Source organism: Pseudoalteromonas sp. ASV78, assembly GCF_047806705.1.
Taxonomy (GTDB): Bacteria; Pseudomonadota; Gammaproteobacteria; order Enterobacterales; family Alteromonadaceae; genus Pseudoalteromonas; species Pseudoalteromonas prydzensis_A.
This window is the reverse complement of sequence record NZ_JBLOPA010000001.1, coordinates 922741-979758: the sequence shown is the minus strand read 5'-3', so window position 1 is coordinate 979758 and position 57018 is coordinate 922741. Positions and strand designations below refer to the sequence as shown.

At 39.4% G+C, this 57018-nt stretch carries 63 protein-coding genes (2 of these 63 cut by a window edge); 41 read left to right on the top strand and 22 right to left on the bottom strand.

The features are described from left to right. Positions 1 to 344: the end of a prolyl oligopeptidase family serine peptidase gene (locus ACMVDV_RS04485; RefSeq protein ID WP_416157337.1), read on the top strand. Its footprint begins 2161 nt before the window's first position; 344 of the gene's 2505 nt are visible here — the last part of the coding sequence; the start codon falls outside the window, past its left edge; it ends in the stop codon at positions 342 to 344. A gap of 23 nt (positions 345 to 367) precedes the next feature. Here ACMVDV_RS04485 and rrtA read toward each other — a convergent pair whose 3' ends face one another. After that, positions 368 to 955: a rhombosortase gene (gene rrtA, locus ACMVDV_RS04480; protein WP_416159050.1), complete on the bottom strand. Its 588-nt coding sequence runs from the start codon at positions 953 to 955 to the stop codon at positions 368 to 370. An 89-nt stretch (positions 956 to 1044) separates the two neighbouring features. Between rrtA and ggt the strand changes: the two genes are divergently transcribed. The 3 genes from ggt to ACMVDV_RS04465 all read left to right on the top strand — a co-directional run bounded on the left by ggt (position 1045) and on the right by ACMVDV_RS04465 (position 5508). Then, entirely contained in the window at positions 1045 to 2835 is a 1791-nt protein-coding gene (gene ggt, locus ACMVDV_RS04475) for a gamma-glutamyltransferase (RefSeq protein ID WP_416157336.1), read from the top strand. Between the two features lie 160 nt (positions 2836 to 2995). After that, positions 2996 to 4690, top strand: a complete 1695-nt coding sequence (locus ACMVDV_RS04470) for an NAD-dependent malic enzyme (RefSeq protein WP_416157335.1) — start codon at positions 2996 to 2998, stop codon at positions 4688 to 4690. A 110-nt stretch (positions 4691 to 4800) separates the two neighbouring features. Beyond that, positions 4801 to 5508 carry an SIMPL domain-containing protein gene (locus ACMVDV_RS04465; RefSeq protein WP_304179780.1) on the top strand — a complete coding sequence of 236 codons (708 nt, stop codon included), beginning with the start codon at positions 4801 to 4803 and terminating at the stop codon, positions 5506 to 5508. Between the two features lie 16 nt (positions 5509 to 5524). Here the strand turns inward: ACMVDV_RS04465 and ACMVDV_RS04460 are convergent, their stop codons facing one another. Continuing rightward, positions 5525 to 6880, bottom strand: coding sequence for a DUF2254 domain-containing protein (locus ACMVDV_RS04460; protein WP_416157334.1), 1356 nt, complete (start codon positions 6878 to 6880; stop codon positions 5525 to 5527). A 114-nt stretch (positions 6881 to 6994) separates the two neighbouring features. On the opposite strand from ACMVDV_RS04460, the gene ACMVDV_RS04455 reads away from it, so the two are divergent. From ACMVDV_RS04455 to ACMVDV_RS04435, 5 genes are all read left to right on the top strand, one after another. Further along, positions 6995 to 7369: an MAPEG family protein gene (locus ACMVDV_RS04455; protein ID WP_304179777.1), complete on the top strand. Its 375-nt coding sequence runs from the start codon at positions 6995 to 6997 to the stop codon at positions 7367 to 7369. A 1-nt stretch (position 7370) separates the two neighbouring features. Then, positions 7371 to 8261, top strand: coding sequence for a substrate-binding periplasmic protein (locus ACMVDV_RS04450; RefSeq protein ID WP_416157333.1), 891 nt, complete (start codon positions 7371 to 7373; stop codon positions 8259 to 8261). A 6-nt stretch (positions 8262 to 8267) separates the two neighbouring features. Then, positions 8268 to 8906 carry a sulfotransferase gene (locus ACMVDV_RS04445; protein ID WP_416157332.1) on the top strand — a complete coding sequence of 213 codons (639 nt, stop codon included), beginning with the start codon at positions 8268 to 8270 and terminating at the stop codon, positions 8904 to 8906. A gap of 108 nt (positions 8907 to 9014) precedes the next feature. After that, positions 9015 to 9587 carry a tRNA-(ms[2]io[6]A)-hydroxylase gene (locus ACMVDV_RS04440; RefSeq protein WP_416157331.1) on the top strand — a complete coding sequence of 191 codons (573 nt, stop codon included), beginning with the start codon at positions 9015 to 9017 and terminating at the stop codon, positions 9585 to 9587. 208 nt (positions 9588 to 9795) lie between these two features. Further along, on the top strand, positions 9796 to 10167 hold the full coding sequence (locus tag ACMVDV_RS04435; RefSeq protein WP_416157330.1) for a hypothetical protein: 372 nt from the start codon (positions 9796 to 9798) through the stop codon (positions 10165 to 10167). A gap of 87 nt (positions 10168 to 10254) precedes the next feature. Here ACMVDV_RS04435 and ACMVDV_RS04430 read toward each other — a convergent pair whose 3' ends face one another. Together ACMVDV_RS04430 and ACMVDV_RS04425 are read right to left on the bottom strand one after the other, a co-directional pair. After that, positions 10255 to 10449 carry a hypothetical protein gene (locus ACMVDV_RS04430; RefSeq protein ID WP_416157329.1) on the bottom strand — a complete coding sequence of 65 codons (195 nt, stop codon included), beginning with the start codon at positions 10447 to 10449 and terminating at the stop codon, positions 10255 to 10257. A 121-nt stretch (positions 10450 to 10570) separates the two neighbouring features. After that, positions 10571 to 11395: a hypothetical protein gene (locus tag ACMVDV_RS04425; RefSeq protein ID WP_416157328.1), complete on the bottom strand. Its 825-nt coding sequence runs from the start codon at positions 11393 to 11395 to the stop codon at positions 10571 to 10573. A 132-nt stretch (positions 11396 to 11527) separates the two neighbouring features. On the opposite strand from ACMVDV_RS04425, the gene ACMVDV_RS04420 reads away from it, so the two are divergent. Continuing rightward, a complete protein-coding gene (locus ACMVDV_RS04420) occupies positions 11528 to 11836 on the top strand; it encodes a hypothetical protein (RefSeq protein WP_416157327.1) in 309 nt (102 codons plus the stop codon). 35 nt (positions 11837 to 11871) lie between these two features. Here ACMVDV_RS04420 and ACMVDV_RS04415 read toward each other — a convergent pair whose 3' ends face one another. Together ACMVDV_RS04415 and ACMVDV_RS04410 are read right to left on the bottom strand one after the other, a co-directional pair. Beyond that, positions 11872 to 11997, bottom strand: a complete 126-nt coding sequence (locus tag ACMVDV_RS04415) for a hypothetical protein (RefSeq protein WP_416157326.1) — start codon at positions 11995 to 11997, stop codon at positions 11872 to 11874. 808 nt (positions 11998 to 12805) lie between these two features. Continuing rightward, the gene (locus tag ACMVDV_RS04410; protein WP_416157325.1) at positions 12806 to 13162 is read right to left on the bottom strand and encodes a DUF3693 domain-containing protein; all 357 of its coding nucleotides are present in this window, start codon (positions 13160 to 13162) and stop codon (positions 12806 to 12808) included. A gap of 587 nt (positions 13163 to 13749) precedes the next feature. Between ACMVDV_RS04410 and ACMVDV_RS04405 the strand changes: the two genes are divergently transcribed. From ACMVDV_RS04405 to ACMVDV_RS04340, 14 genes are all read left to right on the top strand, one after another. Beyond that, positions 13750 to 15741, top strand: coding sequence for a replication endonuclease (locus ACMVDV_RS04405; protein ID WP_416157324.1), 1992 nt, complete (start codon positions 13750 to 13752; stop codon positions 15739 to 15741). Between the two features lie 39 nt (positions 15742 to 15780). After that, positions 15781 to 16104, top strand: coding sequence for a hypothetical protein (locus ACMVDV_RS04400; protein ID WP_416157323.1), 324 nt, complete (start codon positions 15781 to 15783; stop codon positions 16102 to 16104). Between the two features lie 250 nt (positions 16105 to 16354). Further along, positions 16355 to 16489 (top strand): membrane protein, encoded by a 135-nt coding sequence (locus ACMVDV_RS04395; protein ID WP_008467240.1) that lies wholly within the window; start codon positions 16355 to 16357, stop codon positions 16487 to 16489. Between the two features lie 112 nt (positions 16490 to 16601). Further along, positions 16602 to 18167: a hypothetical protein gene (locus ACMVDV_RS04390; RefSeq protein ID WP_416157322.1), complete on the top strand. Its 1566-nt coding sequence runs from the start codon at positions 16602 to 16604 to the stop codon at positions 18165 to 18167. Between the two features lies 1 nt (position 18168). Next, positions 18169 to 18483 (top strand): hypothetical protein, encoded by a 315-nt coding sequence (locus ACMVDV_RS04385; protein ID WP_416157321.1) that lies wholly within the window; start codon positions 18169 to 18171, stop codon positions 18481 to 18483. 3 nt (positions 18484 to 18486) lie between these two features. Further along, positions 18487 to 19692, top strand: a complete 1206-nt coding sequence (locus ACMVDV_RS04380; protein WP_416157320.1) for a zonular occludens toxin domain-containing protein — start codon at positions 18487 to 18489, stop codon at positions 19690 to 19692. A gap of 80 nt (positions 19693 to 19772) precedes the next feature. Then, complete coding sequence (locus ACMVDV_RS04375; RefSeq protein WP_339691066.1) at positions 19773 to 19958, top strand: hypothetical protein; 186 nt, start codon at positions 19773 to 19775, stop codon at positions 19956 to 19958. Between the two features lie 192 nt (positions 19959 to 20150). Beyond that, entirely contained in the window at positions 20151 to 20567 is a 417-nt protein-coding gene (locus ACMVDV_RS04370; protein WP_416157319.1) for a hypothetical protein, read from the top strand. Position 20568: 1 nt separating this feature from the next. Then, complete coding sequence (locus ACMVDV_RS04365) at positions 20569 to 20934, top strand: hypothetical protein (RefSeq protein WP_416157318.1); 366 nt, start codon at positions 20569 to 20571, stop codon at positions 20932 to 20934. A 286-nt stretch (positions 20935 to 21220) separates the two neighbouring features. Further along, positions 21221 to 21601 carry a response regulator gene (locus ACMVDV_RS04360; RefSeq protein WP_304179765.1) on the top strand — a complete coding sequence of 127 codons (381 nt, stop codon included), beginning with the start codon at positions 21221 to 21223 and terminating at the stop codon, positions 21599 to 21601. A 24-nt stretch (positions 21602 to 21625) separates the two neighbouring features. Further along, positions 21626 to 22531 carry an AAA family ATPase gene (locus ACMVDV_RS04355; protein WP_304179764.1) on the top strand — a complete coding sequence of 302 codons (906 nt, stop codon included), beginning with the start codon at positions 21626 to 21628 and terminating at the stop codon, positions 22529 to 22531. After that, positions 22531 to 23520: a DUF58 domain-containing protein gene (locus ACMVDV_RS04350; RefSeq protein ID WP_416157317.1), complete on the top strand. Its 990-nt coding sequence runs from the start codon at positions 22531 to 22533 to the stop codon at positions 23518 to 23520. The genes ACMVDV_RS04355 and ACMVDV_RS04350 overlap by 1 nt, the downstream gene beginning before the upstream one ends. 1 nt (position 23521) lies before the next feature. Beyond that, on the top strand, positions 23522 to 25516 hold the full coding sequence (locus ACMVDV_RS04345) for a transglutaminase TgpA family protein (RefSeq protein ID WP_416157316.1): 1995 nt from the start codon (positions 23522 to 23524) through the stop codon (positions 25514 to 25516). Beyond that, positions 25513 to 26835 (top strand): Na+/H+ antiporter family protein, encoded by a 1323-nt coding sequence (locus tag ACMVDV_RS04340; RefSeq protein ID WP_416157315.1) that lies wholly within the window; start codon positions 25513 to 25515, stop codon positions 26833 to 26835. Before ACMVDV_RS04345 ends, ACMVDV_RS04340 begins: the two co-directional genes overlap by 4 nt. Before the next feature lie 162 nt (positions 26836 to 26997). Here ACMVDV_RS04340 and ACMVDV_RS04335 read toward each other — a convergent pair whose 3' ends face one another. Genes ACMVDV_RS04335 through ACMVDV_RS04325 form a run of 3 tightly spaced genes read right to left on the bottom strand, consistent with a single transcriptional unit; the run spans position 26998 to position 29100 of the window. Continuing rightward, positions 26998 to 27429, bottom strand: coding sequence for an acyl-CoA thioesterase (locus ACMVDV_RS04335; RefSeq protein WP_064666260.1), 432 nt, complete (start codon positions 27427 to 27429; stop codon positions 26998 to 27000). A gap of 5 nt (positions 27430 to 27434) precedes the next feature. After that, positions 27435 to 28250, bottom strand: coding sequence for a M23 family metallopeptidase (locus ACMVDV_RS04330; protein ID WP_416157314.1), 816 nt, complete (start codon positions 28248 to 28250; stop codon positions 27435 to 27437). Next, positions 28243 to 29100: a 6-carboxytetrahydropterin synthase gene (locus tag ACMVDV_RS04325; RefSeq protein WP_304179752.1), complete on the bottom strand. Its 858-nt coding sequence runs from the start codon at positions 29098 to 29100 to the stop codon at positions 28243 to 28245. The genes ACMVDV_RS04330 and ACMVDV_RS04325 overlap by 8 nt, the downstream gene beginning before the upstream one ends. Before the next feature lie 204 nt (positions 29101 to 29304). On the opposite strand from ACMVDV_RS04325, the gene fabA reads away from it, so the two are divergent. Then, complete coding sequence (fabA, locus tag ACMVDV_RS04320) at positions 29305 to 29820, top strand: bifunctional 3-hydroxydecanoyl-ACP dehydratase/trans-2-decenoyl-ACP isomerase (protein ID WP_283710693.1); 516 nt, start codon at positions 29305 to 29307, stop codon at positions 29818 to 29820. A gap of 73 nt (positions 29821 to 29893) precedes the next feature. Here fabA and rmf read toward each other — a convergent pair whose 3' ends face one another. Then, positions 29894 to 30064: a ribosome modulation factor gene (gene rmf / locus ACMVDV_RS04315; RefSeq protein WP_016707188.1), complete on the bottom strand. Its 171-nt coding sequence runs from the start codon at positions 30062 to 30064 to the stop codon at positions 29894 to 29896. 467 nt (positions 30065 to 30531) lie between these two features. Between rmf and ACMVDV_RS04310 the strand changes: the two genes are divergently transcribed. Together ACMVDV_RS04310 and ACMVDV_RS04305 are read left to right on the top strand one after the other, a co-directional pair. Further along, positions 30532 to 31167 (top strand): TetR/AcrR family transcriptional regulator, encoded by a 636-nt coding sequence (locus tag ACMVDV_RS04310; RefSeq protein ID WP_416157313.1) that lies wholly within the window; start codon positions 30532 to 30534, stop codon positions 31165 to 31167. A 57-nt stretch (positions 31168 to 31224) separates the two neighbouring features. Next, positions 31225 to 32217: an MDR family oxidoreductase gene (locus ACMVDV_RS04305; RefSeq protein ID WP_416157312.1), complete on the top strand. Its 993-nt coding sequence runs from the start codon at positions 31225 to 31227 to the stop codon at positions 32215 to 32217. 119 nt (positions 32218 to 32336) lie between these two features. On the opposite strand, the gene ACMVDV_RS04300 is transcribed toward ACMVDV_RS04305, so the two are convergent. Continuing rightward, positions 32337 to 32903, bottom strand: coding sequence for a hypothetical protein (locus tag ACMVDV_RS04300; RefSeq protein ID WP_416157311.1), 567 nt, complete (start codon positions 32901 to 32903; stop codon positions 32337 to 32339). 449 nt (positions 32904 to 33352) lie between these two features. Between ACMVDV_RS04300 and ACMVDV_RS04295 the strand changes: the two genes are divergently transcribed. Beyond that, on the top strand, positions 33353 to 33769 hold the full coding sequence (locus tag ACMVDV_RS04295; protein ID WP_064666266.1) for a VF530 family DNA-binding protein: 417 nt from the start codon (positions 33353 to 33355) through the stop codon (positions 33767 to 33769). A gap of 202 nt (positions 33770 to 33971) precedes the next feature. After that, positions 33972 to 34145, top strand: coding sequence for a hypothetical protein (locus ACMVDV_RS04290; RefSeq protein ID WP_416157310.1), 174 nt, complete (start codon positions 33972 to 33974; stop codon positions 34143 to 34145). A 138-nt stretch (positions 34146 to 34283) separates the two neighbouring features. Here the strand turns inward: ACMVDV_RS04290 and ACMVDV_RS04285 are convergent, their stop codons facing one another. After that, entirely contained in the window at positions 34284 to 35093 is an 810-nt protein-coding gene (locus ACMVDV_RS04285; RefSeq protein ID WP_416157309.1) for a sulfite exporter TauE/SafE family protein, read from the bottom strand. A gap of 598 nt (positions 35094 to 35691) precedes the next feature. On the opposite strand from ACMVDV_RS04285, the gene ACMVDV_RS04280 reads away from it, so the two are divergent. Next, positions 35692 to 36666 (top strand): DUF1852 domain-containing protein, encoded by a 975-nt coding sequence (locus ACMVDV_RS04280; protein WP_304178353.1) that lies wholly within the window; start codon positions 35692 to 35694, stop codon positions 36664 to 36666. Positions 36667 to 36719: 53 nt separating this feature from the next. Further along, a complete protein-coding gene (locus ACMVDV_RS04275; RefSeq protein WP_416157308.1) occupies positions 36720 to 37766 on the top strand; it encodes a methionine synthase in 1047 nt (348 codons plus the stop codon). Positions 37767 to 37846: 80 nt separating this feature from the next. On the opposite strand, the gene ACMVDV_RS04270 is transcribed toward ACMVDV_RS04275, so the two are convergent. From ACMVDV_RS04270 to ACMVDV_RS04245, 6 genes are all read right to left on the bottom strand, one after another. Then, positions 37847 to 38266, bottom strand: a complete 420-nt coding sequence (locus tag ACMVDV_RS04270) for a hypothetical protein (protein WP_416157307.1) — start codon at positions 38264 to 38266, stop codon at positions 37847 to 37849. Between the two features lie 82 nt (positions 38267 to 38348). Next, positions 38349 to 39188, bottom strand: a complete 840-nt coding sequence (locus ACMVDV_RS04265; protein WP_416157306.1) for a DUF2071 domain-containing protein — start codon at positions 39186 to 39188, stop codon at positions 38349 to 38351. Positions 39189 to 39272: 84 nt separating this feature from the next. Beyond that, positions 39273 to 39704, bottom strand: coding sequence for a DUF3859 domain-containing protein (locus ACMVDV_RS04260; protein ID WP_304178363.1), 432 nt, complete (start codon positions 39702 to 39704; stop codon positions 39273 to 39275). 30 nt (positions 39705 to 39734) lie between these two features. Continuing rightward, positions 39735 to 41558: a protein kinase domain-containing protein gene (locus tag ACMVDV_RS04255; protein ID WP_416157305.1), complete on the bottom strand. Its 1824-nt coding sequence runs from the start codon at positions 41556 to 41558 to the stop codon at positions 39735 to 39737. A gap of 310 nt (positions 41559 to 41868) precedes the next feature. Then, positions 41869 to 42795 (bottom strand): electron transfer flavoprotein subunit alpha/FixB family protein, encoded by a 927-nt coding sequence (locus tag ACMVDV_RS04250; RefSeq protein WP_304178365.1) that lies wholly within the window; start codon positions 42793 to 42795, stop codon positions 41869 to 41871. Further along, entirely contained in the window at positions 42796 to 43545 is a 750-nt protein-coding gene (locus ACMVDV_RS04245; protein ID WP_416157304.1) for an electron transfer flavoprotein subunit beta/FixA family protein, read from the bottom strand. It abuts the gene before it with no gap. A 196-nt stretch (positions 43546 to 43741) separates the two neighbouring features. Between ACMVDV_RS04245 and ACMVDV_RS04240 the strand changes: the two genes are divergently transcribed. From ACMVDV_RS04240 to ACMVDV_RS04215, 6 genes are all read left to right on the top strand, one after another. Then, positions 43742 to 45388 (top strand): 4Fe-4S dicluster domain-containing protein, encoded by a 1647-nt coding sequence (locus ACMVDV_RS04240; protein ID WP_416157303.1) that lies wholly within the window; start codon positions 43742 to 43744, stop codon positions 45386 to 45388. A 109-nt stretch (positions 45389 to 45497) separates the two neighbouring features. Beyond that, positions 45498 to 45968, top strand: a complete 471-nt coding sequence (locus ACMVDV_RS04235; protein ID WP_416157302.1) for an acyl-CoA thioesterase — start codon at positions 45498 to 45500, stop codon at positions 45966 to 45968. A gap of 231 nt (positions 45969 to 46199) precedes the next feature. Next, positions 46200 to 46772, top strand: a complete 573-nt coding sequence (locus ACMVDV_RS04230; protein WP_416157301.1) for an outer membrane beta-barrel protein — start codon at positions 46200 to 46202, stop codon at positions 46770 to 46772. A 110-nt stretch (positions 46773 to 46882) separates the two neighbouring features. Then, the gene (tsaA, locus tag ACMVDV_RS04225) at positions 46883 to 47587 is read left to right on the top strand and encodes a tRNA (N6-threonylcarbamoyladenosine(37)-N6)-methyltransferase TrmO (protein WP_304178373.1); all 705 of its coding nucleotides are present in this window, start codon (positions 46883 to 46885) and stop codon (positions 47585 to 47587) included. 91 nt (positions 47588 to 47678) lie between these two features. Further along, positions 47679 to 49403 carry a proline--tRNA ligase gene (locus ACMVDV_RS04220; protein WP_416157300.1) on the top strand — a complete coding sequence of 575 codons (1725 nt, stop codon included), beginning with the start codon at positions 47679 to 47681 and terminating at the stop codon, positions 49401 to 49403. A gap of 136 nt (positions 49404 to 49539) precedes the next feature. Next, positions 49540 to 50373, top strand: a complete 834-nt coding sequence (locus tag ACMVDV_RS04215) for a UDP-2,3-diacylglucosamine diphosphatase (protein ID WP_416157299.1) — start codon at positions 49540 to 49542, stop codon at positions 50371 to 50373. A gap of 163 nt (positions 50374 to 50536) precedes the next feature. Here ACMVDV_RS04215 and ACMVDV_RS04210 read toward each other — a convergent pair whose 3' ends face one another. The 4 genes from ACMVDV_RS04210 to ACMVDV_RS04195 form a co-directional block, all read right to left on the bottom strand. Next, positions 50537 to 50839 (bottom strand): hypothetical protein, encoded by a 303-nt coding sequence (locus ACMVDV_RS04210; protein ID WP_416157298.1) that lies wholly within the window; start codon positions 50837 to 50839, stop codon positions 50537 to 50539. After that, positions 50836 to 51225, bottom strand: a complete 390-nt coding sequence (locus ACMVDV_RS04205; RefSeq protein ID WP_416157297.1) for a type II toxin-antitoxin system YafO family toxin — start codon at positions 51223 to 51225, stop codon at positions 50836 to 50838. The genes ACMVDV_RS04210 and ACMVDV_RS04205 overlap by 4 nt, the downstream gene beginning before the upstream one ends. Before the next feature lie 12 nt (positions 51226 to 51237). Continuing rightward, positions 51238 to 51381, bottom strand: coding sequence for a hypothetical protein (locus ACMVDV_RS04200; protein WP_416157296.1), 144 nt, complete (start codon positions 51379 to 51381; stop codon positions 51238 to 51240). Between the two features lie 235 nt (positions 51382 to 51616). After that, the gene (locus tag ACMVDV_RS04195) at positions 51617 to 52624 is read right to left on the bottom strand and encodes a rhodanese-related sulfurtransferase (RefSeq protein ID WP_416157295.1); all 1008 of its coding nucleotides are present in this window, start codon (positions 52622 to 52624) and stop codon (positions 51617 to 51619) included. Between the two features lie 200 nt (positions 52625 to 52824). Between ACMVDV_RS04195 and ACMVDV_RS04190 the strand changes: the two genes are divergently transcribed. From ACMVDV_RS04190 to ACMVDV_RS04175, 4 genes are all read left to right on the top strand, one after another. Then, a complete protein-coding gene (locus ACMVDV_RS04190) occupies positions 52825 to 54153 on the top strand; it encodes a DEAD/DEAH box helicase (RefSeq protein ID WP_416159049.1) in 1329 nt (442 codons plus the stop codon). Between the two features lie 2 nt (positions 54154 to 54155). Then, a complete protein-coding gene (locus tag ACMVDV_RS04185; RefSeq protein WP_416157294.1) occupies positions 54156 to 54986 on the top strand; it encodes a S1 RNA-binding domain-containing protein in 831 nt (276 codons plus the stop codon). 556 nt (positions 54987 to 55542) lie between these two features. Beyond that, the gene (locus ACMVDV_RS04180) at positions 55543 to 56136 is read left to right on the top strand and encodes an ArsR family transcriptional regulator (RefSeq protein ID WP_416157293.1); all 594 of its coding nucleotides are present in this window, start codon (positions 55543 to 55545) and stop codon (positions 56134 to 56136) included. Between the two features lie 276 nt (positions 56137 to 56412). Then, positions 56413 to 57018 carry the 5' portion of a toll/interleukin-1 receptor domain-containing protein gene (locus ACMVDV_RS04175; RefSeq protein WP_416157292.1) on the top strand. 345 nt of this gene lie beyond the right edge of the window, so the window shows 606 of its 951 coding nt (coding positions 1–606); it begins with the start codon at positions 56413 to 56415; the stop codon falls past the right edge of the window.

The following is a 57018-nucleotide window of genomic DNA, read 5'->3' as shown; positions in this document are numbered from 1 at the left end:
AAGCGGGTGCAGCGCTGCGTCCTGTGACAGATTGGGCACATTACAATGGACCATACACATCAAACATTTTAAACCACCCAGATGTTGATCCTATTGCGTATGAAAAAAGCTCGCCAATTTATTATGCTGAAGGGCTTAAAAATCGTTTATTGATCAACGCCCCGATGGTTGATAATAATGTGTTTTTCCAAGACTCAGTACGCTTAGTACAACGTTTAATTGAGCTTGAAAAAGAAAACTTTGAAACGGCTATCTTCCCTGTAGAACCACATGGTTTTGTTCAGCCTTCAAGCTGGTTAGATGAATACCGTCGTATTTATAAGTTATTTAAAGAAACTTTGTAAACCTTTAAATAAAAACGCCAAGCTTAAGCTTGGCGTTTTTTTAGGTAAGTAATAAAAAGTGGTAAGGCGAGTACAATGCCACCGATAGCGCCAAGCAAATGTGCATCAATCGCCACCCGTGAGGCGATTAACTTACCAACTTCTGCGCTTGGGCCATGTAATTGTTCATAGCCAATTTTCAGCCAAATACCGATAAACAGTAATACTCCGGTTTTCATACCCGCTTCAATATCCTTGATTGCTCCCCAAACAATAACACCATGTAATAAAGCACTTAGGCCTGTGTATATTTTTATGTCTGGGCAAAAGTAGTAAATACCGATACCACACCACGCAGCCAAGAATAGTGTGTGTAACGCATATTGAGTCGGTTTTGTATGCTCAGCATGGAGTGCCCATATTAGTATGATACCGGCACAATTTAACGCTAAATGGGGCCAGTTAGCATGTACATATTGGCTGGTGAGCAAACGCCACACTTGGCCTTGCTCAATTAATTGGCGATTAAACTCTAAAACATCGTTTAAGTTTAATGCTGCCAATAGGGCACTTAATGCCATTAAGCACAGCGGAGGTAAAATATAACGCGGTTGCAGTGGTAAATTGACCATTTTATTCTTATTTTTCATAGTAAAATTTTGCATATTGTGCCCGTTTAACTTTAAGATGCCAAATATCTCAATGCAAATCAGGCTTTTTTATGTATTTACCTTTTCAGCGCAGTGTTGCCTTTAGTTTAACGCTGCTTGCTTTACCCGTTTTAGCTAGCCAAACCCCAAGAGAAGTTCGCGAACCAGAAGCTGCAACCGGTCATCAATATAAGCAACAAGTAACTGGTAAACAGTTTATGATTGCTGCGGCAAATCCTTATGCAGCACAAGCAGGGCAAACAATCCTCGCGCAAGGTGGCAGCGCTGTTGATGCCGCAATCGCAACGCAACTAGTACTGACTTTAGTAGAGCCACAATCGTCGGGTATTGGTGGCGGCACATTTATGCTGTATTACAACAAACAACATAATAAACTGACCAGTTTTGATGGCCGTGAAACTGCGCCAAGTCATGCTGATGAAACATTATTCTTAGATGAAAATGGTAACGCTGCGCCGTGGATAGAGGCGGTTGTTGGTGGTCGCTCTGTTGGCGTACCAGGTATATTACATGCTTTCGCGACTGCACATAAACAGTATGGCAAACTTGCTTGGGCCGAATTATTTAAACCCGCGATAGCACTTGCTGAGCAAGGATTTGAAGTTTCACCGCGGTTACATGCTTTATTAGCCAAGCAAATAAACCCTGGTGTGACTAAATTACCAGTGATCCGTGATTATTTCTTCCCAGACGGTAAACCTCTTGCCGTAGGTACAATCAAGAAGAATCAACCACTTGCTGATTTATATAAACGAATAGCCGATGTTGGCATTGATGCTTTTTATAAAGGCGAAAACGCCCAACAAATGGTCAGTGCTGTTAAAAATTCAGTGGTTGCGCCAGGTACATTAGCTTTGACTGATTTAGCAAACTATCAAAGTAAACAGCGCGATGCTGTTTGCACCCCTTATCATGCATACAAAGTATGCTCTATGGCACCGCCAAGCAGTGGTGGTGTGGCTGTATTGCAAATATTAGCCTTATTAGAAGATAAAAATATGGCGCAATTTCAACCAAATTCAGCGCAGGCTTTGCATTACTTTAGCCAAGCTTCACGCCTAGCCTTTGCTGATCGTAATGTGTATATGGGCGATCCTGATTTTGCTGATATTCCAACAACCGAGTTACTTGATAAACGCTATGTAGCGCAACGTGCAAAACTTATCAGCGAACGCGATCAAAAAGCCGAAGCTGGCCAACCTCGGCCATTACTTAGCTACGCGCAAGATGATGCCTATGAATTACCCTCTACCACTCATGTATCGATAGTTGATAGAGAAGGTAATGCCGTATCAATGACCAGCTCAATAGAAATGGCCTTTGGTTCAACCGTGATGGTAAACGGTTACATATTGAATAACCAATTAACCGATTTTGCATTATCACCACGCAAAAATGGCAAATTATTAGCGAACCGTGTTGAAGCTGGCAAACGGCCACGCAGTTCGATGTCACCGGTGATGGTGTTTAATAATGATGGCAGCTTACGATTAGTGGTCGGATCACCCGGTGGTAGCCGTATCATCAATTATGTAGCGCAAGTAGTGATCGGTGTATTGGATTGGCAATTAACCGCTCAGCAAGCAATCGATTTACCCAGAATAACCAATCGCAATAGCTACACTAGCCTTGAAAAAGGCACCGCGATAGAAGCCATTACTGCTGATCTTAAAAAGCGCGGCCACACAGTGAAAGTGGTTGATTTAAATTCAGGCTTACATGCCGTTGAGGTAACTAACAGTACCTTAGTTGGCGCCGCTGATCCACGCCGTGAAGGGATTGCTTTAAGTGAGCAGAATATTGTGCTTAAAGAGCATGAAATGCCTGCTAATAAGCCTTAATAGACGTCGTTATTTGATGTACAATTACTTTTTTAGGTGTGTTAAGCACACACCTAGTATTTTCTTTTAATGGTCTGACAAGGTTGAATGTCATTGCTTTTTTATACTCAACAGCAATAATGGCAGATCACAACTTAAAGACTTCGTTAAGCTTGGACTTATGACTACAAATACTGACCCAAATTATCTTTATATTCATCACTCAGGCCCAGGTCTGATCGAAACGCCACTCTTAAACAAAGGCAGTGCATTTACTCAAAAAGAGCGTGAAAGTTTTAACCTAGCGGGATTACTGCCTCCTCGCTATGAAACGATTGAAGAGCAAGTTGAACGTTGTTACCAACAATATTCAAGTTTTCAAGACAACTTAAACAAGCACATTTACCTACGTGCTATTCAAGATAATAACGAGACACTTTACTACCGTTTAGTCCGCGATCATCTTGAAGAAATGCTGCCAATTATTTACACCCCAACGGTGGGTGATGCCTGTGAAAAATTCTCTGACATTTATCGCAGTGCGCGTGGTTTATTCATCTCATACGAAGATCGCTATCAAATTGACGACATTCTACGTAATGCCACCAAAGGCAAAGTAAAAGTGATCGTTGTTACCGATGGTGAGCGTATTCTTGGTCTTGGCGATCAAGGTATTGGCGGTATGGGTATTCCAATTGGTAAATTATCACTGTACACCGCGTGTGGTGGTATTAGTCCTGCGTATACGCTGCCAGTTATGTTAGATGTTGGTACTAATAACGAAAAGTTATTGAACGATCCTATGTACATGGGCGCGCGCCATAAACGTATTGCCCAAGATGAATACGATGAATTTTTAGACTTATTCATTAAAGCCGTTAAGCGTCGCTGGCCTAATGTACTCCTGCAGTTCGAAGACTTTGCGCAACCTAACGCAATGCCTTTATTAAAACGCTATCGTGATGAAATTTGTAGCTTTAACGATGACATTCAAGGCACAGCCGCAGTGACTGTTGGTTCATTACTTGCTGCATGTCGCGTTAAAAACGCACAGTTATCGGAGCAAAAAGTTGTTTTTGTTGGTGCGGGTTCAGCAGGCTGTGGTATCGCAGAGCAAATAATTACACAAATGGTGTCAGAAGGTATTTCTGATGAACAGGCTCGTAGCCAAGTGTTTATGGTTGACCGTTTTGGTTTGTTAACCCTAGGCATGGAAGGATTACGCGACTTTCAACAAGCACTTGCCCAACCAACTGATAAATTAGTTGATTGGAAATACAGCGGTGAATATGCCTCATTGCTTGATGTAATGCACTGTGCCGCACCTGATATTTTAATTGGTGTATCTGGGCAACCAGGGTTATTCACTGAGCAAGTTATTCGTGCCATGCACGCAGGTTGTGCGCAACCGGTAATTTTCCCGTTAAGTAATCCATCTAAGCAAGTAGAAGCATTGCCAGAAGATGTGATCAACTGGACTGAGGGTAACGCAATTGTTGCAACTGGTAGCCCATTTGCACCGGTTATATACAACGGCGAAACGTTTGTTATTCCGCAGTGTAATAATAGCTATATTTTCCCGGGTATTGGTTTAGGTGTGATTGCCGCTAAAGCAACGCGTATTACCGATGCGATGTTGATGGTGTCTAGCGAAATTTTAGCCGAGTCATCGCCGCGTGCTAACACAGGTAAAGGCAGCTTATTACCCGCACTGACTGAAATTGAAACATTGAGTAAGCGCATTGCTTTTGGTGTTGCTAAAAAAGCCATCGAAGAGGGCGTAGCACTTGAGATCAGTGATGATATGCTCTGGGCTGCTATCGATAAAAATTACTGGTTACCAAAATACCGTAATTACAAGCGTTGTAGCATCTAATCAATCGCTCATCTAACAATACAGGCTTCGGCCTGTTTTTTTTTGCTTGTTCATTTTAAATTAACCGCGTACGGTATCTAATAGTGATACTAAAACTATTAAGGATATTTATGCGTTATTTACCATTGTTAGCCGCGGCACTTAGTTTCAACGTTTTTGCAGCCAGTACACCCGATGCGCCGCACATCTATATTCAAGGCCAAGCACAAATTACCACAGTTGCTGATAATGTTAAGCTTAGTGTTGGTATTGTTGAGGTTGATAAAGATCTCATGGCAGCGAAGCAAAAAGCTGATACCACCATGGCAAAAGCAATTAAACTTGCAAAACAAGCCGGTGTATTAGACAAGGACATTAACGCGGGGCAGATCAGCATTCACCGAGAAAACCAATACAACCGTGAAACCAATAAACAAGAATTTGTCGGTTTTAGAGTATCACGCAGTTTATCTTTGACTTTAAAACAAATTGACAAATACCCACAGCTATTACAAAACCTCGTAAGCGGCGGTATTAACGAAATTAATCAGACTGAATTTGTATCTAGCCGATACCAAGAGTTACAGCAACAAGCACAAAAAATGGCGATTAAAGACGCCAAAAGTGCAGCCGAAGAGTTTGCTACTGATTACGATGTAAAAATTAAAGGCCTATACAGTGCGTCAATGAGTCCAATGGATACCAATGCACAGCCGTATATGCGCGTAAAAATGGCCAGCATGGCAGACACTGAATCGGGCAGCTTTGTGCCAGATGCCTACCATGCCGGTGAATTAGTGATCACAGCATCAAGCTATGCTATTTACTTGATTAAATAACCAACCAAAGTTCAGGTTAACTAATTTGCTGGTGCTCAAAGCGCACCAGCAATTTATCCCCTTGCTCAGGACTAATTCTTGCGATTGCGGTAAGCATATTACTCACTTCTTTACGGTCATATTGATTACTAATATGTTCGTTAATATCATCGACAATTGCCGTTAAGTAATTAAATAGACTCTGCGTAGCGGTGTCATTTGTATGGGCAACAAACAGTATATTTTTAAACGCCTCTAAGACATTGGTCATTACATAGCCATCAGTTTTTGCGTAATTACGAATAGGGGTAAAATTATCGTGCAGCAGTTCGTCAAACGAGATTTCGTGTAAATACAATAGCGGTGAACCATCACTGTGTTTAAATGAGTAATTAATGTCATTTATTTTTAATCGCTCAATCAATAAAATACTCAGCATATCAATCGCTTTAACGGCAGTGCCGGGATCGTTTATGCCAGGGCTCATCGCCTTGACAGCAATTTCAGATATTTGCGTTAAACCGTAGCGATAATGGTCGCTAATGTATTCTTCAATATAAAAGATAAAACAATTAAGTAGCTTTTCGAGCAGCTCTGGATCTTGGCTTAAATCACGATTACATTTTAAAAATGGGTAGCCTTTAACGGTAAAATAGCCTTGGTTAACTACTATATACAACTCTATGTTTTGCTCAGCCAAAATGGCACATAATTTATCGCTGTGTGCGCCTTTAAAATAGCCTTCGGTACAACTACCGATAGAATACCACTGCTCAAAATCAGGGAAACTGTCAATTTTATGCTGTTGTTGACGTGTAATGATTTGTTCAATTACATCCTTGGTGTGTTTAAATAAGTCATTTAATACATTATCAACTTGAATGGCTTTAGAAATTGAGTGAATAAAATAGACAAACAATGCCAGCGAGATCAGCCCAAAAATCAACGCAAATAAAACCCCAAGGGCAGGGATCGCCACCGTGTTATCGTCAAGCTGTTTAATGTTGATCAACATAATAATTGAATAAATAATACTGCCTAAATAAAATCCGAGCACCATTTGATGTGACTTTCGGGTAATTAGGCCTGGTACCACTCGCGGAGATAAGCTTGCACTGGCGCTATTTAACACAATCATGACCATGGAAAAACTAAACACTGTCAGCGATATAATGCTGCCTGCCAAGGTACTTAAAATGGTTCGCGCGTTTTCTTCGCTATCAACTAACACAACGGCTAAAAACTTTTTTATCTCTTGCACTATATCGGTATATTCAATTGACATACTTAGCACGGCAAACAAAAGGAAGCCTATCGACATCATCGAAGGATAAAACCCAATACTGCTGATTATTTCTCTGTAGTTGTCCGCTATCTTACGAGGTGTAAACATGGCCATCCTTATCTGTATGCTGATTTAATACGTTATCATAGAAATCAGCACAACTGCTGGCTATTCGTTGATAAATCTTGTGTTATTATGGCAAAAAATAATAGGAAAATTATTGTGATCATATCTTTCTACGCAGCTATATTAGCTTTCATGTACATTTATTTAAGTATAAATGTAGTGAAAGTGCGAAAATCAAATCAAATATCATTAGGTACTAACGATAATCCACAATTACTAAGGGCAACACGCGCTCATGGTAACTTTATTGAATACGTACCTTTTGCGCTTATTCTAATCTTTTTAGCAGAATACCAAGGGTTAAGCAGCCATTACTGCCATATCTTAGGTACATTACTGGTATTTGGTCGCGTTTGTCATAGTATTGCTATTAATGACAACACGCTAAAGCTTAGAGTAATTGGTATGCTAGCTACTTTCGCAACATTAGCCTTAAGTGCACTTGCTTTGTTACTCGGTCGTTTTTTCTAAGATGATGGCTGGCTGGTTAGCGCTTGCAGCATCTTTACTGGTATACCCAGTAACTTCGCTTGCTAGCAATAATGAGCCGGATCCCACACTTAATATTATTTACCCTAAGCCAGAGCGAGAGCACGAACTCGATAATTGGTATCCGTTGGCGTTACTTAAACTGGCATTAGAACATAGCGGCCAAGCTTACACATTACAATCATCAATAAAAATGGTGCAAAGTCGCGCTTTAAAAGAGTTAGAGCAAGGTGAGTTGGTCAATGTTGTATGGTCTATGACAAGTATAGAAAGAGAAGAGGTTTTTAAACCGATTCGAATTCCAATTTATAAAGGCTTGTATGGCTGGCGTTTATTACTCACTACAAAAGACAAACTGCACTTATTTGAACCACTTAAAACAGCTGCTCAGCTTAAAAAACTATACTTTGTGCAAGGTCATGATTGGCCTGATACAGAAATTTTAAAGGATAATGGCTTTCAAGTATCTACATCAACAAGTTATGAGTCCTTGTACAATATGCTTATTAAAGGACGTGGCGATGCGTTTCCTCGTTCGATTTTAGAAATTGATTGGGAATTAGCGCTGCTAGCTGAAACACACTCTATTACTACAGTGCCAAATGTTGTGCTTAATTATCCGGCAGCGATCTATTTTTTTGTTAATTCACAGCGTGATGATTTGCATAACGCGATTCAAACAGGACTAGAAAAAGCATATCAAAATGGTGAGTTTAATAACTTATTTAGCCGTTATTTTGCACAAAGCATCGCTAACGCAAAACTGGCAGATAAAGAAATTATAAAATTAGAAAACAAACATCTTCCAAAATTAACCCCCGTGAATAACAGTGCATTATGGTTCACACCAGAAAACAATCAACTCAATAAATAAGTCGTTATGGATCCAAACACTAAAATTTTTATTATTGGCTTACCTCGTACGGGCACGACCAGTGTATGCCATGCATTTTTACAGTTAGGCTTTAGCTGCGCGCATACGGCATACATTCAAAAAACCTTTGTAAATGCTCAGGTTCTAGCTGATACGCCAATTTTTAATGATTACCAGCTGCTTGATAAGCGATATCCAAACGCTAAGTTTATTTATTTAGAGCGTGGATCTGAAAAATGGCTGCCGTCAATTCGCCAGCTATTACAACGAATGCAGGTAAACCTAACAAGAGCGGATGGGGGATTTAACCCTCATATTAAGCGCTGTTATTTCAATACGTTTGGCGATTTTTCGAGTAATGATCTTGAAAATGACGCTTACTTATTGCGCTGCTATGCAGAGCATAAAAAGACCGCCCAGCATTATTTTTTAAATCGCCCCACAGATTTTCTCTGCATTGATATCGCCAATCCAACCAGCTTTGCGTCACTGTGTGCATTCTTACAGATACAAACAGCGCTCACTCAGTTTGAAAAAATGAATATCGGCGGCAAGGTCACAGCGTGGAATGCCATCAAACACCCACTTAAAATAGCATCAACCGCAAACGGTAAAATTGATAAGCAATTATACCCAGCACTTTAAATACGGTGACAGCTAATACATATAATTGGTTTTAAAATTGTCTCCGGAACAAGATTTTGCTGTTCAATTACGTTAAAATCGCGCCATTAGTTTTGAGGTGAAATATTTATGTTTGAATTAAAATACCATACACCATTTTCATGGACCGAAGCTGTGCTCGCTGACTTTGATACCTTTTTACAAGATCATGCTGCTGCAGAGAAAAAAGCATCGGGCATGGCGATGTCGATGTTGTCGCATTACCCTGATCGCCGCAAGCTTGTGAAAGCGATGACCGATTTAGCACTGGAAGAAATGATCCATTTCAAGCAAGTACTCAAACTGCTTCTTGACCGCGATGTTAACTTAGGCAACGACCAAAAAGATCCCTACGTGAAACAAATTCGTGCTGTATTTAGAAATGGTCGTGACGAGTTTTTAATGGATAGGCTGTTAGTCGGCGCTGTTATAGAGGCGAGGGGACATGAACGTTTCTCACTGGTTGCTCAAGCGCTGCCGCTTGGTAAAGAGAAAGATTTTTACGTTGCTATCGCCAAGTCGGAAGAAAAGCATAAAAACCTATTTGTTGAATTAGCCTATGAATATTTTGATAAAAGTGACGTTGATACCCGTTTAGAAGAAATACTCATTGCGGAAGCAAAAATTTGTCAAAGCATCCCATTTACCGCAGCACTTCACTAATCATATCAATTTGTTAAGCCGTGAGTTATAGCCAATATATGCCACCTAATTGCTAATAACTCACAGTTTATGGCAATAAAAAAACATCGTTAAAACAACAATCATTAATTATAAAAATAATAGTTAAATATGAGATTGATTAAATAAACATCATATTAAATATTCATCTCCTATACTTATATGCATAAGTAATGATGAGGCGTTGAGCATGAAATGGATGATGACACTCACAACTTTATCTTTAGTGGGCATAGGTCTTACTGGAAATTCAATTTACAGTGAAGTTGTGCTGTTCAATAAAACAACAGCCTCGGTTGAGGTAACAGCAAATATGTATCGATCGCTTATTTGGCACATGGATGTATATAACGACCGTGAATTTATCAACGTTGCAGAGTCTTATTTTGACGATGGTAAAATAGATGCGCGCGAATACAGTAAGTTACTGCACTTAGCCAAAGAAACCTCAGGGCCTGTTATTTATCAAATGCAATCTGAAGAGCAACTTTGGCACGCACGTATTACGTTTAAAAAGTATTTAGAGAATCGTGAAGAGTTTCAATTGCTAGCAAACCAGTGAGATAGCCGAATTTGAGCCCGAGTAATATCAGTACATTAGTCTTAGATTTTGCCACAAACATCCGCCTACAGTCTTTAATTCACATGCTCAACCCCAAGCAGGGCCGTCCATTTTTGGGTGGCCAATAACCAGCGGTGCGCTCTTTGGTTTAAAGTTGGCTACAACGCTGTTTAAATCAGCGTCGTTAAACGAATGAGTAACGCCTTTAGCGTCGGTTTGCGTGCCTGCTTTAAAAACTTCAAACCAATCAAATTGGGTGTTTGGGGTTGTTTTGTCTGCCATGTTCCAAGTGCCAATAAACTAACTAAGTGGCACCCAGTGTAGGGGGGTAGTGACTATTGAACCGCTGGAAAAGACTTTACAGCGGTTCAATAGTCACTAAATTTAGAAAAATATAGCTATGCTAAGATTTCATATTAATACTTAATTTTTTGATGAAATCTATTGCTTCTTCTTTGCTTGAAACACCTTGATTGCTCAATATCCTCACAATACTATCATAAGTTTTTTTAAGTTCTTCATTGTATTGAGTAAGGTGACATTCTTTCTTATCTTTATTAATATATATACCTTTTACTAAACCATAAAATTCAAATTTATGTGAAAATGCTTTCAATTCGCCTTTGAACGGTGTACTTGCTCTATACATTTTACCTTTATAAGGATCTTCGTAAGGTAATTCGCTATATTTTTGATACCTTTGATTTAATTTTTCTAGCTCCTTTTCCAAAAGCTCTATAAATTTTGGGTTTAAATGAGTAGAAAACCTACTAACATTCGCTTCTGGGAAAATAAAGTTATAAAAAATATCAATATCTATTTCTATCGATTGCTTCTCTATTATTGATTCACAATGCTCACGGAAGTATTTGTAGTGTGTGTAAAAATTATTAGCAGTGTTGTTCTGTTCAATCAATCGATTAGTTTTCGCTTTTTGTTTTGATGAATGAAATCGATTAATCATCACTGCAAGCGTGAGTGGAACAGTTAATAACGCAATAGGGAATGCATAATAATTAACAAAACTAGCTAACGACTCAGCACTAACATGAGGGTTGTAAAGACCTTTAGTTATTAATTCTTCACTTAACCTCCAAGAAATCCACGTGATGAAAAATAAAGGAACTAGAACTACTACCCAAAATAGTTTGTTCTCATGCAGTGCTTTATCTTCTTCTACTTTAAAACACTCACCAAGCCAACTTAAAATCTTATTAACCGTTTCCACATCAGGTCCTTGAGTTTTATTTGTAAGCTACTATATTAAATAAATACAGAATCGCCAAGGACTGGTTATGATCAAACAAACATATCTAAAAAATTCAATAAACTACTTTTAGTTATCGCAGCAGCCCTAGTTTTGTACGGCATCGGTATAGCTGCCTATGTCTATTATAACAACCCAGATAAATACCTATCATCAAACCCCGATGAGGCAATGCCGCAACTCTATGCAGCACTTACCAATAAATTAGAATCAAACCCAAGCAAAGACTTTTTAGATGCCGTTAACCAAGCTTATGCTGATCAAATCATAACTGAGTCTGAGTACATTCGGCTAACGCTTAATAACAACCTTACTATGTCTAACGATCTATATTTAGAGTTCAAGCCCACCAAGCAACAATTTCATAAAACATGGCTTAACCACCAAAACACTAAACCATAACTTTAAATCCAAGTTAAACCATGTTTAAACTCTGTTTAAATTCGATTGAGCGTGTTTAAACGACTTTTAGCCAAGCCATCATAGCCACAAAAATCAATAGAGCGCTTAAAATCGCTTACACAAAGTATAGTTAAAGCAGCAATAATTGTGATTAATTTCATAGTGCACCCCTTACAAGTGTAAGTATCATGTAAATATTGTTTATGTAATTACATTTGTAAAGTTTAAAAACAATTAATTGATTAACGCACTTTACATTAAGTTGCTTTCTGGTACTTTGCTTTTAGTTCTCAAGGAGAGGCCTTTCATGGCAAGCGTCAATCAAAAAGAAAACATCCCTAGCGTTTTTACTTACAAATATTTCTGGCTCGCAATTGCTATTCCAGTATCAATTTCTTTGATCCTTATGTGTTTTATTTGGATAAATGATAGGTTAATAGCGAAGCAACGTTAAAATCCCAGCAAGCAAAAAGTTAGCGCATAAAAAATCGATATTAAATAGCCATTAATTTACGTTAGGGTACTTGCCTGTAAATTTACTAAATGAAATGTCATGTAAACAGTTAGCAGCTCTCAACTAGCCAACTGCAATATTGAACGCAGCTCAAAAACCAAATAGGTTTGCTTATGTAGGAAAATATCGAACAAGGTTTGATGATCACAACAGAGTTTAGAACCAACGTTTAATGCAATCATAGATGCCGAAAAGTTTAAACATCGGCAACGCTATGTAGTGATGTAAACCAGTAGAGCACATAGTCAGCTTATAATATTAAACAGCTTTTAAAGTGTGTATTTAACATCCAAGCGAAACGACCAGCCATTAACAGTTAGTTATGTGAATGAGGTGTTTGAAACTGGTGTAACTGATTTAATCTAAATTTGCATACTAGTAGGGAAAATAGCGTTTATTAATCACGGTAATTAGCTTGTTATTTATCAAATTTATTCTATTTAACATAATGTAAATTATGGGTTATGTCGTATGCGCGAATGCGCCCCTTGAACTTGGGTGAAAGATGCCGTTAAAAGCAGTAATCCCGCTACACATGCAGCGCTAATCTTTTTTGCAACTTCAGTCCATGCGCTAACTTCTTCTTTCGTCTTTGAACGTTCAATTGCTAGTTGTATTAACTCAGGCTTGAAATCGATATTCATTTTTTTACAGATAAATATGCATTGGTTAGCTGTTAAATGCCTTCTACCGCCTTTGATATCACTCATACTTCCTTTTGTCATTGCATCAATATCAGCAATAACTTGTTTATCCTGAGTGTATCCCATAAAAACCTTATATTTTTCAATAAGCTCGTAGCTGAAACTCATATTACCTCCTAATTTTAAGTATATTTTAGTTCACTTCTTATCAAATTAATATGTTATTAAATCTTGACAGAGCACTAGTTTGTGCACTAACTTACAGCACAGAGCACATGTTTGTGCTCTTTTTTAGATGATGCAGGTTCGCAGGATTGTGCACTACATCGCACTGCAATGTCCAATACTGAATAGTATCGGACTTTATAGGGAAAATACTGATATGAGTTTAGAAATACTACAAGAATTAGATCTCACATTATCAAATTGCCTTTTGGATAATTTTTCTATCTCAGTTGCTGACCCTGTGACTATCGTTATTTTTTCTTCCTCATATCTTTTTATGGTTTTAATGGCTTTGTTAGTAATAAACAAAATAACCAAAGATATCTATTCAACGAATGGTGACTTTAAGTAATGAAAAATTTAATCGGTTTTTTATTTTTATGGTTCTTAATTGCACTCGTCACCTTCCTGATACCTGTCGAAAGTAATAACGACTTTGTTATTTATTTCCCACTTGCTTCTTTACTAGCATCAGGCTTTTTATTATGCCTTTTTTGTTTAATTTGGCTTTTTACTTCGGTGTCTAAACAATGAACTCATTATCTAACGCTCAATATGCTCAAGTTTTCCCGCTTAAAACAGCGATTAATCTGACTGCTAATTTTGATAAAGTGCATTCAGATATTAGCATTCATAACCCTAATAATAAGCCAGCTACAGGTTTCTATTTTGATAGTAAAGCCTTTAGAAATCGTATTTTTAAGACGTATTCAAACCTGTCTCACATGTTAAGTACTGGCTACTTTTTAGCTGAAAAGTTTAATGGTTTAGTCGAAGCAGACAGACGATTGAAGCATGCTGATACAGTTTTAAAACGTGGAAATCCTGTTTTTGGTTATATAAATCTCTCATGTTCTGATGATGAACTATGCGAAATTTCAGACCAAAAAGCGCGCTATTGTGAGTTAGAAATAAGTAAGTCAGGATACACTTTTGCAACGTTAAAATTACTCCGCGGCTACCTAAATTCCTTTGATATTCAAGAACCTGAATTAATAGCACCTTATTGCACGCATTTTTCAGCCGACTCTTTAACAGGTATTTTAAATCGCTTTGCTGACCCTATTTTCTGGCGTCGTAAATTACGTAAAATCCAAGCGTTTACTATCGAACAACTCGCACGTGATTTAAGACTCGTACATAAAAAAGCGAGTGCTTATGTATCACAACCAACCATCCAGAACCGCCGAGAACGTAAGCGTAAATCAGCCGAAATAATGTCTGATTTATTTGTTGTTCCAAACGATGCAAATCCGTTTGATGAGTTCGAGACACTACAATCAATTATCGAACGTTCGCACACATCCGGTAAGCAACAAGCAGCCGAATTAATGGTAAGAATTCGCGGTTTTGAAGAGCTGGCAGATATGCACGGCCATCGTGGCGAGTTCTATACTTTATCTGCGCCTAGCCGTTTTCATGCAGTTCACCATACTGGTAGACCAAATAATAAATATGATGGTTCAACCCCTCAGGATGCACAGGAATATTTTAACGGTATTTGGAAACGTGCCCGCGCCCTATTCTCTAAACAAAATTTACGTCCATATGGATTTCGTGTTGTTGAACCACATCATGACGGTTGCCCACACTGGCACATGCTTTTATTCATGGAAAAAGGCGATGCAATACAAGTCCGCGCAATCATGAAAAAGCTGTGTACGGAAGATACACCCACTGAATTTAGAACAAGCACCACCCGCTTTAAGGCCATTACGATTAATAAGAGTAAAGGCTCTGCTGCTGGTTACATTGCTAAATACATCACTAAAGCGGTGACTGGTGACAGCATAGATAAAGTGATTTGCTCGCAGGCGGGTGAAATGAAAATACTTCCAGCGGATGCCGCAGAACGTGCATCTACTTGGGCGAGTACATTTGATATTAGACGTTTCCAGCAAATTGGCGGCCCTTCGGTCACTCTTTGGCGTGAACTTAGACGATTAGGCCAAGGTGATACTGGCAAATGTGAGGTTGCAAACGCAATGAATACAACACTAGATACAGTTTCAAAATACGCACTTGAGAAGGTACGCCAAGCCGCTGATTCATCAGATTGGAAAGCATTTTGCCTTGCTATGGGTGGCGTACAAGTTAAACGTAAAGAGCAAACCCTACGCATACATTACCAAATCCCCGATATTGTTGACCGTATCACGGGGGAAGTTAGCCGCAGCGAAACAAAATCGCCCTACTTTGCTACTAAATACGGTGACCAACCAGCTAACAGAATTTTAGGCGTTGCATGGGATGCCGTTGTTGTAATCACTCGTCGCGGTACTACCCAGATACTCACTGAAACAGATTTACGGGCACAACGTAAAATCATGTGTGGTGTGTCTGAACAAATTCAAGGCTGGCACGATGATGGTCGTTTATTCGCACCTAGTGATGAAGATATGCAGTTCCTTGAAGCGTGTGTTCTGGAAGATTATCAAAACATGTGTCTATTCATGGATTATGAAGCTCTGGCTGGCAACATTTCGAGCGACGAAGTCGCGAGCTTGGACTTGTGTCATTAACTGTAACTATTAATAAAACTAAACCCAATTGGAGAAATTATGAATATTGAAGGCGCTATTACAGACCTAGTAAAAGTTAACCGCACAGATGATAAAGGCGCTCTTCTGCCTACGACTGGCGAGTTCAAGCTGCATACTAAAAACCCTGCTCAGATTCTATCTGTGAAGGTATCTGCTGACCAATTTAACGATGGTACTTATCAGCAAATTGAGCACTTACAGTCAGACCCTAACGGCTGGGGTTTAAAACCTGTTTTACTCAATATTGAATATTACGAAGGTGCTAACGTGGCACGTCAAATGGATTGGAAAGGTTTCCGCTTACATAGCTTACCTACAGAAACAAAACAGGTTAAAAGCTAGTTATGCAATGTATTTATCTAAATGCTGACGGCACGTTAAGCCCAACAAGTGAAACACTCGAACAATGCTCAGGCTACGTTCTTGTCCCTTCACATGATGCGGCTGCATATGTTAACAGCATTCAGATAACAGCTCTCGAAATCGGGGGCGCTTTTACTTGGGCTTTTGGCCTAATCATTACCCTAGGGTTTCTGTCCTTCAAAGTGAAGGCTGCCCGAATGGTTATAAATAAACTTTAAGGAATAAAAACATGACTGATATTTTTGCTGCTGTAGATATGGCTGGTGTTGCAACTTTTGTTGGCGCTACTGGTGTTTTAATCGTTGGCGTTGCACTTGCTTACAAGGGAATTACTCTTGCCAAGCGTGCAGTTGCTAAAGCATAAGGAACTGAATATGGGCGGCCTAATTGTCGCCCTTATCTACACAATTTGTGCATTGATAGGGGCAATAGCTGGTTACATAGTTTGTAAAAATTTCGGTTGGGGATAACAGCCAATGAAAATTTTAATATATACACTGGCGCTTATTAGCGCTTTTTTTGTTTCTAATTCCTATGCATCAATACCTGATTCATACGACCCAGTACCTGTACCCGCAGAAACAAAATACCAATCATCTTTTGACTGTGTTACAAATAATTATGTCGTAGGTAGTTCAACAAGTGGTTTATTAACAGAGCCCCCTCATTCTGCTTGTATAGCACCTGTAACAGATTATGCGAAATCACAAATTCAAACCGATAATAATTTTTGTAGTTTTTTTGCTGATATCGTAAATGAGGATACACGATATATAACAATTCAATGGAATAAGAAAAATTGGGGTTCTTGCGATTCTCCAATTGTCGTTGGTCCTAAATATCAATATGGCGCTCGCGCCGTTGGTGAACCAGAAGAGATATCTTATTGTCCGCCCGAAAATAACCCTACTTATACTATTCCAGTTACTGATTCAACCGGTAAAAAGTTATGTTATCGCTTAAAATCTGATATTCCACCTGAGCCAGAGCCAGATAATAGTTGTGATGAATTTGGAGATAATAGTTTTTTACCTCCCAAAACAGGTTTAGATGTACCTACTGGAGGTTCTGTTTGTTATACAACTTCAACTGGTAAACAATGTAAATATTCAAAAAATGATTTCGGTGATGGCTATACACAAACAGGTCAACAATGTTCTGGCGAAGAACCTCCTTATGGCGAACCGCAAACCCCCGATGGTGATTGTGCAGTTGTTGGTTCTCTAGAGTTTTTCGCAGTTTGTCCAGTTGATCCTAATGAGGCATGCAACCCCTTATTAGTTAACAATGAAACTGTTTACCAATGTCCAACCGGTTGCGGTTCTGTTAATGGTGAGTATGTTTGTGTTTATGAAGATAAAAACGCTAATGGAATACCAGACAAAGACGAGAATCCTGATAATCCAGACCCAGACAATCCAGACCCAGACAATCCAGACCCTGAAAATCCAGACCCAACCGATATGACTCAAACCAATAATTTAATAAATGGATTAGGCGGTAAACTAGATGGTATGGGCTCAACGCTAGATGGCATAAAATCGGGCGTTTCTGACTCTAATGAATTACTTGGTGGTCTAAATACAAAGCTCAGTGATATATCACTTAAGCAAGATGCCACTAATCAAATTTTAGGTAATATCAACAATAGCTCATCTTTAATAGCTGGTAACACCGATGCAATCGCAGGCAATACAAAGGGAATTCTTGAAGCTCTTGAACCCTCTAAAATTCCATCAACATTTAACCCAGACGCATCATCTAGCTTTTACGAGTCAAGTTATGAAAATGGTTTCGAAGGTGTATGGGAAGAAAAAAGCACAGCGTTTAAACAAACAGAAACTGTTAAATTTATAGAGCAATTTAAATTTGACTCCGGTGGCGAAGCCCCAGAAACACAAATTTGTTTTGACCTTGGTCGCAAAATGGATTTTGGTTGCGATGATTTACCTATCGCAAGCCCTCAACTTTTATCAATAATTAAAATTTTCATACTAATTACTGCGGCTTTTTTGTGTCGCGCATTAATTTTTGGAGGTTAATATGGATTGGTTCGCAGAAACATGGAATGAAGCTAAGCAATTTTTTTATAGCTTAGTTTTAACTATTCAAGATATTTATAAAGATATCTTTATCTGGCTATTCGAAAGTTTTATGGACATTTCTATATTAGCCATTCATGGCCTTGATAGTTTTTTTGAAGGTTTAGATATTGCTAGTCACATAAGCTCACTCCCTCCTGAGGTCAGTTACTACGCGTCAGCGATTGGATTATCTCAAGCAATGGGCATGATTATTATCTCTATAACAATTCGTTTATTGCTTCAACTAATACCATTTGTAAGATTAGGGAGCTAAGAAATGATTCACGGCATATCAGGAAGAACGGGCGGCGGTAAAAGCTACGAAGCGGTTGTACGACACATAATACCAACTATCACAGAGCATAAGCGCAAAGTCGTAACAAACCTACCATTAAACATTGACCATTTTTGTTCAGTATTCGGTGAATATTGCCGTGATTTAATTGAAGTTGTAGACGGTGAGTTCCATAACTATGGCGGTCAACGGCCATTCTCAAAAAAAGAGCACTACTTACAATATGAAGATTGGAAAAATGAACAGGGCAACCGAGTTTATTTTTTCATAGATGAATGTCATTTGGCATTACCAACTGGCTCAACTGACAAAGAACTTAAACAGTTTTATGATTTACATCGCCATTACGGCTTTGACATCATGCTTATTACTCAAGAATTTAGCAAGGTCGATAGAGATATACGAAACTTAGTCAGCAACCATTATCGAGCTATTAAAAAGTCTATGATGGGCCAAGATGATAAGTATATTTTAAAAGTTCATGATGGTTCATCTAAAACCAATTCAACCGTTGTTGCAACTCACGAACGTGAGTACGAAAAGAAGTATTTTAAGTTTTACCAGTCACACACTAAGAGTGACCAATCAATAAAAGAGGCTGCACCAAGCGATATAAAAAAATGGTATGACAACTGGTTTATTAAAGGCTCGGTTGTGTTTTTTATATTCGCCATTTTTTTACTTTATTTGGGATTTAAAAAACAGTCTGAAAACCAAATTGAAACAGAAAAATCAACGCAACCACTTGTAAGTAATGGTGAATTTCAATCCAGCCCTGGAGCTAGACCAGGATATAATTTAGCATCTGCTCCAGGGCAAAATACTGCTTTACCTCCAGAGTATTTAGCCAAGCAAAAAGAGGCTGAAAAAATTATTGAGGAGCAGAAAAAAGCAAAAGAAGCTGAAGAAAAAAAGCACCCATTTTATAAGGTCGGGCTTCATATTGTCGGTTGGGGTGAGTATACCGAGCTTGGCCGATTAACTAAAAACTATTACCTAAGCGCCAGCCAAAACGGACAGCATATTTTTGATTTGTCCTTACGTGATTTGATACTTGCTGGCTATGCCGTTGTTGTTCGCTCCAGTTGTGTTATAGAAATAAGTTATAAAAAATACCATGACTTTTTAACTTGTGACTCACCAAAAATAGGTGTTTTTGATGAAGCACCAACAGAATTGACAGAGTAGCGAGGAGGGACCCGCTTGCGGGAGGTGGCCTTGCGACTCTGGCAATACAACCCAATTAACAACCCGTCACTGGTGACACTATGACTAGAAATCAAAAGTACGAACAAAAGCAAAAAGGCAAAGGGTTAAAGAAAGTAACCCTTTGGATACCTGATGACTCAGAAGTTGAGATAAAACAAATGATAGAGTTTTTAATCGATAACCCTGACCATATACCCTTCATGGCTCGGAGTGTCATAACTGGTCGCATGAAAAAGGCAGTTTAGCGTACCTATGGCGCAGCCATGTAGACCGCACACTGTTATTAATTTAGCATCACTGCTTATCGGTCGTAACCAAGCGCAGCGCAACCCCTGCCCTTAGTTACTCGATGCCGCGCTTGCGCCCTTGATAAACCAATTCGGAGTTTGAATTTGTGATTTTGCATTGTGATTTTTTTAAAAGGAGTAAAAATCACAATGTTTAAATCAGAATTTCATAGGCAATATTTATCACTTTTTGGTTATGACTACGCCAAAGGCGCTAAAGAACTGGGTGTAAGTGAACGCCAAATTAGGCGATACTTAAAAGCTGGCAAAGCTAGTAAGCCAGTAGAAAAACTTTTAAATATTATATATCGCGGTTACCTACCCGACTTTGGTCCGTGGGCAGATTGCAAAATCTCTATTCACGATCATACAATGTCCACTCCTTGGGGTGGCGTTCGCGCTTCAGACGTTCAATTAGTCCACCGTTATAAATGGTCAGCACGTGAATCCGAAGGAATGTATAAAAAACTTAAAGAGCAGAATAAAACCCAAGACCAATACTTATCAGATTTACAAACTCAATTACTCGATATTATTGGAGAAATTTCAGAACGTACAGGGAGTTAAAATGAAACTAAATTATATTAAATTATATTTTTGCCTTACATTTTCAGGATTAACGCTATTGGGTGTCGTTGAACTTTATTTGTCTTATCAGCTTAATACTCTTGAAAAGGAACTAAAAGCACGTTCCATTCAAAACGAGCGAGATAAAAAAGCAGCAGCAGTAAGACGAAGTTTAAAAGCAGAAGAAATTAAAAAACACCAAGCGGAACAAGCTAAATTTCGCGCTATTGAACAAGAGAGAATCAATAATGCCCGAAGAATTAACGATGAAACGTGCCAATTTTGGACAGGGGAATATTCTGAAATTAAATCTGAAAGAAATAAGCTAATGATGGATGGAGCTTGCGAGAGAGCTAGGAATGATTGACGAGTTGTCAAACTTGTGAACTGGTGTAATTGCTTATAAATAAAGGGGTTTTCACCCCTTTTCTCTTACACTGTAATGTAAATTATAGGTTATTAACTATAGAGGGGTAAACACCTGTGAATACCCCTATATAAACTCCCACTAAGTCCAATACTAGACGGTATCGGACTTAGTTAGGGTTTATTTGAATAATACTTATTTAATTCGGGTATCTTTCTTGAGCTTCATTATCGCTTAGCATAGTATTAAAAATACAATTTAAGCTGTATCACAAGAAGTAAACAATATGGAATTTGTGCGCCCGTTAGAACCAATCCTAATAATTGATGATGTTCAAGATATACGTGACTACTTAAATCAAATCTTAACTGAGTTAGGTTTTGAAGATATTCTTGAAAGCAACGATTTTGAATCAGCGAAAACTTTGATTGATGAAAAATCCCCTAATGTTATTTTTCTTGATATTGAATTACCCGACACCGACGGTACTGAAATTCTTGAGTACCTAAATGACAATTACCCACATACCTATGTTGTAATGTGCTCAGGCCACAACAGCCTTGAGAATGTGCAAAATACCTGGGAACTTGGCGCTAAAGGTTTTATTGCAAAACCATTTAATGCAAAAAAAGTTGATACGGTAATGAAGCGCCTAGAACTAATTTAATCCGATTAAAACCATAAGGTTACTATGCAACAAACTGTACAAGCGATCATTGATGATTTATCTGGGGTTATTTATGGCAAACAGCAGCAAATCAAGCTCGCATTAACTTGCTTGTTCAGCCAAGGGCATTTATTAATTGAAGATTTGCCTGGTATGGGGAAAACCACTTTATCCCATGCGCTTGCTGCTGTGTTAGGCTTAACGTATCAGCGAGTGCAATTTACCAGTGATTTATTACCCTCGGATATACTTGGTTCAAGTATTTTTAATGCCAATAAACATGAATTTACTTTTCATAAAGGGCCTATTTTCAGCCAAGTCGTATTAGCGGATGAAATAAATCGGGCCGGTCCAAAAACACAAAGTGCTTTATTAGAAGCTATGGAAGAAAACCAAGTAACCATGGATGGCGATAAACACGCCCTGCCCAGTCCGTTCTTTGTTATAGCTACTCAAAATCCTTTATATCAATCAGGAACTTACCCTTTACCTGAATCTCAATTAGACCGTTTTTTTATGCGTATTAGCTTGGGTTTTCCACCAAAAGATGCAGAACGAAAATTGATTTTAGGCCAAAACAATCGAGATTATGACCGTTTGCCAGTGCGTATTAACGCAGCTCAATTAATTGAAATACAAAATAAAATTAGCACTGTTACTTTAAGTACGCCGGTTGTTGATTATATTTTGGCGCTTGTTTGGGCTACACGCAATAATAGTCAATTTGCTAATGCGCTCTCTCCACGAGCCAGTATTGCTTTAGGAAAAGCTGCGCAAGCATGGGCGTTTATTGATGGCCGTGATTTTGTCACCCCTGACGATGTACAAGTCATCTTTGCAAGCGTAACAGAGCACCGATTAGGTTTAAATCATGATGTAAGTGCACAACAGCTCAACCAATTATTAAATGACGTTAATGTACCTTTATAATGCATGAGAATAAAAAAGTAACACGCCCTGCTCTATTTTCTAAATTAAAGGCTAAGCTTTTCAGTTTATTACTTAAAAATAAACACAATACCGAACAGCTAACATTAACGCATAACAACATTTATATTTTACCTTCCAAACTTGGCAGCAGTTTTTTACTCGTTACCGCTCTGAATTTTATATTGGCTGTGAACTATCAAAATAATTTGATCTTAGTGATGGCTTATTTGATGCTCGTTGTGATGATTTTTTCATTATTGATCGGCTATAACAATGTTAAAGGCTTAACGGTGTCTTACAAAAGGCATATTGCTAGTTATGCTCCCAGTTGTGCACAACTAGAATTGCAGCTATCACACGATAAAACATGCCAATCTCTACAGTTTATTTACGAAAATAAAATTCTCACAACGATTGCTGAAACAACGACACCGTCACAATTAGTTAGTTTAGAGTTACCGTTAAAACAACGGGGTGAATATCCATTAAAGCGTTTAAAAATTATTAGTCGCTATCCATTTGGGTTGGTCTCTGTGTGGAGTTATTTGCAATTAGCACATACTATTTTTGTTTACCCGCAACAGCGTAAACCTGTGCAACAAGCTGATCAGCAAAACCACCACAGCATGGGTGCTGGCGATCAGAAGAACACTCACGGAAGCGATGAGTTTGATGGCCTAAGCCCCCATCAGCTCGGTATGAATATGAAACGAGTGTCATGGAAACACTACGCTAAAACTCAGCAGCTGATGGTCAAAGAATTTGTTAATTACTCAGCTCAAAGTGTATTTTTTGATTTTAATCAGTTACAAGGCAATACTGAATCGCGCTTGCAGCAATTGAGCTATTTGATCAGCCAAGCCTACCTGCAAGGTACTCGTTACGGTTTGCAATTAGAGGCCAGCTATTTTGAGGTGAACGAAGGAAAAGCACACTGTAAAAACTGCTTAGAAGCACTTAGTCGCTTTTCCAAAATGGCTAAGGATTAACATGAGAGTCATTAATAATTTAAGCGCAATTAATCTGTCGTTATCAGCTATTTATATTTTAGTGCTCAGTTTTATTTTTACTGAACTCCCGTTGGTTTTTAATACACTGTTAGTGAGTTTGTGTATTTGGAATCTTGTCATTACTTTATTAAACCGCAATAAACCCAATGCACTATTAGCCAATACATTAGCGGGGTTTAGTTTACTGGTTTTGTTTTACGATGTTGGTTTTGGCGATACCGTTACTTTGTTTGTGGCGATGTTGATCTTGTCGAGTTTATTTAAATTACTCCAAGCGACTACAAAAAAACATTATCAAACCATCACGTTACTTAGTTTTTTTAGTCTTTCTACGGTGTATCTTTTTTCTCAAAGTCTGTTCGCAACACTCATAATTAGCATCTTGTATATTCTAAACTTTGCCGTACTGGCTTTAATTGAGTCCACACATAATTTAAAAATTGCAGTGAAAGGCAGCTTGAAACTGTTATTACTGGCACTGCCTATCTCTATTTTCTTATTACTTTTGTTACCGAAAGTTCCGGCATTTTGGCAACTGCCTGGGCCAAAATTAGCAAAAACAGGTTTGTCTGAAAGTGTCGACCCATTTGATATTGCTAAATTGTCCAATTCAGATGAATTGGTATTTAGAGCAAAGTTTAATGAGCAAAGGCCCGCAGGGCCCTATTACTGGCGTGCCATCATACATGATGAATTTGATGGCAAAACCTGGTTGATATCGGACATTTTAAAAACAAAGCAAGCTATCGAGCAAACCAGTACTAATTTTACTGATGACCCTTTATATAGTTACCAAATATTTGCCGAGCCCGCAGCAAAACCTTGGCTTTATGGTTTACAGCTTGCGAGTTCAACCCATAAAGACGTAAAAACAACCAGTGATGGCTTATTAGTGCGCAAACGTTTTTTAGCTAATAGTGTGAGTTATACAGCACAAAGTTATCCGTTGGCTGTTACACAGCTGCCTCGCACCGCGCAGTATCAAAACGTACAACTAAATTTAGCGAAAGACACAAATATGCAGTCGCAATCTTTTGCTAAACGTTTATTTGAGCAACACAATAATGATGACGACGCTTTTTATACTGCCTTATACGATTACTTTGCCAATAATGGCTTTAGTTATACATTAACACCGGATCCAATTACGGGTAGCAATACCTTAGATCAATTTTTATTTAATAATAAGCGTGGTTTTTGTGGTCACTATGCCAGTACTGCGGCATTTATGTTTAGGAGTGTTGGCATTCCTGCTCGTGTGGTTTCTGGCTATTTAGGTGGTGAGTACAACCAACAAAATAGCTATCTCAGTGTTTATCAATATGACGCGCATGCCTGGGTTGAAGTGTATATAAAAAGCAAAGGCTGGCAAATTTTTGATGCAACGGCTGTGGTTTCGCCTGAAAGATTAAATGGTTCACTATCACAGCATGCGCAATTGAATAATGAATTTACCAGTAATTTAGGTTTTGGCCTATTACGGTTAAGCAATATAGCCGGTTTTAATTGGCTGCGACTCAAACTTGAAAACCTTGATTACCAATGGACAAGCTGGGTGTTAGGGTTCGATCAGCAAAAACAGGCATCCCTGTTAAACAAGCTATTTGGTAACAAACAACTGTGGCAGATTTCATTGATTGTAATAGCGACGGTGTGCTTGGCATTTATTTGTTATTTTGTGTACTTATCATGGCCGAAAAAATCCCCCGAGCCCACACATGCCTTGGCCAAAGATTACCTTAAAATAGTTAGTTGGTGCGATAAACAAGGCATTGTTGCTAGGCCAAACCAAACTCCTTTGCAATTTTTAGACTATGCCGCCGAGCAACAACCAGAGAAACGAATATATATCGAACAATTTGCGCAGTTATACTCCGATGTGCGTTATCGTCAGTTAGTATTTAGTAGTTATCGTAAAAAACACAGTAAAGATCTGATAAAATTAATTAAAACAAAGATGAAGAGAAAGTTATGAATGCAGTTGTGATCGGTGTTTTATTAATGCTGGGGCTAACTTTAGCACGGGTTAATGTAATAGTCGCAATGACACTGAGTGCTTTGGTTGCTGGTTTAACCGCAGGTTTAAGTTTAACTGATACACTCAATGCGTTTAATGCAGGCCTTTCTGGTGGTGCTGAAATTGCGTTAAGCTATGCGATGTTAGGCGCTTTTGCTGTCGCAATATCAAAATCTGGACTCACCCGTATACTCGCGGCAAAATTACTGGCAACAGTAAATAACAACAGTGGCAATAGTGAAACTAGCCTAAGTTATTTTATCCTCTTTATTATTTTGGCTTGTGCAATTGCATCACAAAACCTTGTGCCTGTTCATATCGCCTTTATACCAATTTTAATTCCCCCACTGCTAATTGTATTTAATAAGTTAAAATTAGACCGTCGTGCTATCGCATGTATTTTAACGTTTGGTTTAGCAACATCGTATATGGTTTTGCCCTATGGCTTTGGTGGCATTTATTTATACTCAATTTTACATAAAAATCTGGTTGATAATGGCTTAGAGATTATTAATAACCAAGTGCCACTGGCAATGATCATACCGGCTTGTGGTATGTTAGTCGGTTTGCTTATTGCTGTGTTTATTAGTTACAGAAAACGTCGAAGTTATCAACAAGACGAAAATGAAGAACACGTGACAAGCATTGCCATTGAACAACCTAAAAAAGTATTACTGGTAGGGATTACCGCAGTACTCGCCTCCTTAGTTGCACAAAATGTCAGTGGCTCTATGATTTTAGGCGGCTTAGTTGGGGTGATGATTTTTAGTTTGTTTGGTGTAGTTAAGTGGGAGCAAAATAGCGACGTGTTTAGTAAGGGCGTGGCTATGATGGCGATGATTGGCTTTATTATGATTTCCGCCCAAGGTTTTGCTTCCGTTATGAAAGCCACCGGTGATGTAACCAGCTTAGTACAAAGTGCAGCGTTAGTTATTGATGGTAATAAACCTTTGGCCGCAGCATTAATACTACTTGTTGGATTAATGATCACCATGGGCATTGGTAGTTCGTTTTCTACCGTGCCAATTATTGCCACCTTATTTGTGCCTTTGTGTTTAGAGCTTAACTTTTCAATGATGGCTACTGCTGCATTAGTTGGTACGGCTGGCGCTTTAGGTGATGCTGGCTCACCAGCCTCTGATTCAACGCTTGGGCCAACATCTGGACTCAATGCAGACGGTCAACATGACCATATCTGGGATTCAGTGGTACCAACCTTTATTCACTTTAATATTCCGCTACTTATATTTGGCTGGATAGCAGCCATGGTACTTTAACCCTACCAGTTAAAACCAAGTAGAAGCCCCCTTCTACTTGGCGATCTCTTTATAATTTACACGCTGTTGTTAAGGGATATGTATAACCAAATATAGTATGATGTGTTCTTTTTCTTTAAAAAAGAAAACACATAATTGTGCTTCCTTTTTTAATAAGTGCTGCTAAAAACCATAAATCATTTTATCGCATACTACTGGCGTTGGTCTGTGATTATCATCAACCGCTACGAAGGTAAAACTGCCTGTAATAGCCGAGTGTTTATCGTCTCTATGCATCGTTTCTAAGAAGATTTCCACATCAACTCTTAAGCTTGTATTACCTACGTGCACTACTTTTGAAATCAATTCAGCAAAAGTACCAGCAGGGATCGCTTCTTTAAAATCAACTCTGTCTGATGAAATGGTTACCAAAGGTTTACGGCAAAAGCGAGTAGCAGCAATAAACGCAACTTCGTCCATCCATGCTAGTGCATCACCACCAAATAAAGTGTTGTGATGATTGGTACGCCCAGGAAAAACGGTTTTAGTTACCGATGTGGTTGAATCTTTAATGCGTTGAGCAATTATTTCTTCACGGTTTACTTGTGTTGTCATGTTCTCTACTTTTGGTTCGCTAATGTGTCTAACATCATAAGTGCAGGGTCAAGGCGTTCGCCTTTCCAGTTAAAACGCCAATCTAAATGCGGCCCAGTTACACGGCCTGTAGCACCGATCTCCGCTATTTTCTCGCCACGTTTAATGGTATCCCCTACTTTCACATCGAGTTTACTCAAATGTATATAAGTCGAAGTAACACTATGACCGTGGTCTAAAATTAATGTGCCACCTGAGTAATAAAGATCGTTATCGGCAAATACCACAGTGCCACTAACGGGAGCATACACTGGGCTACCGGTTTTATTCGCAATATCTAAGCCGAAATGAGGGCGACGTGGTTCACCGTTAAAATAGCGTTGGCTACCATATACACCGGATATACGACCTTCGGCAGGTTTGTATACAGGATCTAAAAAATACCTAAGTTCAGAGTCAACTTTACGGGCATTTTTAACAGCAACCGCTTCACGACTAATGCGTTCGCTGACTTCTTTTGGTGGCGATACATATTTACTCGCAACACCGGTTATTTTATCAATTTTATACTCACGTTTGCTGATCACAATTGCTTGTTGGTGTTGTGCTCCTGCAGCATCAACCCAGCTTAATTGATGTGTTAACTCTGCATCACGACCAAAACCAAATACAAATTCGCCTTGCTCAGTGGTTTTTAATGTTTGACCATTAAAGCTAACTGACTTTACACCCTCAATTTTCCCAGTCACTAAGCCACCTTGAGTTAAGTGACCTTGTAACTCAACGGCATCCGCAAAAAAGCTCACAGTGGCAAATAACGACAATGCAAATAATTTACGCATAACAAATCGATCCTTTTGCGACCCCTTCATACGCTGTTACTTTTACATCATTTTCAGGGTGCTGGGCTTTAACTTGCTCAGCTAAATAACCTGCAATACATTCAACCGTAGTATCAATTGGCAAAATATCACAGCGGGCTTTACTGATAGCCATCTCAAAATAGCCTTGCGCCGCAGTATATGCGAAACAAAGGTCATTTTCTTTGGCGCTGATATGTTGTAACTGCGTAGCTGAAATTTGGTCTTCAGCTGTCGCTAAATAAATATCCTGCCACTTATCAGCCCATTGTTTTTGTAATCGCGGCATCGCCATGCCATCAAGCGCAATACCAATTTGCGAACGATGACCATGAATAATACGCTGGCAATTACCATCATGCTTTTTAAGGCCGTGGCTATAGTGATAATAAAAACTCTTGCTATGCTCTGGCTTTAATTCAATTTCAATTTTATCTATATTGCTTGGTAACTGCGGCATAATAGTCGCAATTAAAAAATCAATAACCGATTGCTCATTAACTACGTCAGCATCAATGAGGCAATATGCTTGGTTTGGCGCGCTCATAGCTAAGTGGTGCTCATCACCAAACGTACAATCAAGCGTTGTATAGTCACCATGGTTTTCAACGTGGCCGTTAATTTGCTTGCCAATAGCCAGCTTGTGATCAATACATTGGTCAATAATGCCTTTAATTTGCTTTTTAACTAAGCCAAAATCGAGCACCATAGACTCTTCATTTAACTTGCCATGCAAGGTTAAATCAACAATCCAGCTTTCACCTACTGCGCCTCGTTTGTTACAAAGATAAGAAAAATCAATTACGGTAAGTGCGTTAACAAAAAGGATCATAAACTTCCTTTATACTGGTTAAAAAATCACAGTAATTATAATGATTTTTGCTCCTAATTGCGCGATTAAATCGTGGAATTAGCATGTTCTTCACCTAAGCGGTGGTATTTCATGCAAATAAATTATTTTTTTAACTGCTCCGAGTTGTTTAGCGTACAAGTGTACGCTAAAGTACGTGGCAATTTCTAAGCGATGATAAGTGTTATGGAACCTAAAAATAGCTATACAAAAGAAGATTTGATCCTATGTGGTCAAGGTGAAATGTTTGGTGAAGGCAATTGTCGTCTACCAAGTGACAACATGTTAATGATGGATCGTATCATCTCAATCACCGATGACGGTGGTGAGCATGGTAAAGGTGAAATTGTTGCCGAGTTAGATATTAATCCAGATCTATGGTTTTTCGACTGTCACTTTAAAGGTGACCCAGTAATGCCTGGTTGCCTTGGTTTAGATGCAATGTGGCAATTAGTTGGTTTTTTCCTTGGTTGGTCTGGCGGGCCTGGTCTTGGCCGTGCACTGGGTGTAGGTGAAGTTAAATTTACCGGCCAAATCCTGCCAACAGCTAAAAAAGTGACCTACCGTTTAACTATGAAGCGCGTTATTAAACGTAAACTTTTCATGGGTATGGCTGATGGTACAGTTGAAGTAGATGGCCGCGTGATCTACGAAGCAAAAGATTTAAAAGTTGGTTTATTCCAAGATACCAGTGCGTTTTAATTAAATAATTAAATCTGCTACAAAAACGCCGCTTCATACAGCGGCGTTTTTGCTTAAATTCGAAACATGAAAATTAGGTTTTATACATATTGCGATTTTCTATCGCTTCGCGCCAACCACCTAACCACTCTGATTTTGGGTCCACTTGTTGATAAGGGCAAAGGTCTTTTGAACGACCCGCTAAGCCTGCTTTAAAACCTTGAGAATGAGCTCTTTCTAACCGATCTCTTTTCTGTCTCTTCATAGGTAAATCCTCACCTTTTATATTTATAAATTTGTAGCGTTCATGACATCTACATTTAATGAATAGTTAATAAAACTGTTAAATTCAAATCACAAAAGCAATTAAATAAATTGACTTTAACTAAGCTACTGATGCAAAAATGAATTAACATATAAAAAAGTAAAGTGGTCGTACCAACTGCTGTGCGACCTATTTTTGTACAAAAAATTACCACTATTTAATCATTAACACGCAGTTTCCTGCCTTAATTGTGACTACCGTTTATGAGTGAAGTTCCTATAAAAAATGTAATTATGACAAATTTATTTCAACCTACTAATAGTAAAGCAGTTTAATTTTTGAGCTTATTATTAGCCGCTTTACGAAGGCTGCCTCGCAGATAATTTGCCCACATTTCACATGCACTTTTTATATTGTTTAATAATTAATCCTTGCATAAATAAATACGATCGGTCTAATATGTGTTTATGCTAAAAAATAATCAAAATCCACCGCGGCGTGGTCGCCCACCAAAAGTTGCACGCAGTAATGCCGACACCAAAGCATTACTTATATCGGCTGGGGTCGCAACACTGACTGAGTTTGGCTTTAGCGCCACAGGACTTGATACTATCTTAAAAAAGATAGGCGTTCCGAAGGGCTCTTTCTATCATTACTTTACTAATAAAGATGCCTATGGCTTAGCGGTGATTGATGCCTATAACGACTATTTTGTTGCTAAGTTACGTCGTTATTTAGAGCAAGACGATATCCCCCACCTAGAGCGGCTTATTAATTTTACGCAAAGTGCAGCCCGCGGCATGCAGAAGTATGATTTTAATCGTGGCTGCTTAATTGGTAATTTAAACCAAGAGCTCAATCACCTCAGCGATGAATTTAAAAGTAAACTGCTGAGCAGTTATCAATTATGGCAACAACATGTGCAAGCCTGCTTAGAGCAAGCTCAACAACAAGGCGTCATAGCCACCAGCGTGAATACGCAGCAAATGAGTGAGTTTTTCTGGATTGGCTGGGAGGGTGCAGTAATGCGCGCTAAGCTGACTAAGAATACGCAACCGTTAATTTTATATACTGAAATGTTTTTACGCGCATTACTTAGATAATTAAGTAATGCGTTTTTATTTAGCAATTAAAAGACGATCGGTCTAAATGGAGTCGACATGAACACGCAATTTAAAGCTATTGTAATAAATAATATTGATGATACTTATTCGGCGTCATTACAAACGCTCCAGCACAGTGAGCTGCCCAATCATAATGTAATGCTTGATGTACTCTACAGCAGCTTGAATTATAAAGATGGTTTAGCAATTACCGGTAAAGGCCCCGTAGTACGTTCGTTCCCTATGGTGCCGGGCATTGATTTAGTCGGTAAAGTCACAACGAGCAATTCTAATGAGTTCAACACTGAGCAATTGGTGCTATTAAATGGCTTTGGGGTAGGTGAAAAACATTGGGGTGGCCTTGCTCAGCAAGCATCATTAAAAGATGAATGGCTGATCCCCCTACCCGATACCTTAACGCCAAAACAAGCGATGCAAATTGGTACTGCCGGCTACACTGCCATGCTCAGTATTATTGCGCTTGAAAAACAAGGGATCACACCCGCATCGGGTGATATTTTGGTAACTGGCGCAAACGGCGGTGTGGGTAGCTTTTCGGTATATTTACTTAATTTATTAGGTTATACCGTTGTTGCAGCAACAGGACGCGTAGATCAAACAGATCATTTAAAACAGCTTGGCGCCTCTGAAGTGATCGACCGAAATGAGCTATCAAATCCAGCTAAACCACTTGCCAAAGAACGCTTTGCTGGCGCCATTGATTCGGTTGGTAGTCACACTCTTGCTAATATTTGTGCTTCTTTAAAGTATGGCGGTGTAGTTACTGCCTGCGGTTTAGCACAAGGCATGGATTTTCCGGCATCCGTTGCGCCGTTTATTCTGCGTGGTATTTCATTGCTCGGCATAGACAGTGTCATGCGTCCAAAGGTAGACCGTATCCAAGCATGGCAACGTTTAGGTGAGCTTGTAGAGCAAAGCTACTTAGATAAAATATCGACTGAAATTAATTTAGCGCAGGTTATTAATGCGGCTGATGAGCTGATGACCGGGAATATCCGCGGTCGTGTCGTGGTAAATTGCCAACAGTAAAAATAACTTATACCAATCGTGTTAAGTTACTAAGTATTTAGCCCGCTAGAATGGTTAAATATTTAAGTCGATTGCTATTATTAAAGCTTCTTGTAAAAGAAGCTTTAATTACTTCGTTATTACACGCCTAAAGCAGCAAGCTTTTCGTTTAATTCGTCTTTTGAAATTAAACTCATTTCATACTGTTTTTTAACTTTACGAATTGTGTCGAAATTATCAAGTTTTAATCGTGCTTTAGCTAATTTCTGCTCTTTTTCTTCCACTGAGATCACATCAAGTTTAACGGCTTTTTCAAGCTTCTCTTTTTCTTGATCGTATTCTTTTTGAAAAATCGCTTTTTCTTGAATGATGATTTGATCTTTTAGCTTTTTCTCAATTTCAATTGCTTCATCTTCAAGCTCAATTTTTTTCTCAAGTAACGGTTCCACACGGTTTAATGCTTCTTGCAAAGCACTTTCGATATTTTGCCCTTGGTTTTCTAGTAAATTTTCTACGTATTTTTTACCAATATCTTGATAACCAATATTTAGCTGCCCTTCTATTGAAGTGATCTCAGAGCGGATCGCCGATAACTTTGAGTTCTCTTTCATTGCGGTACTCATATCAGAGCTTAGTTTAGACGTTGATTCGCTGATATTTGAACCAATAGTGGTAGCTTGCGTTTTAATTTTATTAAAAAGACCCATCTATACCCAAGCCACCTCAAGATGCGAGTTTCAGTTGGAATTAAAAGCGATTTAGGCAAGGCATTGATTGCAAGTAATAATGGTTCTATTGGTCAAATCAATAACGCAGTATAAGTCGCTTTTAAACCAACCCGCTGGGCGTATCACTGGAACTTACTCTCATCGTTGTAACTTTTTAAAAGGGAATGCCATTATTGCAAAGTAACGCCTTGATATTAAGCCCCAGTGAAACGCTGAATTCTGCATTTTGAGGTAGCTTGGGTATAAAATCCTTAAGTCTATCATCCAATGTTGTGGCGTCATGCCGATGCTTATTAAAGCGCGCTAATATTACCGATAAAGTAAACAAATGTAAATTACACAAGCAAACTGACTCGATATTCTTGTATCAAATTACCGTGATAAAAATTATAATTCTGAGATTAGAGTTTAGAAAAAGAGTGTAAAACATGAGTAATGAAGATTTATTCGGCAATAACCCGCTACAAGGCGTTAAACTTGAGCAAGTTGTATCAGAGTTAGTTGATCAATATGGGTGGGAGCTTTTACATGCTTATCTACTGCTAAATTGTTTTAAAAATAACCCTGATATTAAATCTGCGGTTAAATTTTTGCGTAAAACCCAGTGGGCACAAGATAAAGTTGAAAACTTTTACCTTTATCGACTAAAGAATCTGCCGAAACCGGATGATGTGCAGTATGCGCTTCCCCCACGTGACCGCGTTATTCCTGAAGATCATAAACCGGGTGAACCATGTGAATTAAGCTTTAGTGATGCAAAGCGCATTCAAGCGAAAAAAGAAGCCAAAGATCGTGCGAGGACGCGTAAGCAACGCTCTAGTGCGAGTAATCCTTGGGGGAACTAAGTGCTACTACTATGGCTGGCACTTTAGGGGGGTTGGTATGGTTCTCGCATATCAGACTTATTTGTTTTCATGCGCCAAAACAATTTGGACTTCCAAGGTTCTTCAACGGTTTATGCTAAAAACCCGCAAATATTCAATACTAAAAGTTTATCGAGTAATAGTTTTGGTGCGCGAGCTAAAGTTTCACCTTTAGGTGCTGGATATGCCTAGTATGTTAAAAAATATCTTTTTTATTATTGCATGTGTTTTTTTAGTTGTGCTTGCGTGGGGAATATTCCAACTTTTTGGTAAATATGCATTTTTAATCATGTTATTAATTACTGTTGCTGTGTTAATCGCAAAAGTAGGAAAGCCAAAATTTAGTAATAAAAAGTAATTACCTCTATATAGCCGCATTATCTGCGGCTAATTTCTATTCTATCCACACTATATTTTTAGTAGCTGAAATTAAAAAACTTAAAATAACATTTATTTTTAATTACTCTCCACTGCGATAACAGTTCGAAGCTATTTATCAATACATAATCATTTTGACAGCGGTTGCCAGTAATAACGCGGCGAAGATTTTTTTGATCAAAGAAACCGGTAAGTAATGGGTGGCTTTGGCGCCTAATGGGGCGGTAAACCATGATGTACAAATAATACCGAACAAGGCAGGTAAATAGACAAATCCAGCGAATCCATCGGCAAGCTGGTACACAGTGCTGCCTGAGCTGATATAACCAATTGAACCAAATAATGCGATAACAATACCGCAGGCAGAGGCGCAACCAATGGCTTTTTTCATATTGACGGAGAAAAACGTTAACAAAGGCACTAATAGCGCCCCGCCGCCGATACCTATCATCGCAGACACACCGCCGGTGATCATCGTTAAAATAGTTAATAGGCCTTTATTAGGCATTGCGCGCTGTTGTTCTTCATTTGCTTTACTGCTGAAAAACATTTTAATAGCAATTAATACCACAGTAACTGCAAACACAATGCGCACGATTTTTTCAGGTAGTAATGCCGCTAAAAATCCGCTGATCAGCGCACCAAGGGCTACGCCTGTCATTATCCAAGGAGCTAACTGCCATGGTACATTGCCGTTTTTATGATGGGCGATTGCCGAAGAGGTGGAGGTGAATAATATCGATGCTAATGAGGTTGCAATTGCAACAATAACGACGTGCTCTGCTGGTAAAACATTAAAATGCAGTAAAATAATGCTCAACACAGGTACAATAACCAACCCGCCACCAATACCCAGTAAACCAGCTAAAAAACCAACTCCACTGCCTAATAATGCGCAGTACACAACTAACACGAGCAATTCATTCATTCCGTTCGTCTCTTTATCATTGGGGGCAATCATCCTAGATGAATGCAGTTATTAAGGCTGCAAGTGAGTTTTTCATACAAAGTGATTCTCTATATTTAAGATGCACATTTCTGTACCGGCTATAAGCCTGATATACAACAACATGCTCCCTTAACTCACTACATCAAGCTGAGTATATCAATATAACCAATGGCCATTTATACTTTTAGCTTAGATAAGCCCTGAATAATCCTCATGTTTTAGATGAAATAAATACAAGTTAAACATCTAGAGCTTTAGATGGCTATAATGAATTGGTTAGTTTTTTAGGTTTTCAGCCAATATTGCGCGCGATGTATAACTGACCCAAGGCAAGTTGCATAAGAATGAATATGGCTCATGTTTTATGTGAAATTAAAGCGTTTTTCTTCATCTACCGAACCACGTATAAATAACGCAACTCTTACACGCTAGACAGCTCAACAGCAGATTGTTAGTTATGCCTTCAGGCAAAAATCTCTGAATAGTGTAGCTACTATAGCAATTAGCTAAGTAACTTAAGAATTCGAGTATTGAGCAAGGCTCAGGCTTTAAATCAGATAATGGATACCAGATCACCATGAATACAGACTTTAAATTTACTATTAAGAGCATTTGTCTTGATGAAAATTATCATCCAGCCCAAAGCACGCGTATCACCACTAACTTTGCTAACCTAGCAAGAGGCAGTTACCGCCAAGCAAACTTACGCAACGCTTTAAAGATGATTGATAACCGCTTTAATGCCCTAGCCCATTGGGATAACCCTAACGGTGATCGTTACTCTGTCGAGCTTGAAATCATTTCTGTTGATATGGATATTGCAGGCAGTGGTGAAAGCTTCCCATCGATTGAAGTATTAAAAACCAATATTGTTGATCACCAAACAAATAAACGCCTTGCAGGTATTGTCGGTAATAACTTTTCTTCTTACGTGCGTGATTATGATTTTAGCGTTTTGCTACAAGCGCATAATAAAGGTAAATCTAGCTTTAGCATTCCTGATAATTTTGGTGAGCTACACGGCAAACTATTTAAATACTTTATCAGCTCAGACACATACCAACAGCATTTTAACAAGCCACCCGTTATATGTTTAAGTGTGTCAGATAACAAAACCTACTATCGCACTGAAAATCAGCACCCAGCATTAGGGGTTGAGTATCAGCCAAATGAAAGCTCTTTAACTGAGCAATACTTTAAAAAGATGGGCTTACAGGTGCGCTATTTTATGCCAGCAAACAGTGTTGCACCGCTTGCATTTTATTTTGTTGGTGATTTACTCAATGATTACACCCATCTTGAGTTAGTAAGCACGATCAGCACGATGGAGACGTTTCAAAAAATCTATCGTCCAGAAATTTATAATGCCAATGCGGTTGCTGGCAAATGCTATCAGCCAAACCTAAAGAACTTGGATCACTCATTAACGCAAATTGTCTATGACCGTGAAGAGCGTAGCCAATTAGCAAATGAGCAAGGCAAATTTGCAGAGCAACACTTTATCAAGCCATATCAAACGGTACTTGAGCAGTTCTCTGCTAGCTACGCGTAAGCATTACGCTTAATCGCTACCAAAATTAAATTATAGAGACGGCATTACTTATTATGAAAACTAGTATTAACAAAACCCTATTACCGACTTCAACTGCGGGCAGTTTGCCAAAACCAACATGGCTTGCAGAGCCAGAGACACTTTGGTCACCTTGGAAGCTACAAGGTGATCAATTAATCGACGGCAAACACGATGCGCTGCGCATCTCTTTACAAGAGCAACAACACGCTGGTGTGGATATTGTTAGTGATGGTGAGCAAACCCGCCAACACTTTGTTACCACTTTTATTGAACACCTTAATGGCGTTGATTTTGAAAACCGTAAAACGGTGAGAATTCGTGATCGCTATGATGCCAGTGTGCCGACTGTGGTAGGCCCTGTCTCACGTATAAAACCCATTTTTGTTGAGGATGCAAAATTTTTGCGCAGCCAAACAAAACAACCAATAAAATGGGCACTGCCAGGGCCTATGACTATGATTGATACGCTTTATGATGACCATTATAAAAGCCGTGAAAAACTTGCTTGGGAATTTGCCAAAATTCTTAATCAAGAAGCCAAAGAGTTAGAAGCGGCAGGTGTTGATATCATCCAATTTGATGAGCCTGCTTTTAATGTATTTTTTGATGAAGTAAATGATTGGGGTATTGCCTGTTTAGAGCGAGCCATTGAAGGCCTTAAATGCGAAACAGCGGTGCATATTTGTTATGGTTACGGCATCAAAGCGAATACCGATTGGAAAAAAACCTTGGGCTCTGAATGGCGCCAATACGAACAAGCGTTCCCTAAACTGCAGCAATCTAATATCGATATAATCTCATTAGAGTGCCACAACTCACATGTGCCGATGGAATTACTTGAGCTTATTCGCGGTAAAAAAGTGATGGTAGGTGCCATTGACGTTGCGACCAATAGTATAGAGACAGCAGAGGAAGTAGCCAACACGCTACGTAAAGCACTGCAATTTGTAGATGCCGATAAACTCTACCCTTGTACTAACTGTGGCATGGCACCGCTTCCTCGCGCAGTCGCAAGAGGCAAGCTGAACGCGTTAACCGCAGGTGCAGAGATCATTCGAAAAGAGTTATCAGCCGGTTAAGGGGATAACTGACGAGGTATTTTAAACGAGGTATGCTAACTACCTCGTTTTTGTTTTTGCAGGAAACTTTTATTAACCTGTTACAGGCTTTGCCATTGCTGCTTTAGCCCTATCAAATGTATAACACCTAAAGATAAACAAATAACAGAGCTCCAAACCCAAAACTCGGGAGAGCGCCCAATTGGAGAACTGATAAGAAAAAAACCAGCGACCCCTCGAACTAAATATATTGTTGTTATTAGTATCAACACCAAGCGCACTAAAGGCAGTTTTAAAATAAGCCCAGCCGCAGAAAAGGCATACAGTGACCAAGTTGCAAGCACAATAAAAATAGCGAAAGTTATTAGCGTTGGCTTAATACTACCTTGTTCAGCCAGCTGAGCCATTTGCTCTCCAGCACCAAAAAATCGATACCAAGGCGCGCCAAAATAAATACAGCCTAAATGCAGTAGTGCAGCAATAGCACTCAATGTGCCCGCAACTATCAAACAAATATTCATGTAAATAAACCTCAGTGTAAGCTAATTAGCCAGTTGTTATGCCATTTGCGCAGTTAATAATTAATGCACGATAGCTATTTTGTTATTTAACCACTTTTGGCGGTAAGTAAATTGTAAATTCATTTATAGGTTCGATAAGCACACTATGAGCAATTTGCTGCTCTTCTTGAGTTACTAATCCTAAACGAGATAACAACCCAAAGCTGGCTGACTTAAGATAGCCAGAAGATACCTTAAGTTGCTTATGCCAGACGCGATAAGTACCTAATTTACCATCGCGGCGATGATAAAATCCTGCTAATGGATGGGTTAAATACACAAGCCCAGTCTCAATATCTGGAAAGCCGGCTAACTCAATAGCTGCATTTTTCGTTTGCGCTAACTCAACATTTGCTGGTGCCCAAGTGGCATCAGTTGTCATTTTATATTTAAGGTATATTTGCTGTGAATCATCGAAATCACAATCAAATTTCACATCCCCACTATACCAAGGTAAATTCCAAATATACTTAGGTATTGCAAGTGTCCACGAATCCAGCGTGGTGCCTAAAAACCAAACGCATCGTTCATTGGTTTGTTTATCAATAATATAAATTCGATAATTAGTTTGTCCCATCGTGAACTTTGGAAATGGATAAACTGCCGAGGTAAAATCAACATCTATAAATGGCACGACTGAAATTAATGCTTTTTCCTCTCCATTTATTTCTAAGGTATCTAACTTAAAGCGTTCAGGAAATAGGCCAGCAAATCTTGCAGGCTCCACAGCATATGTAATGATAGCGAAGTGCTGTAATTTACATACAACATCGATACCTTTAGGGGCTTGTCTCGAATTTAGGAAATCATTTAGTTTTAATGAATTCAATGCAACATCGTCCTTATAAGTAGCTTTACAGTTTATATTTACGTCGAACTTCATTTATCAAACGATGACGATATTTATAACGTACCACATATCAATACACTCTAGCTAATGTCCCTTAGACAACTTGCTATTGAAGTATCAATACCCGCGCTTTTGCCAAAACTCTATTTCTGACATTGCTTCTTGTTCAAACACAGTAAATGTTTTATCGGCGATCAATTTACCGTTTAGCTCTATGGTCATACGCCAATCACCTGTTTTATTGCTGATGGGTGCCCATAAGGTATCACCTAAGTAAAAGTGCCAGTCGTTGTCTTTAACGTATTCAAAGCCATCAAAGGGTGGCATTACCTCACCATCGGTATCAGGAATATCCGGGTGGTAAATACAGTAATGGAGCTTTTCGCCTTTGGCTTTTTTTATATTGATGATTAAGCCAAATTCAATATCAAGTTTAGCGGGTACTTTATTGGTGAATGATTGAATTTGTGGCAAGTCTTTTGACGATGAGTCCCAGTGACTATAAATGCCATAACTTTGTAAGGTGATCTCGGGTTTATTTTTTGCCATTGCTACTCCTAGTCTTAAATGCTCTATCTATTAAGCGTCATAGCGCTTGGGATCTTTAGGGAAGAAAAACGCTGGTTGTTTATCACATAAGTCAAATTCACGGGTATTTTTGTAAGGTAATTTCATAAACCCGGCAACCCCCACATCAGTAATACTGACCGCATATTGCATGAGTTTATTAAGCAAACGTTTAAACTCCACTTCCTTACTGGCATCTAGCAGTCGGTAGTAATGGTGAATTTTCATTCTATCCGGCAGGGCTTCAAAAATAATACAACCGGTGTGATGAATTTGGTTTAGTTCAAATACGCACTTGATCACTTTTTTAGGTAGCTGCAGTTGCTCATCTGGATCTTTACCATCTTCAAAGTATGAATGCGGGCGCGTAACATCCGAGCTGGCTAAGTTCATGACTTCGTAATCAAGCTCTGGTAGTTGTTCAAATTTAAACGCGCCTGTGCCATCGCGCTCTAATTGAATGGTTTTACGGGCATCAAATAAGCAGCATTTAAACAGTCCCTTTTGGCTGATACCTTGCGCCAACATCACCGCGTTATTAATCGCTTGGGTAAATGCAGGGCCTAAACTTTCGTCATGCATTATGAGAGACGATTCAATAAACAACGAATCTTCTTTCCAATGAAAACTCAAGCCCCCTACTGCAGGGTATTTTGCCAAACGACTAATTGAGGCTAAAAAGGCTTTTTCGGTATCGCCAGTATCAAACAAAAACTCTTTATAATAACGGTCAAGTTGCGCATCATTCACATCAAGTAATTGCTGGTTATGATCGGCTTGGCGTAAAAACTGTTTTCGCGAGCTATACACCACAGTATCGGGAAGTTCGTCAGCGTTACCAAACCAGAAAGGGATTTGGGCTTTACTATCCTCAGCCAAATTTAACTCGGGTAAATAAGCTTTTGCCATGGCCGGCATATTACGTATAAAGTAATCACCAGCACCATCGCGGATGGTTTTGTCTTTTGACAACATGCCATCAATCACTTTTGCCAGTTCCATCGGTAAGCCAAGCGAGCTTGCGGGGATCACTTGTGCTCCAAAGCGACACGACTGGGCAGAAGCAAGCGCATAGAGGGTCGAAGCCACACCTTGCTCATCAAAACGTGGCGAGGATTTAGCACCCGACATTTGTTCGTCACCAATAAAGTACACATCGCCCATACGGGCGTTGGTGGTACTTAAATCTCCCGACATTAAATCCATAATATTACTGGCGATCGGGTTGGCGTCACTGTCCATTTGTGCATAAACAGAGCTACCCCAGTCCACCAGCGATAATGCACGGGTTGTTTCATCCCACACTAAGTTTGATGGTTTAATATCGCCATGAACAATCGGCTGCGGACTTAAACCGTTTTTATGGCTGCGTAGGTCAATTAATATGTTACGTAGCTTTAAAGCCAGATCTGTGATTGTCGCGGCACTGAAGCGCCCTCTTTTGAGCGATATTTTTTCTAAGTCTTCACCCATGGCACGGGCCATCATTAAAATGCCCTGTTTTTTTATTCTCTCAAAGGCATAAAACTTAGGCACTAATGGATTATCAACTTGCGAGAGCATAAATGCTTCATCTTCAAGGCGGTCACGCACACTTTGTGCAAGGGTGATCCGAGAAAATTTAAACACCCATGGCAGATTTTGATGATCAAGCCCTGCAAACACAAAACCAAACGCACCAGAGCCAATCATTTCTACTTCTCGGTAGCCTAAATTGGTTAGCTGCTTGATACAAATATTAAGCCATTGGCGATGCTTTTTAGCATCATGGTGAGAAAGCAAATAGACCGACTGCTCTTCATTGATATAAAAATTGCGGATTGCTTTGGTTTTCACTGCGGGGTCTCAACGTTTTGGAATAAATTTAAGGTGATAACAGGGTAACCCGCTGATTATTAATTTTTTAGCTGTAAATTTCTAGTCATTTAGCCCCAGCTTAGCGTGTACTGACATTTTGCGCAAAAAAAGTGTAAAAAAAGGCAATGAGTGTTAAAAAAATAATCCGCCAAACTCACTAAACAAAACCGAGATACTCCTTATCTATCGTAATTGCTTACATACGTTATGGTTTGCAAAGTAAAATAAAAAAAGCTGCGTGATCAGCGAACTGATCACAACAGCTTTTAACAACCAGAATCGTTATAAATTAGAGTGCTTGTTCAAGCTCTGGCAGCACATCAAATAAATCCGCAACAAGACCGTAATCTGCCACTTGGAAGATTGGCGCATCAGGGTCTTTATTGATAGCCACAATCACTTTTGAATCTTTCATGCCCGCTAAATGCTGAATGGCACCACTAATACCTACGGCAATATATAAATTAGGTGCAACAATTTTACCTGTTTGACCCACTTGCATATCATTCGGCACAAAGCCCGCGTCAACAGCAGCGCGTGATGCACCGATCGCGGCACCGAGTTTATCGGCAATGCCATGCAGTAATGAGAAGTTCTCACCGTTTTGCATACCACGGCCACCCGAGATCACCACTTGCGCAGCGGTTAATTCTGGGCGCTCAGATTCAGTTTGCTCAACACTAACAAAACTGCTTAATTCACTGCTAAATACGCCGTCAATATTTACCGACTCAGCAGGTGCTTGAGAGCCTTGCAGATCAAAACTACTTGCACGTACTGTGATCACTTTTTTACTATCGAGTGATTTTACCGTTGCGATTGCATTACCTGCATAGATTGGCCGTTTAAAGGTATCAGCATCCACCACCTCAATAATTTCTGAAATTTGTGCAACATCGAGTAATGCAGCCACACGTGGCATAAAGTTTTTACCTGTCGTAGTGCCACTGGTAACGATATGTGAGTAATCAGCAGCAAGTGATACCACTAAGTCCGCAATGTTCTCAGCTAATTGCTGGGCATATTCACTGCTATCAGCGATCAGTACGCTATTAACACCTTCGATACTGGCAATCACTTCACTCAGTGGCGCGACATTTTCGCCAGCAACCAATACATTGACAGGAAAACCAAGCTTCAGCGCAGCATTAATAGTTTTTGATGTTTCCGGCTTTAAAACGCCATTATCATGATCAGCAATAACTAATGTTTTCATTTAAATCACCTTCGCTTGCGTTTTTAACAAATCAACTAACTGTGCTACGTCGTCAACAATGATACCGCCGCTGCGTTTAGCTGGCTCATGCACTGCGACAAGTTGGATACGCAGTGTTAAATCAACACCTAAACTGTCTGCAGCAATCACTTCAAGCGGTTTACGCTTTGCTTTCATAATATTTGGTAATGACGCATAACGAGGTTCATTCAAACGTAAGTCGGTTGTAACAACCGCAGGAAGCTTTAAAGCCACGGTTTGTAAGCCGCCATCAACTTCACGGGTCACATTAACCGTGCCATTTACCACATCAACTTTTGATGCAAATGTACCTTGCCCACGGCCCGTCAATGCTGCCAGCATTTGGCCGGTTTGATTGTTGTCTGAGTCAATTGACTGTTTACCTAAAATCACCAGCTCTGGGCTTTCTTGCTCTACAATCTTGGCAAGCAACTTAGCAACATGTAAAGACTCTAACTTTTCGTCCGTTTCAATATGAATGGCTTTATCTGCACCCAATGCCAAAGCGGTACGTAATTGTTCTTGCGAGGCTTTAGCACCAATGGTCACAGCGATGACTTCGGTGGCGGTGCCCGCTTCTTTTAGGCGAATAGCCTCTTCAATGGCAATTTCGCAAAATGGATTAAGCGCCATTTTTACATTGGTTAGATCAACGTCGCTGTTATCTGCTTTAACGCGTGCTTTCACGTTGTAGTCGATGACTCTTTTTATTGGAACGAGAACTTTCATAGGAACTCCATAATTATTTAAACCTACAAGCTAACGTGTACGTCAACCTATTTATTTTATGAATTCAGACTACTTCCTGTTGACGTAAACGTCAACCTAAAATAACCTTAAACTATTCACAGCCTGTAACGTTTCATTTGCAAGTATGAAATTACCTTCCTCAAAGGTACGGCTCCGTCACACACAAGAGGTTATTATGGTCGAACGCGAAACCATGGAATTTGATGTAGTCATCGTAGGTGCAGGCCCTGCAGGGCTTGCTACCGCGATCAGATTAGCGCAGCAAGCCCAACAACAAGATAAAGAGTGCATGATCTGTGTTGTTGAAAAAGGCTCTGAAGTTGGCGCACATATTTTATCTGGCGCAGTATTTGAAACCACTGCACTGGATGAGTTACTGCCTAATTGGCAAGAATTAGGGGCACCAATCACAACCAAAGTCACTAATGATGAAATTTATTGGTTTAATAACGAAAATAAAGCCACTGCCATCCCTCATTTTGCTACCCCCAAAACATTTCATAATGACGGTAACTATATTGTGTCTATGGGCAACGTATGCCGTTGGTTGGCTGAGCAAGCAGAAAATCTTGGGGTTGAGATTTTCCCAGGTTTTAGCGCGCATTCACTGATTATTGAAGATGACACAGTAAAAGGCATAATTACTGGTGATATGGGCCTTGATACTGAAGGCAACCAAAAGGACGGCTTTATGCCAGGCATGGAGCTGCGCGCCAAATACACTGTATTTGCTGAGGGCTGCCGTGGTCATTTAGGTAAACAGCTGATCAGTCAATTTGCCCTTGATAAAGATGTATCAGTGCAACATTATGGCTTAGGTTTTAAAGAAATTTGGCAAATAGATGCTGCAAAACATAAACAAGGTACGGTTGTACATGGCACCGGTTGGCCATTAAGTGGCGATACCAATGGTGGCTCATTTATGTACCACAGCGACAACAATCAAGTTGTGGTTGGCTTAATTGTTGATCTTAATTACAGTAATCCACACTTAAGTCCGTTTGATGAATTTCAGCAAATGAAGCACCACCCCGTATTTAAAAATGTGCTCGAAGGTGGCGAACGTATTGCCTATGGTGCTCGGGCTATTACAAAAGGCGGCTTACATTCATTACCAAAAATGCACTTTCCGGGTGGTTTGCTGGTAGGTTGTGACGCGGGCACGCTAAACTTTGCAAAAATTAAAGGTAATCACACAGCGATGAAATCAGGCATGGTTGCCGCTGAGGTTATTTTTACTGCGCTTACAAACCAGCAACAGCATACTGACTTAGTTGACTACAGCGAAGCATTTAAACAATCTTGGGCGTATAAAGAGTTACACCAAGCACGTAACTTTGGGCCCGTAATGCATAAACTTGGTAAGTTTATTGGTGGTGCCTACAATACTTTAGATCAAAACTTATTCGGCGGTGCATTGCCTTTTAACTTTAAAGATAACACCCCAGATCATGCAACCTTAGTTGATAAAAACCAAGCACCACACCTTAGTTATCCAAAAGCGGATGGGCAATTAAGCTTTGATAAGCTGTCATCGGTGTTTTTATCTAATACTAACCATGAAGAATCACAACCGTGTCATTTAAAATTAAAAAACGCGGCTATTCCCATTGAGGTTAATTTAGTTAAATTCGATGAGCCTGCTCAGCGCTACTGCCCAGCAGGCGTGTATGAAGTTCAGCAGATTGAAGGAAAAGATGAGTTTGTGATCAACTCGCAGAACTGTGTGCACTGTAAAACCTGTGATATCAAAGATCCAAGCCAAAATATTACTTGGGTAACACCAGAAGGTGCCGGTGGCCCTAACTACCCGAATATGTAATTACTTTTAATTTTAAACAAATCCTAAATTGCAGGGGGCTTCGGCCCCTTTTTTGCGCTATGCTCAATAATAACTGTTTAATAACCGTCTAATAAATATGAGTAAGTTTATGCCGTCGTCGAGTGTTATATTTCGTTTTTTAGCTGAGCCCACCGATGTTAACTTTGGTGGTAAAGTCCATGGTGGCGTGGTCATGAAGTGGATTGACCAAGCAGGCTATGCGTGTGCCGCAGGTTGGAGTGGTCATTACTGCGTTACCGTGTCTGTTGCCGGTGTTAAATTCAGGCGCCCTATCCTCGTTGGGCAAATTGTTGAGGTTGAAGCAAAAATTGCCCATACCGGAAAAACCAGCATGCAAATTTTTATTCAGGTACGCTGTGGCGATCCAAAAACCGGTAACCTAGTCGAAACCAATCACTGCGTGATTAGTTTTATTGCCATGGATGAAACCGGTTACCCTGTAGCCGTGCCGGTATACACAGCAGTCAGTGATGAAGATAAAAAAATCGAAAACTACGCAATAAAAATGAAAGAAATTGCCATTGAAACAGAAACACTGCTGCATAAATCAGAGCCATAAACACGCGCTGATCGCTGCGTAAAATCTACATAGCACTGAGAAATCATTGCTCTGGCCAAACTGAATGGGCGTTTAAATAACGCCCATTGTTACAAATTAATAGCCAAAAACAGCTCTAACAGCGTGTTATTTCAACAAAATACAACTGGCACGCGTAGTGCAATATTCAAAGTGAAATGAACTAAAGCAACGCTAAATTGCGTTATTTTTATTTTGTAAAGGAGCTATTAAATGATTAAAGCAATTTCACTTTCTGCAATTTCACTGGCATTACTTGGTTTTAATAATGCAGCACAAGCAGACACCACAAACATGGATTACCCTCGCATCTATACAGGTATTGGTTATGGCCAATATTCATTCCAGTTTGAAGACTCTGATGACGACATCGACTTCGATGATGACTCACAAATGCTCAAGGGTTATGTTGGTACGCAATTTAATAAGTACCTGAGTTTAGAGCTTGCCTATCAAAATTTTGATGAAGTAAGCGATATCGATAGCTACGCCGAAGTTGATGGCGTATCACTAGCGGCACGTTTAGCAGCCCCGATCACCGAAAGCTTTTCTGTGTACGCTAAAGGCGGTTGGCTTGAATGGAATGCTGAGGTAACCAGTGACCTTCCGGCTCTTGGTGAGATCTCCGCAGACCAAAGTGGCGGCGATATATTCTATGGCGCAGGTATCGAGTACGCATTCACCACTAATATGCAGGTACGTTTAGAATATGAGCGTTATGAACTAAAGGATGACTTTGATCCAGAGATGGATGTCGCCTCGGTGTCATTCCAATATATGTTCTAGCCACTGTTCATACCTGAGTACAGGTTATTTAACAGTTAAAAGGCAGCTTCAAGCTGCCTTTTTTGTTGTTAACGGTTAGAATATCGTATCTTCCACTGTATTTGAGTCCCATGAGCGATTTTCAACTGACGGCCATCGGCCATATTCACTCTCCTTATAAACAAAAGTTTGCTATTCCCCGTCAACCTCGTTTAGTGCCCCAAGCCAAAGCTAAATTGGTGTTCACAGCAGATTTTAACCGTGAAGAGTTTGTCCGTGGCTTAGATGAATTCAGCCACATTTGGCTACTTTTTCGTTTTCATGAAACTGCAGATAAAGGCTATTCAGCGATGGTAAGGCCACCCCGACTCGGTGGGAATGAACGCAAAGGTGTGTTTGCTACCCGCGCTACTTTTAGACCAAATGCTATCGGCATGAGTGCAGTAAAACTAGAAGGCATTGAATATAAAAATGGTCAGTTAAGTTTATTACTCGCGGGTATAGATTTACTCGATGGTACGCCGATTTTAGACATTAAACCCTACTTGCCCTACTCTGACGCCATGCTCGATGCCACAGCCGGCTTTGCAGATACTCGCCCAGAAACTGATATGACAGTTGAGTTTAGTCAAGCAAGCTTAGATTTTATTGCCAAACAACACACCTATCCAGAGCTGCAAGACTTTATCAGTAATGTATTAAAACAAGATCCTCGCCCTGCTTATAAAAAGCAGCAACACGGTGAGCAAAGTTATGGCATGACATTGTACGATTTTAATATTCGTTGGCAGGTAAATGACGACCATAACTACGTCAGCAGTATAGAAAAAAACTAGAAAAACACACTTAGCGCTTTAGTGTAAAAGCAACCGCTGCTAAACTTAGCGCCTATTGAAAATAAAAACTTTATAACTATCGGAATTAACCATGCGTACCAGTCAATATATACTCGCAACACTGAAAGAAACACCGTCTGATGCTGAAATCGTTTCACATCAATTAATGCTACGAGCGGGTATGATCCGTCGTGTAGCGTCAGGTTTGTACACTTGGTTGCCCTCTGGTTTACGCGTGTTAAGAAAAGTAGAAACCATCGTTCGTGAAGAAATGGATAAAACAGGCGCAATTGAAATGCTTATGACTGTTATTCAGCCTGCTGACTTATGGCAAGAATCGGGCCGTTGGGAGCAATTTGGTCCTGAGCTAATGCGCTTTACCGATCGTCATAATCGTGAGTTTGCACTAGGTCCAACCCATGAAGAAGTGATCACCGACTTTGTCCGTAAAGAAGTGAGCTCTTATAAACAGCTACCACTGACATTGTACCAAGTACAAACTAAAGTACGTGATGAACGTCGCCCTCGCTTTGGTGTAATGCGTGCTCGCGAATTTACCATGAAAGATGCTTACTCATTCCACCTTACTGAAGAGTGTTTAGACGCAACCTATCAAGTTATGCATAAAGCATACTGCAATATTTTTGAGCGTTTAAATCTTGATTACCGCCCAGTTATTGCTGATACCGGTTCAATTGGTGGTAGCGTATCTCATGAGTTCCATGTGTTAGCAGAATCAGGTGAAGATGCGATTGCTTTTAGTGATGGTAGCGATTACGCAGCAAATATTGAAAAAGCAGAAGCACTAGCGCCTAGCGAAGAACGTCCTGCTGCTACAAAAGAATTAAAAGCATTCCCAACCCCGGATGCAAAAACCATCGACGAGCTTAAAAAGCACTATGGTGTTAAACCTCATCGCGGCGTAAAAACGCTGATTGTATACGGCACGCCAGACGAAAACGGCAAGCGTGGTTTAGTTGCTTTGATTATCCGTGGCGACCACGAACTCAATGAGCTTAAAGCAGAAAAACACCCATTAGTTGACTCACCACTTGAAATGGCCAACGAGGCAGACATAGTTGCTGCGATTGGTGCAAAACCAGGTTCTTTAGGTCCGGTTGGTTTAACAATGCCAATTATTGTTGATAGAACCGCTAACGTGATGGCTGACTTTGTAGCAGGCGCAAACAAAGATGACGAGCATTACAGTGGTATTAACTGGGATCGCGATGTTACAGACTATGAAGTTGCCGATTTACGTAACATTGTTGAAGGTGATCCTAGCCCATGCGGTCAGGGTAACTTACAAATTAAACGTGGTATCGAAGTGGGTCATATCTTCCAACTGGGTACTAAATACTCAGAAGCGATGAAAGCCGGTGTACTGAGTGAATCAGGCAAAAACCAAATTATGACCATGGGTTGCTATGGTATTGGTGTATCACGTATTGTAGCCGCTGCTATTGAGCAAAATAATGACCAATACGGCATTATTTGGCCACAACCAATTGCACCATTCGATATCGCTATTGTGCCAATGAATATGCATAAGTCACACCGTATCCCTGATATCGCAAATAACCTTTATGATGGTTTGAAGGCTGCTGGTTTAGACGTGTTATTTGACGATCGTAAAGAACGCCCAGGTGTGATGTTTAACGACATGGAACTACTTGGTGTGCCATTTACCTTAGTGATTGGCGAGCGCAACCTTGACGAAAACAAAGTTGAGCTTAAAAACCGTCGTACTGGTGAAAAGCATATGCTTGATCTTGATAGCGCAATCACGACTATTAAGACGTTGCTAAACGCTTAAAGACACGCATATTTAGTTACTCTAAAAAACCGCTTCGGCGGTTTTTTAGGTTCTGTCATAGATGTTTAGCGAAAACGTCTTGGTACTGTCATCTAAGCTACTTAGCATTTACCTTATTACACCGCGAGTAAATGCCATGAATAAAGCAACGAGTAGCGAAAAACAGCACTATCCCGCCGTTTGGATTTCAGATGTTCACTTAGGTTATAAAGATTGTAGAGCTGATTACCTGCTCGATTTTTTAAATAGTATCGAATGTGAAACCCTCTATTTAGTCGGCGATATTGTTGATCTGTGGTCAATGAAGCGAAACTTCTTTTGGCACGCCAGTCACTATCAAGTATTAGCCTGTATTCAAGCTAAAGCCGAGCAAGGAACGCGCGTAATTTATATTCCAGGCAACCATGATGAAACATTTCGGCAATACGTCAATAACAGCTTATTTGGCATTGAAGTTCACCAGCAATTTATTCACACCACCAAAGCCAATAAACGATTTCTGCTCGTTCACGGGGATGATTTTGATTCCGCAACCCGATATAACAAGTTAATAAGTATTGCGGGTGATGCGGGTTATGACTTGTTGCTCTTTTTAAATCGCTGGACTAACCGCATAAGGCGTTTATATGGCGGAAATTATTGGTCGCTAGCATCGTGGATCAAAGCGCGTGTTCACAAAGCCCGAGAAGCAATCGAAGCATTTGAGAATGCCGCAATTCATGAAGCAAAAAAGCAAGGCGTTGACGGCATAATCTGTGGCCATATTCACCACCCGCAACTAAAAGTTGTTGATGGTATTGTTTATTGTAATGATGGCGATTGGATAGAGAACTGCACCGCTTTGGTAGAAGACAAAAATGGCCGAATTGAGTTATTACATTGGTCAGAAACCCAGAAAGTAATTAACTCTGCAGATATTACCTCGCTTGATACGCTAACAACATCAGGCAAAACAAAATCGGCGGCTTAAAATAAAGCCTCACTAACAGAGCCAGTCAGATTCGGTTTTTAGCATGTAATCAAATCTGATATAGTAACTAGGCGTTTTATCATAAAACTTGAAAAGCGCCTCAGTAAGCATATTTAAAATCTAAAGGCAGTTACGCAGCATCTGAAACAGATCAAACCCCATGCTACTCAAATTCAACAAAACCACCATCACCTTTGCCTTTATATTTTCCAAGCGAATTTTCAAATTCTAAATCTTGCTCATCACTCGAAGGCCACCCAGCATCAATAAACCTTAAAAAGTCATTCAAAACAACCCAACCAACAACTTCTATAGAATCGTCTTTAAGCCATTTATCACCATCCCAGTCCATATAATCATACGAACCGAATCCTGTTTCATATCTAGAAGCTACAAAATATAAGCCCGGTTGCACAGGAGTTTGATTTTCAATCCAAACAACAGGTATTTTAAGTTTATTCATCATTTAACCTCTCTAAACTCTTCAGCCTTTTTAATCACCCAGTTCATGTAATCTTTATTTCTAGCTTTCTCGTGAGCACCATTATCGATAAAGTCTATAATATAGAAAGTATTAATACTTGTTGCTCCTTCCGTGTAAATAATAACACTATCACTAGTCCTAAATTTAACTGATTTAACTTTATCCAATACATGTACATGCATTAAACCTGCATTTTCAGCCATAGGTTGAGGTTTATGATATGGAACATCTTTACCTAGGTAGTCTACACGTCCCCCAGACTTATATTTTTTAAAGTCTCTGATTAATATATCAAGATCTTTATTGTGTTTTCTTTCAGCATTCAAAGACTCTTGTATAAATAAAGTTATTTCTTTTTGTACCCTCAAGTGAAAATCCTTTTATTTTACTTCGACAAAAACATTACTACCACTATCACTTTGTTTCTTTTTTGAGCGCTCGAAGCTATCTTTAACCCTTTTAATGGAAACTTCATGGGGGATGAATTTTCTTTCAAGCTTTTGAGAGTTATTGTTTTTATTCATTAGATTAATCCTTTAAATATTATTGAAAAGAGCCAGCTTAAACATCCAGCAGACTTTATCAAAGGACATTTCAAGCAAAACGTCCCCATATTGACAACTTTAATTTATAACAAATAGCGTAAACTATTACCAGCCTAAATATTATTTTAATCGGCATATAATATTGTACGTTCGCCCCTAAAAAAAAGCCCCAGACAATGCTGAGGCTTTATAAAACGATAGTAATAACGCTAAATTACATTTTACGCTGTGCGTCTTTTTGGGCTTTTTTGGCTTCTTTACGCTTTTGTAAAACAGCTTGGGCTTCGTTGCCGATATGGCCTTCGCCGCGAGCTTGCGCTAATTCAATTTGCTTTTGACGCTCCGCAAATCGCTCCCTTTGCTCATCAGTCACATCATCAATACAATGGTGACATGATACGCCTTCCATGTACTCAGCTTTTAGTTTTTCGTCTTCAGTGATTGGCATACGACAGGCATGACATTGATCGTATGAGCCTTTTTGCAAGTCGTGATCAACCGCTACGCGATTATCAAATACAAAGCACTCACCTTGCCACATGGTTTCTTCTTTTGGCACTTCTTCTAGGTATTTTAAAATGCCGCCTTCAAGATGGTATACATCTTCAAAACCTTGCTCTTTCATGTAAGCAGTTGATTTTTCACAGCGAATACCGCCAGTACAAAACATGGCTACTTTTTTATGTTTACTCGGATCGAGGTTTTCTTTCGCCCACTGCGGGAATTCACGAAAGGTTTTAGTATTTGGATCGACTGCGTTTTGGAAAGTACCTATTTCGATTTCATAATCGTTTCGGGTATCAACTAAAATAACTTCAGGATCTGAAATAAGCGCATTCCAATCTTTTGGTTTTACGTAGCTGCCGACCACTTTTAACGGATCAACGCCTTCAACCCCCATAGTGACAATTTCTTTTTTTAGTTTTACTTTAGTACGGTAAAACGGGCATTCATCATCGTATGATTCTTTAGAAACGATATTGTCTAAATTTGGTTGTTTATCAAGCCAGGCTAATAAATTGTCAATACCTTCACGTTTTGCGGCAACGGTGCCATTAATGCCCTCTGCAGCGATCAGCAAAGTACCACGCACTTCATTCGCTTCCATTACATCAAGTAGTGGTTGGCGTAGTGCTTCAAATTCAGGTAAAGCGACAAATTTATATAAAGCACACACAACAAAGTGCGCACTGGTGACATTATCTTTATGAATGGTTGTCATGAGCGTTCCTATTTTGCTTTTTCAAAACCGAATCGTAAATCCGGCGCATTGGGGCGCGTATTTTACGCTTTTTCAAATTAAATGCAAAAAAAGCCGCTATTCATTGGTTTTTACTGTTAGCACAACACCCGACTAAGCTATAATACGTGCAATATTTTTGGCTTATTGCCAACTACTTGCTCAATTTGGAGAAACACACTTTGCACTTTACTGATCTTGGGATTGATACTCGCCTTGAAACACAGCTTGCGCATCAAGGCATCACTCAGCCCACTGATATTCAAGCTCATGCTGTGCCTACTGCCCTTGCAGGCCATGATATTTTCGCTCAGTCTAAAACCGGCTCAGGTAAAACGTTAGCGTTTTTATTACCCGCAGTTCAACGAGTAATGAAACAAAAGGCCCTCAGTAAACGTGATCCTCGTGTATTAATTGTTGCTCCAACGCGAGAGCTTGCTACCCAAGTTTTCACTCAACTTAGATTGCTTATTGCCGGTACCAATATCAAAGCCGTTAAAATCCTCGGTGGTGAAAACTTTAACGACCAAATTAAAGCGCTGCGTAATGATCCACATTTTGTTATTGCCACACCAGGGCGTTTAGCCGATCACTTAACCCAGCGCTCTTTACAGTTAAGTGGCTTAGAGCTATTAATTTTTGATGAAGCCGATCGTATTTTAGATTTAGGTTTTACCGAACAACTGAAAATGATTAACGAGTTGGCCGACCACCGCTTACGCCAAACCTTACTGTTCTCTGCAACACTAGACCATGCACAAGTTGATGCGCTATCTCGCAATTTGTTAAAAAAGCCTAAGCAAATTATGCTCAGCGCAGCAAACGAGCAGCATTCAGACATAAAGCAAAGCTTATATTTAGCAGATCATTTAGATCATAAAGAAGCCTTACTCGAGCACTTTGTAAAACAAGATGACGTAGGTCAATGCATTATCTTTACTGCAACTCGCTCTGATACCACGCGTTTAAGTGAACTGTTAATTAGTAAAGGCTTAAAAGCACAGGCGCTAGCGGGTGATTTAACACAAAGTAAACGTCTAGATATTATGGATGCCTTTAGCCGCGAAAACTTTAAGATTTTAATCACCACAGATGTTGCATCCCGTGGCCTTGATTTATTAAGTGTAACCCATGTAATTAATTTTGATTTACCAAAGCATGCCGAAGAATACGTACACCGTATCGGTCGTACTGGCCGCGCGGGCTTTAAAGGGACTGCTATCTCTTTAGTTGGACCAAAAGATTGGTCAAGTTATAAAGCGATTAAATCCTTTTTAAATGATGAACTTGAATTTCATACCGTGGCAGGTTTAACTGGCAAATTTAAAGGATTGCGAGAAGTAAAACCAGACGCAATAAAAGCAACTGCGCAGCATAAAGCCAAGCCTAAAGCTAAATCGCTCAGTAAACGTAAAGTGAAGCCAAAGCAACCTCAAGCACCGATAAAAGCGCCGTTAAACATTGATGGTGATGCGCCGATGCGCCGCCGTAAAAAGCCAGAACAGGAATAAAAATGAGTTACCTCGGAACCACCCAAACCTTATTTGTAAACGAAGTAAGTAACGAAGGCGCGTACCTCGACGGTCATGAGCTAGGCGAAGTTTTCTTACCAAGTCATGAAATTAAACATGAGCTAGAAGCGGGCGACAGCGTTAGCGTGTTTATCTTTTTAGATAATGCTAATCTCGCCACTGCAACAACGAAAAAGCCACTTGCCCAAGTAGGTGAATACGCCCTACTACGTGTTAAAGAAATCAATAGCATTGGCGCATTCTTAGATTGGGGTCTTGAAAAAGACGTACTTGCCCCATTCAACGAACAAAAACCAAGAATGCAGGAAGGCTATTCTTACCTCGTGCGTTTGTATTTAGATAATGCCAGCGGCCGTATTTGTGCATCAAATAACTTTAATCGTTTTCTTAATAAAACAGAGCCTGAGTATGCACCACTGCAAGAAGTACAACTTATTGTGGCCGGAAAAACAGATATTGGTTACAAAGTCATTATTGAAGAAGCGCACTTTGGGGTGATCTTCTATAACATGGTGTTTAAAAACATGTTTGTTGGCCAACGCTTAACGGGTTATGTTCAAAAAGTGCGTGAAGACGGAAAAATTGACGTTATCCTTGAAAAGCCAGGCATGGCTAAAGTGAGCGAGCTTGGCGAAAAGATCATGGATAAATTAAAACATGAAGGTGGCGTACTCGCAATTGGCGATAAATCCGATCCTGAACTTATCAAAAAAGTGTTCTCAACCAGCAAAGCAAACTACAAAAAAGCCATTGGCGGTTTGTTTAAGCAAGGGTTAATTGATATTGAAGCTAAGGCTATTAAGCTTAAGTAAGCGGTCAATTTAAAATGATATAGAAAAGAGTAAAGTGAAAGCTTTACTCTTTTTTGTTTTTATCAGCCTCAATGGCAACTATGAGAGATAACCTGCCAGTTAAAAACGGTTCCGCATAACGTTACCTTTGATTTATCCATAGCTTTAACTGTTAATTGGCATCTTGCCATTTACTGGTGTGATGAATTATTTAAGTGTGGTGACAAATAAAATAGCGCGAACGAGTTAGTAACCTTGCTTGCTGAATTAAATCAAAAAGTTAACCTGCTTAACTGCTCAGGCTAGTTGCAACAGTGCGTGAGAAAAAGATTATTGCTTAACAGCTAAACATTAGGTTTAATAGACACATAGTGAAAACTGAGTAACGCAGGGATAGCTTAGATACGATAGACACGCCAATGAAATTGGTTCGATATCACTTAGGCCATAAAAAACAAAATCCCATAGCATAAACGCCAACTCTGACAAACCGAGCAGGTAGGGGCTCAGTCCAACAAGCGATTATGCAACACAAACTGCGCGTCGCATAAATACTAAAATGTTAAAGGGAATACAAATGAAAGTCAGTAATCCATTGACGATTATTGCAATATTTGCGGGGTTAGCGGAAGCTCTTGCGACGATTGCTCTTCTTGGTTTGCCTCAGGAATTACAAGAAATATTCCTTTATTTTGTAATGGCATTTCCTACCTTAATAGTGATTTTTTTCTTTGTGGTCTTGTATTTTAAAAATACCGTATTGTATGCGCCTGGTGATTTCCAGGTTCCCGAACACTACTTGAAGATTAATATGATAGATATCAAACAAGCTCTTACTTCTGAGTTGTCTAAAAGTGCCAAAAATCTAATAAAGGATGGCGGTCATGTTAATGATAAAGTGAGCCTTGCAACTGAAAGTACAGAGTTGGCGAGAAAATCAATTGATATAGCTCAGGAAGTCACCGAAGAGCTGTTGTCGCCCTCACTTGAACTATTGATGCTGCAGCTTTTGGAAAAGCCTAGAGAAGAAAGGGAGAGAATTATTGACTCCATTGAAAGTTCTCGTCTGAAAGAGATGTTGGTTTCCATGATGGAGAGAATTAAATCTAAAGTTGGTGAAGATACCTTTAACAAGTCAATGCAGCCGACCGCTAAAGCGTCGACTGATTGAAGCGTTGTACCAATGTCTGCAATTAGCACAATTGCGAAGTTCGGCTTAGAGCGAAAACCGGTCATTTAGGAAAGTTATCATTAACTTAGCAATAATAAGAGGAGACTATCCCCTTTTTTACATAGTGAAATAACCTTCAATAAGCATAATGTTTATAGCTGGTAATAAGTTACACTATTTGCTATTAATAGAAACTCATAAAGTAAGGACGTCTTCGCGCTAAAATAGTGAACGTGTCCTTTGATAAAACTGTTGTAAGCACAAAATGGAGTATTTATGCACCCTAAAGTTTTTGTTAGTCACGCAAGTGAAGATAAAGGAAGATTTGTAACAGGTTTTGCAACAAAATTACGTGAGAACGGCGTAGATGCTTGGCTAGATAAATGGGAAATGCTACCTGGTGACAGCTTAGTCGATAAAATATTTGAAGAGGGTTTGAAAGAAGCGCAAGCTGTGATTATTGTACTTTCAAATTACAGTATTAAAAAACCGTGGGTTCGTGAAGAATTAAATGCAAGTATAGTTTCTAAGTTATCTAAAGGAACAAAGATCATTCCTATAGTATTAGATGATTGTGAAGTGCCACAATCGCTGACATCCACTCTTTGGGAGCCAATCCCTGACCTGAAAAATTATGAACAAAATTTTAAAAGAGTTTTGTCTTCAATTTTTGGTGCAACAGACAAGCCTGCGTTAGGAAAAGCACCAGCACATACTACAAGTGTGTATCATGAAATTGGAGGCTTAACTAAAGCAGATAATTTAGTTTTAAAAGAATCTTGTGAATATATTATTCAAAATGATGACATTATGGTTAGCCCTGAATCGTTATTTGGTGATGGAGATAAACTTGGGTTTAGTCGAGCTGAAATTAAGGATTGT

Bases quoted from the DNA above. Each gene is read 5' to 3' on its own strand.
- ACMVDV_RS04375 (WP_339691066.1), top strand. From the start codon at position 19,773: ATGACTAGAAATCAAAAGTACGAACAAAAGCAAAAAGGCAAAGGGTTA.
- ACMVDV_RS04445 (WP_416157332.1), top strand. From the start codon at position 8,268: ATGGATCCAAACACTAAAATTTTTATTATTGGCTTACCTCGTACGGGC.
- ACMVDV_RS04415 (WP_416157326.1), bottom strand. From the start codon at position 11,997: ATGAAATTAATCACAATTATTGCTGCTTTAACTATACTTTGTGTAAGC.
- ACMVDV_RS04360 (WP_304179765.1), top strand. From the start codon at position 21,221: ATGGAATTTGTGCGCCCGTTAGAACCAATCCTAATAATTGATGATGTT.
- ACMVDV_RS04280 (WP_304178353.1), top strand. From the start codon at position 35,692: ATGAATACAGACTTTAAATTTACTATTAAGAGCATTTGTCTTGATGAA.
- ACMVDV_RS04200 (WP_416157296.1), bottom strand. From the start codon at position 51,381: ATGAATAAAAACAATAACTCTCAAAAGCTTGAAAGAAAATTCATCCCC.
- ACMVDV_RS04460 (WP_416157334.1), bottom strand. From the start codon at position 6,880: ATGTTTACACCTCGTAAGATAGCGGACAACTACAGAGAAATAATCAGC.
- ACMVDV_RS04305 (WP_416157312.1), top strand. From the start codon at position 31,225: ATGAACACGCAATTTAAAGCTATTGTAATAAATAATATTGATGATACT.
- ACMVDV_RS04330 (WP_416157314.1), bottom strand. From the start codon at position 28,250: ATGCGTAAATTATTTGCATTGTCGTTATTTGCCACTGTGAGCTTTTTT.
- ACMVDV_RS04335 (WP_064666260.1), bottom strand. From the start codon at position 27,429: ATGACAACACAAGTAAACCGTGAAGAAATAATTGCTCAACGCATTAAA.
- ggt (WP_416157336.1), top strand. From the start codon at position 1,045: ATGTATTTACCTTTTCAGCGCAGTGTTGCCTTTAGTTTAACGCTGCTT.
- ACMVDV_RS04345 (WP_416157316.1), top strand. From the start codon at position 23,522: ATGAGAGTCATTAATAATTTAAGCGCAATTAATCTGTCGTTATCAGCT.
- ACMVDV_RS04260 (WP_304178363.1), bottom strand. From the start codon at position 39,704: ATGGCAAAAAATAAACCCGAGATCACCTTACAAAGTTATGGCATTTAT.
- ACMVDV_RS04385 (WP_416157321.1), top strand. From the start codon at position 18,169: ATGGATTGGTTCGCAGAAACATGGAATGAAGCTAAGCAATTTTTTTAT.
- ACMVDV_RS04235 (WP_416157302.1), top strand. From the start codon at position 45,498: ATGCCGTCGTCGAGTGTTATATTTCGTTTTTTAGCTGAGCCCACCGAT.
- ACMVDV_RS04350 (WP_416157317.1), top strand. From the start codon at position 22,531: ATGCATGAGAATAAAAAAGTAACACGCCCTGCTCTATTTTCTAAATTA.
- ACMVDV_RS04400 (WP_416157323.1), top strand. From the start codon at position 15,781: ATGAATATTGAAGGCGCTATTACAGACCTAGTAAAAGTTAACCGCACA.
- ACMVDV_RS04390 (WP_416157322.1), top strand. From the start codon at position 16,602: ATGAAAATTTTAATATATACACTGGCGCTTATTAGCGCTTTTTTTGTT.
- ACMVDV_RS04440 (WP_416157331.1), top strand. From the start codon at position 9,015: ATGTTTGAATTAAAATACCATACACCATTTTCATGGACCGAAGCTGTG.
- ACMVDV_RS04250 (WP_304178365.1), bottom strand. From the start codon at position 42,795: ATGAAAACATTAGTTATTGCTGATCATGATAATGGCGTTTTAAAGCCG.
- ACMVDV_RS04195 (WP_416157295.1), bottom strand. From the start codon at position 52,624: ATGACAACCATTCATAAAGATAATGTCACCAGTGCGCACTTTGTTGTG.
- ACMVDV_RS04185 (WP_416157294.1), top strand. From the start codon at position 54,156: ATGAGTTACCTCGGAACCACCCAAACCTTATTTGTAAACGAAGTAAGT.
- ACMVDV_RS04340 (WP_416157315.1), top strand. From the start codon at position 25,513: ATGAATGCAGTTGTGATCGGTGTTTTATTAATGCTGGGGCTAACTTTA.
- rmf (WP_016707188.1), bottom strand. From the start codon at position 30,064: ATGAAGAGACAGAAAAGAGATCGGTTAGAAAGAGCTCATTCTCAAGGT.
- ACMVDV_RS04215 (WP_416157299.1), top strand. From the start codon at position 49,540: ATGAATAAAGCAACGAGTAGCGAAAAACAGCACTATCCCGCCGTTTGG.
- ACMVDV_RS04435 (WP_416157330.1), top strand. From the start codon at position 9,796: ATGAAATGGATGATGACACTCACAACTTTATCTTTAGTGGGCATAGGT.
- ACMVDV_RS04245 (WP_416157304.1), bottom strand. From the start codon at position 43,545: ATGAAAGTTCTCGTTCCAATAAAAAGAGTCATCGACTACAACGTGAAA.
- ACMVDV_RS04430 (WP_416157329.1), bottom strand. From the start codon at position 10,449: ATGGCAGACAAAACAACCCCAAACACCCAATTTGATTGGTTTGAAGTT.
- ACMVDV_RS04295 (WP_064666266.1), top strand. From the start codon at position 33,353: ATGAGTAATGAAGATTTATTCGGCAATAACCCGCTACAAGGCGTTAAA.
- ACMVDV_RS04325 (WP_304179752.1), bottom strand. From the start codon at position 29,100: ATGATCCTTTTTGTTAACGCACTTACCGTAATTGATTTTTCTTATCTT.
- ACMVDV_RS04290 (WP_416157310.1), top strand. From the start codon at position 33,972: ATGCCTAGTATGTTAAAAAATATCTTTTTTATTATTGCATGTGTTTTT.
- fabA (WP_283710693.1), top strand. From the start codon at position 29,305: ATGGAACCTAAAAATAGCTATACAAAAGAAGATTTGATCCTATGTGGT.
- ACMVDV_RS04370 (WP_416157319.1), top strand. From the start codon at position 20,151: ATGTTTAAATCAGAATTTCATAGGCAATATTTATCACTTTTTGGTTAT.
- ACMVDV_RS04355 (WP_304179764.1), top strand. From the start codon at position 21,626: ATGCAACAAACTGTACAAGCGATCATTGATGATTTATCTGGGGTTATT.
- ACMVDV_RS04265 (WP_416157306.1), bottom strand. From the start codon at position 39,188: ATGAAGTTCGACGTAAATATAAACTGTAAAGCTACTTATAAGGACGAT.
- ACMVDV_RS04180 (WP_416157293.1), top strand. From the start codon at position 55,543: ATGAAAGTCAGTAATCCATTGACGATTATTGCAATATTTGCGGGGTTA.
- ACMVDV_RS04410 (WP_416157325.1), bottom strand. From the start codon at position 13,162: ATGAGTTTCAGCTACGAGCTTATTGAAAAATATAAGGTTTTTATGGGA.
- tsaA (WP_304178373.1), top strand. From the start codon at position 46,883: ATGAGCGATTTTCAACTGACGGCCATCGGCCATATTCACTCTCCTTAT.
- ACMVDV_RS04275 (WP_416157308.1), top strand. From the start codon at position 36,720: ATGAAAACTAGTATTAACAAAACCCTATTACCGACTTCAACTGCGGGC.
- ACMVDV_RS04220 (WP_416157300.1), top strand. From the start codon at position 47,679: ATGCGTACCAGTCAATATATACTCGCAACACTGAAAGAAACACCGTCT.
- ACMVDV_RS04395 (WP_008467240.1), top strand. From the start codon at position 16,355: ATGACTGATATTTTTGCTGCTGTAGATATGGCTGGTGTTGCAACTTTT.
- ACMVDV_RS04210 (WP_416157298.1), bottom strand. From the start codon at position 50,839: ATGATGAATAAACTTAAAATACCTGTTGTTTGGATTGAAAATCAAACT.
- ACMVDV_RS04365 (WP_416157318.1), top strand. From the start codon at position 20,569: ATGAAACTAAATTATATTAAATTATATTTTTGCCTTACATTTTCAGGA.
- ACMVDV_RS04450 (WP_416157333.1), top strand. From the start codon at position 7,371: ATGATGGCTGGCTGGTTAGCGCTTGCAGCATCTTTACTGGTATACCCA.
- ACMVDV_RS04230 (WP_416157301.1), top strand. From the start codon at position 46,200: ATGATTAAAGCAATTTCACTTTCTGCAATTTCACTGGCATTACTTGGT.
- rrtA (WP_416159050.1), bottom strand. From the start codon at position 955: ATGGTCAATTTACCACTGCAACCGCGTTATATTTTACCTCCGCTGTGC.
- ACMVDV_RS04380 (WP_416157320.1), top strand. From the start codon at position 18,487: ATGATTCACGGCATATCAGGAAGAACGGGCGGCGGTAAAAGCTACGAA.
- ACMVDV_RS04470 (WP_416157335.1), top strand. From the start codon at position 2,996: ATGACTACAAATACTGACCCAAATTATCTTTATATTCATCACTCAGGC.
- ACMVDV_RS04465 (WP_304179780.1), top strand. From the start codon at position 4,801: ATGCGTTATTTACCATTGTTAGCCGCGGCACTTAGTTTCAACGTTTTT.
- ACMVDV_RS04285 (WP_416157309.1), bottom strand. From the start codon at position 35,093: ATGAATGAATTGCTCGTGTTAGTTGTGTACTGCGCATTATTAGGCAGT.
- ACMVDV_RS04310 (WP_416157313.1), top strand. From the start codon at position 30,532: ATGCTAAAAAATAATCAAAATCCACCGCGGCGTGGTCGCCCACCAAAA.
- ACMVDV_RS04240 (WP_416157303.1), top strand. From the start codon at position 43,742: ATGGTCGAACGCGAAACCATGGAATTTGATGTAGTCATCGTAGGTGCA.
- ACMVDV_RS04405 (WP_416157324.1), top strand. From the start codon at position 13,750: ATGAACTCATTATCTAACGCTCAATATGCTCAAGTTTTCCCGCTTAAA.
- ACMVDV_RS04270 (WP_416157307.1), bottom strand. From the start codon at position 38,266: ATGAATATTTGTTTGATAGTTGCGGGCACATTGAGTGCTATTGCTGCA.
- ACMVDV_RS04300 (WP_416157311.1), bottom strand. From the start codon at position 32,903: ATGGGTCTTTTTAATAAAATTAAAACGCAAGCTACCACTATTGGTTCA.